A 55,974-nucleotide genomic window follows, 5' to 3' on the forward strand; every position below is an offset into this window, starting at 1 on the left:
TTCGCCTTCAGCAGTGCCCCGTGGATGGTGCGGTTCTCCTCGTGGGCGCCGAGGCTGTTCCACGGGTCGGCGAGCGCCTTCTCCTCGGTGAGGTAGTCGCCCTCGAGGATGACCCGCACCCGGAGGCCCCGCTGCTTCGCGTCGAGGATGGCCTGGGCGATGGGCCGGGAGTCGATCTCCTGCACCGCGATCGCGAGGCTGTGCTTCGCCCCCGCGATGAACTCGCGGATCGCGAGGTCGAGATCGTCGGGTCCGCCGATCGAGCTGGGCCCCATGAACAGCTCGACGCCGCCGATGCGCAACGACATGATGCACCCCTTTCACTGAGGTTCACTCAGCTTCGGGTGTACTCCTCGCACCGGCGCACCGAATCAGGGGTGCCCCGGATGCCGCGTCGCGGACCTCAGCCAGCGAGCGTCGTCGCCAGCCACGCCGCCTGGCGCTGCCACTGCTCGCCCTGGCCGCCCTCGTGCTCGTTGAACGGGTACTCGACGATCTCGGCGTCGGCGCCCCAGTGGTTGCGCGCGGCATACACCGTCGACGGCGGGCATACCGGGTCCATGAGGGCGACCGAGAACAGCGCCGGCACCCGGGCGCGCTTCGCGAAGTTCGCGCCGTCGAAGTACGAGAGCGTCTCGAACACGCGCTCGGATGCCCCGCGGTGCACGGCGAGGTACCGCACGATCTCCTGGTACGGGTCGCGATCGGTGAGGCCGACCGCCCGCTCGAAATGGCAGAGGAACGGGACGTCGGGCATCGCCCCGACGAGCCCCTCGGCGAGCGCGGCCGCGGCGATCGAGATCCCGCCGCCCTGGCTCGCACCCGCGACGGCGACGCGCGCGGCGTCGACGCGGTCGAGGCTGCGCACGGCGTCGATCGCGAGCACCGCGTCGGTGAACACGCGCCGGTAGTAGTACGCGGCGGGGTCGTCGATGCCCCGCGTCATGAACCCGGGCGCCGACGAGCCGGTGCCGTGGGGGTCGGGCGTCGCGCCGCCGGTGCCCCACACCGATCCCTGCCCGCGGGTGTCCATGAGCAGGTAGGCGTAGCCGGATGCCGCCCACCCGAGCCGCTCGTGCGGCAGGCCCCGCCCGCCGCCGTAGCCGAGGTACTCGACCACCGCGGGCAGCGGCCCCTCGGTGCCCGCCGGCACGAGGAACCACCCGTGCACCGGGTCGCCCGCGAAGCCGCTGAACTCGATGTCGTACACCTCGACCGCCGTGAGGGGCGATGCCACGCGTTCGAGCCGCGGCGGGCGGGCCAGTGCGCGCGACTCGGCGATCGTCGCCGCCCAGAACGCATCGAAGTCGGCCGGCTCGGCCACCGCGGGGCGGTAGTCGCGCAGCTCGTCGATCGGCGCATCAAGTCGTGGCACGTGGCATCCTTCGCTCGGCGGAGAGTTCAGCGTATCGAAGCCGCGTCGTGCGGCGATCGGGCGCTGATCGTCGGCGGCGCTCCTTTCCACGGGAGGGCCGGCGCCCCGCCGACCTCGACCTCGACGCCCAGGAGCGCCCCGTCCGCGGGGGTCGGCCGAGCGAGGCCCACGCTCGCCGTCGTGATCACCAGCAGCCGGTCGACGAGCGCGACGGCCGTGGGCCGCTTCGCAGGAAGCGCGATCGTCTCGAGCAGCACGCCGCTCGGCGAGTAGCGGCGCACCTCGGCGGCATCCCAGACCGCCACCCAGAGCATGCCCTCGAGGTCGATCGCGAGGCCGTCGGGGTTGCCACCCTCGACCCGGCACACCGTGCGCCGATTGCCGAGCCGGCCGTCGGGTGCGACGTCGAAGGCCTCGATGCTCCGGTGCGGGAGCGTGTCGATGTAGTAGAGCGTCTCCCCGGTGCGATCGAAGGCGAGCCCGTTCGAGACCGTCACGCCGTCGAGGCGTTCGGTGGCCGCGCCCTCAGTATCGATGCTCCACAGCGCGCAGTGCGGCCGTCGGGGCATCGACTGGCTGCCGACCCAGAAGCGGCCTGCAGGGTCGCAGCCCCCGTCGTTCATGTAGTCGTCGCCCGACGCGATGTCGGCGGCGATCGGCGAGACGGCGCCGTCCTCGCCCACGTGGACGACGCCGCGGTCGACGGCCACCGCCCATCCGGCTCCGGGCGCCGCGAGCGGCACTGGCGCCCCGATCCGGGCGCCGACGCGCACGACGGCCCCGGGCACCACCCTGCCCCCGTCGAGGCGACCGCGGTGGAAGGACCCCGTCGCCATGTCGATCCAGGCGAGGCCGCCGTCGCGACCGTCCCAGCGGGGCGACTCGGCCTGGACGTATAGCTCGTCGGAGATGATCTCGACGGTCCGTGAGGGCGTGGAACTCGACATCCGTGTCATCCTTCAGTGGTGGCGGTACCCGATATGTGGCAGGCTATCTCACAATATGAATGTCAGTTGCGAAGACTGGCAGAAGCAACGACGCTGAAGTGAGGAACTGGCCGATGGCCCCGACGCTCCATGGCTTGATGCCGATTCTTGCCACCCCGTTCGACGAATCCGGCGCACTCGACCGCGCGAGCCTGCGACGACTGGTCGAATTCCAGCTCGCGTCCGGCGTCGACGGCGTGGCCGTCTTCGGCATGGCGAGCGAGGGCTTCGCGCTCACGACCGACGAGCGGCGCATCATCCTCGCCGATGTCGTCGAGGTCATCGACGGCCGCGTGCCCGTCATCGCCGGCGTCAACGGCACCTCGACGGCGACCTCGATCGAGCAGTCGCTCATGGCTCAGGACGGCGGGGCCGAGGCGCTGATGGTGCTGCCGCCGTTCATGGTGAAGCCGCCGGCTGCGAGCCTCATCGACTTCTACGGCGAGGTGGCCGCGGCCACGACCCTCTCCGTGATGGTGCAGGATGCCCCGGGCGTGACCGGGGTCGCGATGCCGCCGTCGCTCATCGCCGAACTCGCCCGCCTCGACGGCGTCGACTCGGTGAAGGTCGAGGCTCCGCCGACGGCGCCGAAGGTCGGTGCCGTCGTCGACGCGATCAGCGACGCGGACTTCGCGGTGCTCGGCGGGCAGAATGCGCAGTTCTGCCTCGAGGAGTACGCGCGCGGCGCGGTCGGCACGATGCCGGCCTGCGAGTTCGCCGACCTACTCGCCCCGGTGCTCGAGCAGTTCATCACGGGGCGCGTCGACGAGGCGCGCGCCGGGTTCCGCCGTATGCTCCCTCTCGTGCTGGTGGGTCTGCAGGGCGGCATCGCGTGGGCGGTGCACAAGGAGGTGCTCGTGGCGCGCGGCATCATCGACCACGCCACCGTGCGCTACCCGGCCGCCCGCCTCGACGCCGGCAGCAGGGCCGCCGTCGACCTGGTGATCGACGAGCTCGAGCTCCCGCCGCTGCCGACCGCGGTGCGCGTGTGACCCGTCGCGGCGTGCTGCTGATCGGCGGCACCTCCGAGATCGGGCTCGCGATCGCCCGCGCCTTCGCCGAACAGGGCGACGCCGTCGTCGGAGTGGGGCTCGAGGCATCCGACGACCCCGCCTTCGAGCGGTACCTCACCGCCGACTGCAGTCGTGCGGATGCCGCGGACCGGGCGGTCGCCGATGCCGCAGAGCTGCTCGGCCGGCTCGACGTCGTCGTGCTCGCCGCCGCCCGGATGCCGATCGACCGCGCCGACGCGACGAGCGACGAGGACTGGCGCGGCGCCCTCGGGGCGACGCTCGACTCGGCGTTCTTCGTGTCTCGCGCCGCACTGCCGCGGCTCGCGCCCGGCTCGTCGATCGTCGCGGTCACCTCGGTGAACGCATCGCTCGCCGCTCCGGGAGTGCCGGCCTACGCGGCGGCGAAGGCCGGCGTCGAGGGCCTCGTCCGGCAGCTCGCGCTCGAGTACGGCCCGCGCGGGATCCGCGTGAACGCCGTGGCGCCCGGGAGCATCTCGGCGGCCGACACCGGCGAGAGCGAGGGCTACCCGCTCGGCCGGATCGGCCGACCCGAGGAGGTCGCCGCCGTCGTGGCCTTCCTCGGCTCCCCGGCCGCCTCGTTCGTCACCGGGACCACGATCCCAGTCGACGGGGGCCTGTCGATCTCGTCCCCCGCCGCCTGGCTGAAGCCGGCGCTGCGCGACCGCTGGCTCGGCAACTCGGCCGAGCGGCTGAATCTCCGCTGACGCCCGGCCGTCCACTCGCCGGCGGAGCGCTCGACGCACTCGGCCGGCAAGCGGGCGCCCGCCGGCTCCTCAGCTCCCGACGCGGACGAACTGCGCCGCGCTGACGCGGTGGATGGCAGGATTGCGCACTTCGAGGCGCACGACCCCCACCGCGCCCGCGGCGTACCGGAAGGTGCCGAGCGGGCGCCAGGCTGCGGCCCCCTCGAGCTGATTCACGACGACCTCGGTGCTGCCTGCCTGATGCTCGACGACGTAGGCGGCCGAGGTCGTGGTCGCCGGGTTCGTGGGGTACCAGACGGAGACCCGGTACTCGCCCGCCTCGGGCAGGTCGACCTGCCAGGTCACCGTGCTGCCGACCGAGTCGGTGTCGCTGTAGCGCGTCCGGGTGCCGTTCCAACCCGTCAGTCCGCTCGGGAACCACAACCCGGTCTCGAGATACCCGGGCCACGGCGACTGGGTGTGGGCGATGACCCCCTCGTCGGCGACCCGCACCAGCACGCCCTTGCGGAGCGTGCCGTCGAGCCGCGCCTCGAACCGGCTCGTCGAGCCCGGCACCACGGCCGCTCCGGCCGTGGCCGTCCACGTGTGGGTCAGGTCGGAGCGCGGCGGCACCTCGACCACGACCTCCTTCTGCCCGACGCTCCACCCGGTCACGCCGAAGAGCGCCAACGTGGCCCGCAGCGGCGTGACGCCGGTGTTGATCACCAGGGCGGTCAGTCGCGCCGTCGCGCCCGGACCGCTGACGATCGCCGTGTCGCTGGTCAGCGACACCAGCCGGCGGCGGTCGATCACCTCGATCGCGGCCGGCCTCAGCTCCACCGGCTCGTCGTCGGCAGCCGACACGGATGCCTCGATGCTGACCTCCCCGAGCGCGGCGGCCGCAGGGGTGATCGCCGCCGACTCGACCCTGGCCACGCCCTGCGCGGGGACCGAGACGGGCGGCGCGCCGCCGTCGAGCTGCCAGCCGTCGGGGAGGGTCAGGGCGACCTCTCCGGCGAACGGCTCGTCGGTGGCGTTCCGCACCTCGATGACGAGCGGCACCCGGTCGCCCGCCGTGCTCGTGGCCTGGGCGACCACGTCGCCGGTCACGCCGGACTCGGCGCCGCCGATGCGGCCCGGCACACGCAGCGTGACCTCGTCGGTGGTCGTCGAACCGACCGTGATCGTGTAGCTGAACGCCTCGGCCGACGAGTCGACCGGAATCGTCCACTCGTAGGGGTAGCCCTTCGGCGCCGCCTGCTGCACTGGCCCGTCACCGATCCGGTAGCCGAGGGTGGCCGGCTGCTCCGTGTCGATCTGCACGTAGGCGTCGTAGCCGGGTCGGCCGGGTCGCACGAGCAGCACGCCACGGGCGAGGCCGTAGTCGGTCGCGGGGTCGGTGTCGACCTCGTGGAAGCTGTCGGGGCCGTGGTCGACGACGTCGTCGAACGGCAGCGCCGGCCGCTCGACCGTCACGCCCCTCACGACCAGTGCGACGAGCCCGTGCCCGGGCACGCGGACCTTGATGCGCCCGCCCGCGGCGGTCGTGGAGGAGCGGGCGCCGTCGGCGGCCACCACCTCGACCTCCGGCGAATCGGCCGCCGAGAGCCCGGTGAGGTCACCGGCCAGGTCGACGACGACGAATTGCGCGTCGGCCGAGGAGTTGGTGAGGCTGACGTACAGCGAGTCGTCGCCCACTCCGGCGATCCAGTTGATCAGCGGGTTGTCGAGGGAGATCAGGCCGGCCGGGAAGTACGGCCAGACGCCGTCCTCGCCGAAGAATCTGCCGGGGGCGTGTCCGTAGGCGAAGTACTTGAAGTAGGCGAAGTCGGCCTCGAACGCATGCGGGAAGTCGATCTTGCCCGAGCTCCGGTAGAAGCTCTCGCTGATCAGGTAGTCCATCGCGAGGCCGAGCTGGGCGGGCGCGTGGTGGAAGTAGTACCCGGTGATGCCGACGGGGCCGCTCGTGGCGAAGTCGGGCTTCATCTGCGCCACCTGGAACTGCCGGCTGTAGTAGCCGGGATAGGTGGTGAACCGGCCGATCACCATGTTGTGCGCGACGTCGGCCAGCAGCGGATCGCCGGCGTGGTGCGCCAGGCGCAGCAGCGCACCGGCCCAGCACGGGTTGAAGACGTATCCGCCGCCGGGATCGGTCAACGAGCTCACGCCGAGCTTGAACGACGACAGCGCCTCGAACGTCAGCCCGGTCGGCGACACGACCCACGCGGGCACGGTCTCGGTCGCGACCTCGGTGGTCGGGTAGGACGGCAGGGACGATCGCGTCTCCCAGTCGTACTGCTGCACGACCACGTGACCCTCGGGCACGGTCACGGTCTGGTCCGGCACCGGCCTGACCGCGGTCTGGGTGATGAATCTCTGCGCCTCCCGATGCGCCCCGTCGAGGAACTCGGTCTCCCCCGTCAGCTCGAACAGCACCAGCAGGTCGACCCAGTACTTGGAGAAGCTGTAGGCGAAACCGCCCGGCGGCTGCCCGTTGCCGCGATACGGCGTGAGGATCTCCTCCTGCACGTACCGCTTGCCGATGAGCGTCGCCTCGGCCAGGTAGGCCGGGTCTCCGGTCACCTGATAGGTGGCCAGGGCGGTGGCGAAGGGCGCCCGGCTCTGCCCGACGACGCCCGCTTTGGTGGCCTGCACCGCCAGGCGCTGGATGCCCGCGTTGCGACCGTGGGTCAGTTGCGAGAGCGCCGCCAGGTTCACGGCATCGGTCGGGATCCGGCCGATCCGGTACTGCGTCTTGTCGTTGTAGACCGAGCCGCCGATGACCGGCGAGTGCCCGATCCCCTTGCGCGACAGCTGGAACTCGAGCGCCGGTCGCGCCCGGCGCTCGTAGAGGGTCCCGTCCGCGGTGCCGGTCAGGTAGTGCGCCGAGAGCAGCACGCCGCTGGCCGCAGCCCGGACGGCGTCCTCGTTCTCGACGTCCGCGAACCCCTTGGCTCGGTTCCACCACCCGGAGTAGGACGGGATGTAATCGACCGAGTCGTCGCCGTCGGGCTCGACGGCGATCAGTTCCGTGATCGCGTGCACGGCGTCGGTCAATGACCGGTCGTAGACGTTCTGCCGGTAGGCCTTCAGGCCGTATTCGCCCCGGCATAGGGCGGTATACGTCTCGTACAGGGTGCCGGCGCGTGCCGCGAGGCCGAAGGCGAAGCCGCGCCGCTCACCCGCTGTCATCGCCGTTCGCAGGCCCGGCTGCGGCGCGTAGATGCTCGGCACGACGTCGAGGCTGTCGTTGCGCAGGCTCATCCCGTACGGCTGCCGATCGGACATCAGCTGGCGCTCGTGCACGAACTCGGCCACCTCGGCGGGGAGGTAGACCCCCGAGGTGACGGCGACGTCGGCGACGTCGTACTGGGTGAGTGCCATCGGCGCGAACAGCTCCCATGCACCGAGCGGAGCCGAGCCGTCGAGCACCGAGAGCGCGTGCTGGTACGACCCGCAGAGCACCTCGTCGAGGTCGTCGAGCTCCCGTGCGTCCTGGCTCTGGTAGCCGACGAGGTAGTCGCCGGCCGTCTTCGCCGTCAGAACGTAGTGCGCCTCGGGCTGGTCGCCGTCGAGCCGCCAGTTGACGACGAGCTCCACATCGTCGGTGCTGGTCCGGAGCTCGATTGCCTTCGGGCCGAGGATTCGGAACGAGGTGAAGCCGAGCCAGCTCGGCTGCAGCGGCCCGTACAGCTCGGGTGCGCTGCCCGAGGGCAGTGTCCCGGCCAGCACGACCCACTGCTCGTCGAAGCGATGCTCGGGGTCGGTCAGCGACAGCCACCGGCCGTCGTGCTTGATCTCGAGATCGCGGACGACGGTCTCTCCGCCGTCCCACTTCGCCTGGAAGAACGTCATCCGATGTCGGGGCCCGGTCAGGCACGCGATGCGGGTCAGCGACAGGTTCGGCTTGTCCAGCCGGCGCAGGGCGTCGGCGTACGCCCCGTTCGTGCTGCTGAACCCGGGATCCGCGGCGGCCGCCTCGGGATGGTCGCCGAAGACCGCGGGCAGCACGCCCGCGACGAGCAGCAGTCGGAGCGCGGAGCGCCGGCTCCACAACCCCGAGTCGTCGTGGACCCGTGATCCCTCCTCGGCTGTTGCGTCGTCATCGGCCGCTGGGCTCATCCTTGAATCCATGATGCAAATGATGCATGCGTTATGCGAAAGTGTCAATGGCCATGCAGCCAACGGCGGCGGTAGCGTCGACCGTGCACTCGCCCTGAGAGGAACACGCGGTGACCCAGAGCCGGCCCAAAGAACTGACCGAATACTCGCTGACCGCACTGCTGACGGCCCCCGAACCGCCGGAGGAGCCGGAGGACTTCGACGGGTTCTGGCAGACCACGTTCGACGAGTTCGGCACCGGCCGCGTCGAGTGGGAGCCCGCACGGCAGCTCGTCGGCTCCGAGACGCATGACGTGACCCAGATCCGGTTCGCCTCGTCCGCAGCCGAGCAGGCCGTCGCGTTCCTCGTGGTGCCCCGCACCGCCGGCGACGTGCGCCGCGGCCTCGTGATTGGGCACGGCTACGGCGGCCGCACCGCCCCCGACCTCGATCAGGTGCCCGCGGACACGGCCGCGATCTTCCCGGCCGCGCCGGGCACCCCGCCGAACACCTCCAGTAGATTCCCGGCGCTCCCCGACGAGCACGTGCTCGCCGGGATCGCCCACCGCGACACCTACTCGCACCGCTTCGCCGCGGCCGACGTCTGGCGCGCTGCGACCGTGCTGCTCGACGCCGCGCCCGCGTCCGCCGGGGCCCTCGACTTCAGCGGAGGGAGCTTCGGCGGCGGCATCGGGGCGATGGCCCTGCCGTGGGACGCACGCTTCCGACGCGCCTCGTTCGACGTCCCGAGCTTCGGGCACCACGCGATCCGCCTCACTCGCCCGTGCACGGGCAGCGGCGAGGCCGTGCGCCGGCACCTCCACGGGCACCCCGAGGTGCGCGACGTGCTCGGCTACTTCGATGCGGCGGTAGCGGCGCGGCGCATCCGCATCCCCGTCCATGTGGCCGCTGCGGTGCTCGACCCCGCCGTCGACCCGCGCGGACAGTTCGCGGTCTACCACGCGCTCACGGGCCCGAGGCGACTCACCGTCCGGGCGAACGGGCACCTCGACGGACCCATCGCCGCCGCCTCGGAGCGATCGGCGCGACTCGATGCCGCCGACTTCTTCGCCCTCCCCGACGACCGCCTGAGCTGAGCGGACGGCGGGCGCCGAGGCATCCGTCTCGAACCGATCGCCTCCGGGCGCGCCGAACGCCGGCGGCCCGCGGGTCCCTCCGCAGGCCGCCGGCATTCACGGCCTCACGAGTTCGCGTCGAGCAGGTCCTGCACTTCCTTCTTCAGGGAGTTGAGGCCGGACTGCACGTCGACCTGGCCGGCGAGGATGTTCGCGACCCCGGCGCCGATCGCGGTGTCGATCTGCGCGGTCACGGGCACGCGATCCCACGCGGCACCGCGTGCGTGCTCGGAGACCTCGGTGCGGAACGCCGTCTGGAACTCGTCGGCGGCCAGCTCGGGGATCTGGTCGGCGACCGACTTGGCGGCCGGTGCGACGGCCGACTGCTTGTAGAAGGCCGTCGCGGCCTCGACGTTCGTGGCCGCGTAGGTGATGAAGTCGCGGCTCGTGAGCTCGCCTTCGCCGGCGCTCGCGAACAGGCCGCTGCCCCACGCGCGGTTGTACGACTCCTTCCCGCCGGCGGTGGGCCGCGAGATCGCGCCGATGTTGTCGATGATGTTCTGCGCGGCACCGTTCGTCTTCACGAACGTGGAGGCGAGCGGGGCGTCGTCGTAGAGGGCGGCGCGCCCGCTCGCGAAGAGGATGCGCGCGTCGCTGCGGGCGACGTTGGCCTGGGTCAGGCCCTCGTCCTGCAGCGACTTGTACCAGGTGATCGCCTTCACGCTCTCCTTGTCGCCGATCGTGCACTCGAAGTCGTCGGTGACGACCGGGCTGCCGAAGCCCCACATCCAGTGGGTGGCATCCTTCAGGTCGGGGTTCTTCGTGACCGCCGCGTAGGGGATCAGCGAGGAGTCCTGCGATTTGATCTTCTCGAGCGCGGTCGCGAACTGCTCGATCGTCATGCCCGACTCGATGCCGACGCTCTTGGCGATCTCGCCGTTCGTGATGATGCCGATGCCGGCGGCCGTGAGCGGCATCACGAGGAGCTTGCCGTCCATCGTGTACGCATCGAGCACGCCCTGGGGGATGCCGAGCCCCTTGGCGAGGTCGGTGAGGTCGGCGAGCACGTTCATCGGCGTGAGCACCTGCCATCCGCCCGACTGGCCGACGCCCAGGAGCTTGCCCGAGCGACCGGTGAGGGCGAGCTGGGTCGCCGCCTGGTCGTAGGGGTAGGTGACGGGCGAGACCGTGACGCCCTCAGCAGCGGAGAAGTCCTTGAGCACCGCCTCCCACGCGGGCTTCAGCGCCTCTTCGCCGAGCGAGTTGCCGTAGAAGTTGATGGTCTTGGCCTTCGTCGCGGCGTTCGCGCCGGCAGTGGCTCCGGGCGCGGCAGGGGTGGCGCAGCCGGCGAGGGCGAGCGCGCCGAACGCGGCGAGCGCCGTTCCGCCGCCGAGGAAGGCGCGGCGGCTGAGCTGCGTGGTCGAGAGGTTCATTGGGGATGCTCCTTCGTCGTGGTGTGGGTCGAATCGGTTCGGTGGATCTTCGCTAGCCCTTGACCGCCCCCGACGCGAGGCCGGAGACGAAGTAGCGCTGGAGCAGGATGAAGATGATGGCGAGCGGCAGCGAGGTGATGAGGGATGCCGCCATGAGCGCGGGCCAATCGGCCGTGCCGTCGCGGATGAACGCCTGGGTGAGGCCGGCCGGCAGCGTCTGCTTGTCGGGGCCCGCGAGCGTGAGCGCGAAGAGCAGGTCGCTCCAGCCGCGCATGAAGGCGAACATCGCCGCCGTGATGAGGCCCGGCACGATGAGCGGCGCGACGATCTTGAACATCGTCGCGACGCGCGAGAGGCCGTCGACCTTCGCCGCCTCGAGGATGTCGTCGGGCAGGCCGTCGATGATGCCCTTCAGGAGGAACACCGTCAGCGGCAGCGTGAACGTCGTGAACGAGATGATGAGCGCCGTGTAGGTGTAGAGCAGGTTCACCGAGCTCAGCATCAGGTAGAGCGAGATGAGCAACAGCGCCCCGGGGATGAGCTGTCCGATGAGGAACATGAACATGATCGCGTTGCGCCCCGAGTAGCGGAACTTCGAGAGCGAGTAGGCCATGAAGGCCCCGACGAGCACGGCGAGCACGGCGGTGCCGGTCGAGACGATGAAGCTGTTCTTGAGGTTCTGCAGCAGGGCGTCGTTCTGGAAGAACCCGATGAAGTTCTCGAGGGTCGGGTCGACCGGGAAGAGCGGCCGGTCGAGTGCGAAGACGGCCTCCTTCTTCATGAACGCCGTGGACGTCAGCCAGTAGACCGGCAGCAGCCCGAAGAGGGCGAGGAGCACCAGCCCGATGCGCCCCGGGATCGACAGCCTCGGGCGAACGATCGCCTCTCCGATGTCGCGGCCGTGACTCATCGCTTCTCCAGACGTCGGTTGAGCAGCAGGTACGCGCTCGAGATGATCGCGAGCAGGATCAGCCAGAGCACGCCCATTGCGGAGGCCTTGCCGAGCTCGTAGCTGCCGAACGCGAGTTGATAGAGGCTGACGGCGAGCGTCGTGGTCGAGTCCCCGGGCCCGCCGCCCGTCATCACGAAGATCGTGTCGAAGTTGCCGAAGTTGTAGATGAACTCGAGCGTCGCGACAAGGGCGACCGGGCCGACGATGTGCGGCAGCGAGATGTAACGGAAGCGCTGCGAGCGCGTGGCGCCGTCGATCGTCGCGGCCTCGAGCTGCTCGCTCGGCAGGGTCTGCAGCACCGAGAGCGCGACGACCATGATCCAGGGGAACGAGTGCCACGTCTTCGCGATGACGACGGCCGCCATGGCTCCCGTGGGATTGCCGAGCAGGCTCACCTCGGGGAGGCCGACCATGGTCAGCAGGTGGTTCAGCACGCCGTAGCTGTCGTTGAAGATCCATGCCCAGAGGAACGAGACGACGACGCCGGGCAGGAGCCACGGCAGCATGAGCGTGCCGCGCAGGATGTTGCGGCCGCGGATGCGTGCGTTGAGGAGCACGGCGAGCGCCACGCCGAGGAGCACGGGGAAGATCGTCGCGAGCGTCGCGAAGGTGAGCGTCGTGCCGAGGCGGGCGACGAACTCGCCGAAGATCGCCGTGTAGTTGTCGAAGCCGACGAAGGTGCGCTCGGGGCGCAGCAGCGACTGGTCGTAGAGGCTCGTGCCGATGCTCGAGACGAGCGGGTAGATCGCGATCACGAGGAAGAGCAGGACCGCGGGGAGTGCGATCATGAATCCGAAGGTGCGGTCCTTCGCACCGAGTGTCGTGCGCCGCCCGGATCGCGGCTCGGTCGTCTCGCGTGTCGCGGGCCGTTCGAGGATGGCTTGCTGCATTGCGTTCACTTCCCGAGAGGTGGCGACCCTGTCTCAGGGCCCCTGTGCGTCGTCGTCACAGTCGTCAACGCTGACGTGCGGCCAGTAAACCACAATGCGGATGTGAAATCCACAGAATGCATGACTCACCCATATTTGGATTGCCTCCGCCGATTCCGCTCACTACACTGACGGCAACGGCGCAGCCCGAGCGGGCACTCGCGACGCGGCACAGCATGGAGAAGGAGTCCCGATGGCAGCGGAATCGGTGGGCGGCACACAGACCGTCGAACGGGCTATGTCCCTGCTCGCGTGCTTCACCGAGGAGGCCGGCGAGCTCCGCGTGTCCGAGCTCTGCGCGCTCACCGGGCTCGGCCAGTCGACGGTCTCGCGCATGATGTCGGCGCTCGATCGCATGAAGTTCGTCGTCCAGGACGATCGGACGGGCCTCTACCGCCTCGGCCCCGCCGCCGTCGCGCTCGGCACCATCGCGATCAACGGCTCGCCGATCTTCCGCGCCTCGCGCCAGATCGCCCAGAATCTCGCCCATCGACTCGGCATCGGCGTCAACGTCGCCGAGCTCAGCGGCTTCACCTTCACCTACCTCTGCAACTTCGAGGGTGCGCTCGCTCCCAAGTCGTTCGCGATGGCGGGTCGCACTGCCCCCCTGCACGCCACCGGCCTCGGCAAGGCGCTGCTGTCGGGCATGAGCGCCGACCGCGTCGACGAGTACTTCGCGAAGACGCCCCAGCGATACACTCCCCACACGATCGTCGATCGCGACGTCATGGAGGCGGCCCTCGAGGAGACCCGCAGCCGCGGCTACGCGACCGAGATCGAGGAGCTCGCGTTCGGACGGGCCTGCATCGCCGCGCCCATCCGCGACCGCGCCGGCGAGATCGTCGCCGGCCTCTCGGCGAGCGGGCCGCTGTCGGTCCTCGACCTGCAGGCACCCCACCAGGAGCTCGCGCTGCAGGTGATCGAGGCCGCCGACGAGATCTCGGTCGCCCTCGGCTACAGCCCCTCCCATTCCGCGACGGCGTTCGCGGCCATCTGAGCCCACGCCGCGGCATCCGTCGACGGCATTCTCGATCACTCAAGTCACCGGAGACCCTGTGAGAATCGCGCGCGTCCAGACCTTCCCCCTCTTCATCTCGAAGGAGGATGCAGAGGACTCCTACGCAGGCGAGGCCGCCGTGGAGCACCGCGGCTACATGATCCGGCCGCCGTGGCGGAGCCTCTACTCCCCCGGCTACGAGACGCTCATCGTGAAGATCGAGACCGACGACGGGCTCGTGGGCTGGGGCGAGGGTCTCGCACCCGTCGCCCCCGAGGTCGCGGCGGCGATCGTCGACCACCTGCTCACGCCGCTCATCCTCGGCGAGGACCCGCGGAGCGTGCGCACGCTCTGGCACCGGATGTCGGAGTCGATGCGTGAACGCGGACACCTCACCGGACATCAGGCCGACGCGATGGCCGCCGTCGACATCGCCCTGTGGGACCTCTGGGGCAAGGCGACCGGCCTCTCGGTCTCCGAGCTCGCGGGCGGGCGATTCGCCGAGGTGCTCCCGACGTACGTGTCGGGCGTCCGCGGGGCCGACGACGCGGAGATCGCCGAGAGGACCGCGGTGCTCGTCGAGGCCGGAGTGCGCCGCTTCAAGATGCACCTCGGCACCGACCTCCGAACCGACCTCGCGACGTACGACGCCGTGCGCGACGTGCACCCAGATCTCCAGGTCGCGCTCGACGCGCACTGGAGCTACCGCCTCGGCGAGGCGAAGGCGCTCGGGCGCGAACTCGACGAGCGCCATGCCTGGTTCTTCGAGGCGCCCCTCGCTCCCGAGGACGTCGAAGGCCATCGCGACCTCGCGGCATCCATCGAGACGCCCGTCGCAGTCGGCGAGGCGATGCGCAGCCGATTCGAGTTCACGGACTGGCTGACCCGGCGGGCCGTCGGCCTCACCCAGCCCGACATCGGACGCACCGGCATCACCGAGGGCCTCGCGATCGCGGCCATCGCCGATGCCTTCCACGCGCAGGTGGCGCCGCATCACTCCGCCGCCTTCGGCATCGCGATGGCCGCCGGGGTGCACGTCGCCGCGAGTTCGCCGTCGCTGCTCGCCTTCGAGTACCAGCCGCTCACCCTGCCGGTCGCGAACCGGATCCTCACGACCCCCCTCGAAGTGAAGCCCAACGGCGACTTCGTGGTGCCGACGGGGCCTGGCCTGGGCGTGAACGTCGACGAGGCGTTCGTCCGCGAGTTCGTCCGGCGCGAGCACCGCGAACCGATCTCCGCCTGACCCGCCAGAATGGGGCGGGTGAGCGAACACGTCTTCATCTCGGGCCCGGCCTCCTGGAACCGCATCGTCGTGCTCGACCGCCTGCCCGAGCCGGTGCCGCACATGCAGTTCGCGCTCGAGGAGTACGAGACCGTCGGCGCGACCTCGGCCGGCAAGGCGCTCGGCCTCGTGGGCCTCGGGCGGCGGGTGCGCCTGCACGCGCTCTTCGGCGCGGACGCCGACGGCGCGCGGGTCAAGCGCCTCCTCATGCAGGCGGGGGTCGCGCTCATCGCGGCCGACGGCGGCGTCACCGAGCGCCACGTCAACCTCATGACGCGCGCCGGCGAGCGGGTCTCGCTGTTCCTCTCGACGCCGACCGACCCCGGTGAGGGCAGCGACGCCGAACTCGACCTCGAGCTCCGGCAGGCGATGGCGGATGCCTCGGCGCTGGTCCTCGACCTCTCGGAGCTCTCACGTCGCCTCATCCCCGCGGCGAAGGCGAGCGGGCGGCCCATCTGGACCGACCTCCACGACTACGACGGCGAGAGCGAGTTCCACCGCCCCTTCATCGAGGCGGCCGACGCGATCTTCATGAACGCCGACCGCATCGGCGACGACCCCCTGCCGTTCATGCGCTCCTGCATCCAGGGCGGCGCTTCGCTCGTGGTCTGCACGCTCGGCGCCGACGGCGCCGTCGCGCTCGACGAACGGATGACCCGCCACGACGTCGCGGCCGTGCCGACGACGGTGCGCGACACGAACGGCGCGGGCGACGCGTTCATGGCGGGCGTGCTCGACGCGACCCTCGCCGGGTCGGGGCTCGACGAGGCGCTCGAGGCGGGGGCCCGCCACGCGGCATCCGTGCTCGTCACCCGGCACCTGCACCCGAGCCTCGACGCCCTGCTGGGGGCCTGAGCCGAGCGGCGCGAGCTACTCGACCGGCGCCGCCGGCGCGATGTTCGCGTTGTCGCGGAACAGGTTGACGGGGTCGACCTCGGCCTTGAGCACCCGGAGCCGCGCGAGGGTCGCCGGCGGGAACGCCGCGGCGACGGTCGCGTCGCCCTGCGTCGTCTCGAAGCTCAGGTAGGCGCCCGCGGTGTGCGGGGCGATGAGCTCGTCCCACCGCTCGCTCGTGCGCATGGCCGAGCTGCCGAACGCGACGACCGAGAACTCCGAGGCGCGGTGCGCGAAGGCGGTCGCGTCGGCGGGCACGTCGTGCACGGCCCCGCCGACGGCGCGCAACTGGAAGAAGTAGCTCGCCCCCTCGTCGAGGTACCGTGCGGCGTCACGCGCGAACTCGGGGGTGACCGGGCCGATGAGGCCCGAGCGCGAGGTCGGCTCGCCCTCGGCGCCGTGGCTCTCGTCGCCCGCGTTCGCCATGACGGCGTCATAGGTGGTGAGCCGCACGTCCTGCCCGACGAGCGGGGCGGCGTCGGCGAGCGGCTGCAGGCGTGCGAGCACGGTGGCGGGGTCGTCGGAGTCGATCATCGTCATGACGTTCGCGACGGGCGGCTGCCCGGGGCGTGCCCCGCCCATGATGAGGAAGCTCGTCACGTCGCGCGGCGACTCGACGACCCACCGGCCCCATGCCTCGAGGAACCCGGCGCGGTCGCTCGCGTCGAACGCGAGCTGCGCGAAGCCGACGACGCCGACCTCGTCGACCTCGAACTCGAAGGCGGTGACGATGCCGAAGTTCGCGCCGGCCCCGCGCACCGCCCAGAAGAGCTCGGGATGCTCCGTGGCGTCGGCCCGCACGACCCGGCCGTCGGCCAGCACCAGCTCGACGGCGCGCAGGTGGTCGATGGTGAGCCCGTGCTCGCGGGCGAGGTAGCCGATGCCGCCGGCCGTCGCGAGGCCGCCGACGCCGACGCCGCCGTAGTCGCCCGAGCTGAGCGCCCAGCCGTGCGGGGCGAGGAACGCGGCGACGTCCTTCCAGCGGGCGCCGGCCTCGATGCGCACGCGCCGGCTCGCCTCGTCGAGCACGGTCATGCCGTTCATCCGCGAGAGGTCGACGACGATGCCGCCGTCGTTCGTCGAGCGGCCGCTGATGCCGTGCCCGCCGCTGCGGACTCCGAACGGCACCTCGGGGTGGCTCCCCGCGAAGCGCACCGCGTCGGCGACCTCGGCCGCGCTCGTCGGCTGCATCACGAGCCCGGGGGCGCCGCCCCGGAGGTAGGTCGACTTGACCCGGGCGTAGCCCGCATCGCCCGGCTCGATCGCCCGGGCGGCCAGCGGCGCCGGCAGCGCGTCGTAGTCGATGCCGTCGCGACGCTTCGCCCGCACCGTGGTGCTGCGAATCGGGGCGGCGCCGGCGAGCGAAGTCGGAGCGGAGGCATCCGGTGCGCTGCCGCTCGTGCCCAGTTCGCGGGCGACCGCCTCGCGGAGCCCCGGCGCGACCTCGGCGGCGAAGTGGCGGATGGTGCCGGGGTCGTCGCTCGCGAGGATGAAGGTGCCGATGCCGTCGTCGAGGACGAGGGGCAGCAGCTGCTCGACCCACTGCTCGGCGGGGCCGTCGAGCATGCCGCCGCGGCCGCCCGCGGAGAAGCGACCTCCGACGTTGAGGAGGCGGCGGATCTCGCGCGGGTCGCGCCCGGCGCCGGTCGCCGCTTCGTCGATGGTGGCGTTCGCCAGGGCGAGGTCGCCGGCCTTCAGATAGGCGAGCGAGGGCAGCCAGCCGTCGCCCTTGCGCCCGATGAGCCGGAGCATGCGGGGCTTCAGCGCGCCGATCCAGATGGGGATGTTGTGCGCAGGGGCCGGCCCCCGCTTGGCGCCGTCGATGCGGTAGTAGTCGCCGTCGAGCTGGAACCGGGCGCGCTCGCCCTGATCCCAGACGCCGCGGATGACGTCGATCGCCTCGGAGAGCGCGTCGACGGCCTGTCCGGGCGTGAGCCGGCGTCCGCCCATCGCCTCGATCGCGTCCCAGAAGCCGCCGGCGCCGAGCGCGAGCTCGAAGCGCCCCTCTGAGAGGAGGTCGATGCTGGCTGCTGAGCGGGCGAGCACGGCGGGCGGGCGCAGCGGCACGTTCGCGACGTTCGCCGCGATGCGGATGCGCTCGGTGCGGGCGGCGACCCAGGTCAAGAGCGTCTGCGTGTCGTGGAAGCGCGGCTGGTACGGGTGGTCCTGGAAGGTGACGAGGTCGTAGCCCGCGGCCTCGCTGAGCTCGGCGAGGCGCACCGGCGCCTGCGGCGGGTCGTTCGTCGGGGTGATGAAGGTGCCGAACTCGAGTTCATGGCCGTAGTGCATCGTGCGCGTCCCTTTCCACGTCTCCCCCAGCATGCTGCACGGATGCCTCGGCCGCGCGTCAGGGGTAAGCTGCTTACTTGTGGTAAGCGATGAGAAGCAGCCTGGCATTCCCGGACGCGCGGCCGTCGGCGACGAGCTCGCCGCGCATCGCGCGCGACTCGACGAGCTCGGGCACATCGACGACGAGGCGTGCCGCCGGTTCCAGTCGACGATCGAGTTCGCCGGCCGCAAGTGGAACGGGGCGATCCTGCTCGCCGGCGTCCGCGGCGCACGGCGGTTCTCCGAGTACCGGGCGATGGTGACGGGCATCTCCGACCGCCTGCTCGCGGCGCGCCTGCGCGAGCTCGAGGCCGAGGGCATGATCGAGCGGCACGTGAAGGCGACGACCCCGGTGACGATCGCCTACACGCCGAGCGCGACGGGGCTCCGGCTCATCGAACTGCTGCAGCCGCTCGTCGAGTGGGGCCTCGAGAACGAGGCCCACGGGCCCGGGAATGCAGCGGCCGGGCGCTCGATCGAGCGCCCGGCCGGCTGAAACACGCTCGGCGGGTTACTTGCTTTCGGGCTTCCCGGGCTCGGCGACCTCGGCCTGCTCGGCAGCGGGCTCGGCGGGTGCCGCGGGCGCCTCGGCGGCGGCCTCGGCTGAGGGCGCCTCGGCGGCTTCGACGGGCGCGACCGCGGCCTCGACGGGCTCGTCGTCGAACGAGTCGTCCTCGTCGAACTCGACCGGCGCCGCGGCATCCGACTGCGAGGCGCGACGCGCGATCGACCAGGCGACCGCCTGCGTGGCGGCGGCGATGACGATGGCGAGCGCGCCGACCGCGATCAGGAGGCCGCCGACGGTCGTGCCCGTCTGGGCGCCGAGGTAGGCCGCGTAATCCTGCGACTGCGCCGTGTACAGCTCGACCTGCGACGCGTTCGACGTGTTGAGCAGCCAGAGGCCGACGCCGAGCAGGGCGAGGGCGGCGACCCAGGTGCCGATCAGCGGCAGGTTGGGCAGGGCGCGGGTCGGGGTGTTCGAGGTCACAGTCGTCCTTCGGGTCGGGTGCGGCGCGGCTCGCCGCCCTGACGACCGTAGGGGACGAAGGTATGCGTTGGCTATGCCTCTCCCGTGAAGGGTGTCACAGAGCCGCGGTCGGCCACGGGCGGGCGTAGCGTGAGGGCATCCGCAGAGAAGGGCGCACGATGGATGCCGAGACCTCCGACCACCTCGTGATCGAGCCGAGTGTCCTCTACGTCGGCACGCCGGTCTATCTCGTGGTCACCGAGAACGCCGACGGCACACCGAACCTCGCACCCGCCTCCTCGCACTGGGCGCTCGGCCGCATGCTCGTGCTCGGGCTCGAGGCCGACGGGCAGACCGCGGCGAACCTCGCCGAGCGTCCCCAGCTGACCGTGAACTTCCCGGCCGCGGCGCAGTGGCGCCGCGTCGAGCGGCTCTCGGCGGTGACCGGCCGCAACCCGGTGCCCGAGGCGAAGGCCCGGCAGTACCGCTTCGAGCCGCGCAAGTTCGAGCTCGCCGGGTTCACGACGACACCCGCCGAACTGGTGTCGCCGCCGCGCGTGCGCGAGGCGCCGCTCCAATTCGAGGGCGAGGTGCGGCGCATGACCCCCGGCGTCGACCCCGGCTACTTCATGGTCGAGGTCGAGGTGGTGCGGGTGCACGCGCTGCCCGAGCTCGTCGTGCCCGGCACGGATCACATCGACCCCCACGCCTGGCACCCGCTCATCTACAGCTTCCGCCACTTCTACGACCGCGGCGAGCACGTCGGATGGACCCGCAAGTCGCCCATCGCGCCCGGCCCGCCGAACACCGACGAACCTGAACGGGATGTCCCCTCGGCTCCCGTTCCCTCGGCCTCGCCGGCCTCGGCGGCCTCCCCCCTCGACGAGCTCGACCGGTGGGCGGGCTTCGGCGGCACCTGGGCGCTCCGTCAGCTCGACGCCGACGGGGCGATCGTGAGCCTCTGCCGCTGCGACGGCGGCGAAGAGGTGTCGCGCATCGTCTCGGCCGACCCCGCCTTCCTCGCGTGGGCCGCCCGGCAGGAGCTGCAGCCGTGAGCCCGCAGGGGGCTGCTCGCCCGGCCGATCCCGCACCCGTGCTCTCGACGCCGTGGTCGACGTCGCTCGGGCTCACCACCCCGATCGTCAGCGCGCCGATGGGCGGCGTCGCGGGCGGCCGCTTCGCGAGCGCGGTGTCGCGGGCCGGCGCCCTCGGCATGATCGGCATGGGCAGTACGGGATCGGCGGCGAAGCTCACGGCGCAGCTCGCCGAGCTCGAGCGGGCGGGGCACGATCGCGCCGGCACGCCCTTCGGGATCGGACTCGTGCACTGGGGCGTCGAGCGCGATCCTGCGCTGCTGGAGGTCGCGCTCGAGGCGCGCCCGGCACTCGTCTCGGTGAGCTTCGCCGAGCGATTCGAGTGGGTGGAGCGCGTGCACGGGACGGGCGCCCTCGCGGCGACGCAGGTCTACACGGCCGCCGAGGCACTGGTCGCGGCCGACGCAGGGATCGACGTCGTCGTCGCCCGCGGATCCGACGGCGGGGGCCACGGCGACCCGCGCATCGGCACGCTCGCGCTCCTCGACGCCGTGCTCGACGCGATCGCGTCGCGCGGGTTCGCCACGGACGGCGCTTCGGCCCCGGGCGACGATGCGAGGTCGCCCGGCGGTTCGACCTCGGACGGCACGGTGGTGCTCGCGGCCGGCGGCATCGGTTCGGGCCGCACGCTCGCCGCCGTGCTCGCGGCGGGCGCCGCCGGCGCGTGGATCGGCACCGCGCTCTCCGCCTCGACCGAGACGCTCTCGCCGCCCGCGGCGCTCGAGGTGCTCCTCGCCGCGACCGGCGACGACACCGTGAACACGACTGCGATCGACGCCGCACTCGGGCTCCCCTGGCCCGAGCGGTTCCCCGAACGCGTCATCCGCAACGGCCTCGTCGACGAGTGGCTCGACCGCGTCGACGAGCTGCGTACGGCGGCGGTCTCGGCCGACGGCACCGACCTCGTCGCGCTGCGCGCCGCGATCGTGGCGGCGAACCGCGACGGCGATCACGCGCTCGTGCCCGTCGATGCGGGTCAGGGCGTCGGTCTCCTGCGCGAGTCGCGCCCCGTCGCCGAGGTCGTCGACGAGTTCACGCGCACCGCCGCCGCGCTGCTGCGCCGCCCGCACGGCGCCTAGCGCAGGCGGGCAGACGTTCCGCCGGTGGTCCGAGACCTCACGCCGCGCCCATCGCCCGCGCTCGACCCGGTGCCGCGCCCGCTCACCCGACGGCGGCATACCGATCCGCCACGGATCGCCCCGGGTCCCCGGGGCGGGTTCCCCTTCAGCGACGGCGGTATCGGAGTACCGAAGTACCGGAGCGCCGAGCAGGGCAAACCCTCCCGGACTACCGCAGGAGTCCGCGGATCGGTCGGCCGACGACCGCCCGATGCCCGATCGAGGGCAACCGACACGGGTCCGAGCGCACCGCGGTGGTCGGCGACCGTCATGGGCGCTCAGATGCTCCGATGGTCGACGAACGGCATCCGCGGGCCGCGACGCGGTCGACCCCGAACCCCCGCCGCGCCGAGCAGCCGCACCACGCGGTAGCGATGCCCCGCCCACGGCACGAGTGCTTCGAGCATCTCCTCGTCGCTCATGTCTCGCCCGGCGAGCGCATGGCCGATGTAGTTCGCGAGGTGGTAGTCGCCGACCGACACGGCGTCGGCGTCGCCGAGGGCGCGCTGCGCGACCTCCGCGGCGGTCCACGGCCCGACGCCCTGCATGAGGGTGAGGCGCGCCGCGGCATCCGCCTGGCTCATGCCGACCGCCTCTTCGAGGCGCCGTGCGTGCCGTGCCGCGTTCTGCACCGTCGCCGCCCGACGGGGGTCGACGCCGGCCTTGTGCCACTCCCAGCTCGGGATCGCCCGCCACTGCTCGGGGCTCGGCACCACGTGCATCGGCCGGGGTGTCGGCCCGGGCGCGCGAGTGCCGAAGCGGGTGACGAGCCGACGCCACGAGTCGTGCGCCTGCAGCGTGATGACCTTCTGCTCGAGGATCGACGCGGCGAGCGCCTCGAAGACCTGTGCCGTGCGCGGCACGCGCAGCCCTGGGTTGCGGCGGTGGGCGTCGTCGAGGACCGGGAGCAGCGGCACGAACCCGCTCGGGTCGTCGCGCTCACCGAGCAGTTCGGGCGCCTGCGCAACCGCGGCGCCCGCGCCGGCCCCCCACCCCTCGCACCGCAGCAGTCCGCCCGGCAGCTGCCGCAGCCGGACGGTCGCATCGCCGTCGACGGTGCGCACCGCGCGCCACACGGCGCCCGCCTGATCGAGCTGGAACGACGGGTCGCCGATGCCCCGGCGCAGGCTTCCGAGGGTCTGTCTGAGATCGGTCGGATGCCGCGGCCGCCACTCGAGGGCATGGTCGGCGATCACCGCACCAGTGTGCCGCACGCGGCTGACAGCGGCGGGGGTGCGCCCGTCGTGCGACGATGAACCCGTGCACCTCCGACTCGCCGACGACGCCGACGTCCCCGCCATCGCCGCCACGCTCGCCCTCGCGTTCTCCGACGACCCCGTCTGGGGCCCCGTGCTGCGCCGTCCTGACGGCGACACGAGCCATCTCGAACCGTTCTGGCGCCGCTTCGTCGAGGGCGCCCTGCCCTACCGGACGGTGTGGGTCGTCGACGACGGCGACGCGGTCGCGGTGTGGCTGCCGTCGGGCGAGCCCGAGATGACCGAGCAGCAGTTCGCCGAGCTCGAGGCCATCGTCGCCGACCGGCTCGACACCGCACAGCGGCAGGCGTTCGACGGACTGATGGAGGCGTTCGAATCGAACCATCCGCACGACGAACCGCACATGTACCTGAGCCTGCTCGCGTCGAACCCGGCTCGACGCGGCGAGGGGCTCGCGCAGCGCATGCTCGCCGAGAACCTGCGGGCCTTCGCCGCCGACGGCCTCCCGGCCTACCTCGAGTCGACGAACCCGGCGAACGACCGCCGCTACGAGCGGGCCGGGTTCCGCGCGGTCGGCGGATTCACCTCGTCCCTCGACGGCGCCCCGATCACCACCATGTGGCGCGCCCTCGACGCCTGAGCACACCGCCGTGGTCATCGCCGGGGCATCCGCCGTACCCTGAGACGACCATGCGCTTCGGAACCCTCGAATTCAGCCCCGCCGTCGACCACCCCGAGCTGCTCGCGGCACCGACGGCGACGGCCCTCGCCGACGCCGACCCGAGCGACGCCCTCGTCGCGGCGATCGACCCGGGCCTCGCCGACACCGCCGCGTTCTGCGCCCACTACGAGATCTCGCCGGCCGACGGCGCGAACTGCGTCATCGTGCAGGCGCGGCGCGGCGAGCGCACCTGGTACGCCGCGTGCCTCGTGCGCGGCGCCGACCGGCTCGACGTCAACGGCGCCGTGCGCCGGCACCTCGACGCCCGCAAGCTGTCGTTCGCCCCGATGGACCAGGCGGTCGAACTGACGGGGATGCAGGTCGGCGGCATCACGCCGGTCGGGCTGCCGGCAGACTGGCCGATCCTCGTCGACGAATCGGTCGCCTCGCATGAGCGACTGATCATCGGCAGCGGCACGCGCGACGCGAAGCTGCTCGTCAGCGGGGCCTTCCTCGCCTCCTCGGCGAACGCCGAGGTGCTGCCGATCGCGCTACGCGGCTGAGGCCTCGACGGCCTTCGCGGCCTTCGCGGCGGCGCTCGCCTCGACGACACGGCCGCGGAGCGCGAGGAACAGCAGCACCATGCCCGCGGTCACCACGATGTGCCCGAGGCCCGCGATGCCGGCGATGGCGGCCGTCGACTCCTCGCCGAGCACGGTGAGCGTGCCGTGCACGATGAGCATCGCCGAGGTCAGCACGACGCCTGCGTTGTAGACCCAGAAGAACCAGCCGAACAGCGGGCTCCTCGACAGCTCGAACACCTTCTCGAGCACGAGCACGATGAGCAGCACGATGAAGCCGAGCGTCAGCAGGTGCGTGTGCGCCAGCCCGAGCTGCGTGAACTCCCCCTCGGGGAAGTCGTGCGACTTCGTGAGTTCGCGGTAGTACAGCCCCGACGCCACCCCGACGACCATGTAGGCGAACGCGGCGTAGAACAACTTGAGCATGACGATTCCTTCCGACCGTCCTCCCAGCATGGCCGGATGTCTGGGCGCGCCGCATCGAACGAACGGTTGAACCGGCGGCGACACGACGATGCCGAGCGCCCGACGGGGGCGCTCGGCATCGTTCGGTGCGGACGGGGCCGCGACCGGTCAGGACTGGGTCGGCTCAGCAGCCTCGTCGAGCTGCGACTGCAGTCCCTCGAGCCGGTCGGCGATCGGCGAGATCGCCTCGGAGACGCCCACGCCGACGCTCGCGCCGATTCCGGCGGCGATGTCCGACCCGTCGCGCTCGGAGGCGCGCGCAGCCGCACCACCGGCGGCGGCGCCGCCGATGATCGACCCGAGGAGCTCACGGAGGCCGACGCCCATGGTCGAGCTCAGCATCGCGTCGACCTCGGTGATGCCCGAGACGGCGTTCTTCGCGAGCTGCGAGGCGCCGTCGGTCGAGACGACGGTGAGCTGGTCGATGTTCGACATCGGCGCGGCGAGCTCGCGGGCGATGAGCGGCAGGGCGTCGATGACGCGCATCTGCAGCAGCGCCTCCGACTGCTGGGCGACGGCCTCGGCCGCGGCCTTCGTGGCGGCCGCCTCGGCGGCACCCTTCGCCTGGATCGCGTCGGCCTCGGCGAGACCCTCGGCCTTGAGCGCCTCGGCGGAGGCGGTGCGGGCGATGCGGTCGGCGTCGGCGGCGATGCGCACGGCCTCGGCGGAGGCCTCGGCCTCGACCTTCACCTTGTACGCCTGCGCGTCGGCGACGGCCTTGACCTCGGAGTCGAGCTCGGCGGCGCGCAGCGCGGCCTTCTTCTGCGCGGTGATCTCCTGCTGGGCCACGACCTCCTGCTGCGAGAGCGCCTCGGCGAGCGGGCGGGCCGCGGCGGCCTCGGCCATCGCCTTGTCGGTCTCGCGCTGCAGCGCGGCCTTGCGCTGGGCGAGCTCGGCTTCGCGCTCGGCGACGGTCTGCTCGGCGGCGATCACGGCCTCGCGGGCCTCGCGCTGCGCGACGGCCTCGGCGATCTCGGCCTGCTTGCGCACCTTCGCCTGCTCGGCGCGGCCGAGGTCGTCGATGTAGCCGTTGGTGTCGGAGATGCCCTTGATCTCGAACGAGTCGACGTCGAGGCCCTGGTTGACGAGCGACTCGCGGGCGACGCCGAGCACCGCGGCCGAGAGCTCGTCGCGGCGGTTGATGATCGTGAGCACGTCGGTCGCGCCGATCGAGGCGCGCAGCGAACCCGAGAGCACCTCCTGCGCGAACATGTCGATGTTCTTGTCCTGCCCGAGGAACCGCTGCGCGGCGGCGCGGATGGATGCGGCGCTGTCGCCGACCTTCACGATCGCGACGGCGTCGACGTGCACGGTGATGCCGTTGTTGGTCTGCGCCTCGGCGCGGATCTCGATCGCGCGCGAGCGCAGCGAGATCTTGTGGGCCTTCTGGAAGAAGGGCATGATCCACACGCCCTGGCCGTGCACGACGCGCTGGCCCGATTCCTCGGTGTCGACGCCGTCGACGACGCGGCGGCGCGAGCGCTTGCCGGTGACGACGATCGCCTCGTCGGGCGAGACGTTGCGGTACAGCACCTTCGCCCAGATCCACAGGATGATGGCGGCGATGACGACCAGTGTGATGATGCCGATGATCGGGGCAGCGGCGAAGAACTCGAGCACGGGGTTCCTTCGTTCGGGTGGGTTCGGGCAGGGCTCCGCTCAAGGATGTCGGGCCGCACGCCCCGGCGCAATCATTCCGAGGTACTGGATGGCCCGTGCCGCTCCTGCCGCCGTCAGAGCGCCTTGCTCGACACGGCCTGGAGCTCGACGCCGAGCTTCGCGTGCCAGTCGCGGATCACCTGCTGCTGCGCACCGGTGCACGCGGTGCCGTAGCCGATGTTGACGTCCCAGTACTCGTAGTCGCTCGTCCAGATGCGGTGGTCGAGCTTCCATCCGTCGAGGAAGGTGAGGGCGTAGCAGTCGGCCATGACCTCGTCGTCGCCGTCGAACGCCTCGAGGGCGTCCCGGGTGGCCGAGGGGTTCGTGATCTGGAGAACATGCGCGAACTCGTGGTACGCGATGCCGGTGCGGAGTTCGTCGTTCATGTAGGGCACCGCGTTCGCCGCCGCGTCGAAGTGCACGAGGTACGGGTCGTCGTGGAAGACGCATGCGAGCAGGTCGCCGTGGTCGCCGTCGTCGTCACCGTCCGCGCAGAGCGTCTTCGCGTCGTCGATGACGGAACTCACGAAGCCGCCCGAGAGGCGGTCGATGACGGCCTCGTAGCCCGAGCCGCTCGCGTTCGACCCCGCCTCCTTCTGCGCCTCGTTCCAGCGGGCATCGAGGTCGGCCGCCGCCTGCTCGACGGCGCGGGTGTCGCTCGCGACCGCGTCGGCGTCCCAGCGGTGCGCCCACGCCTGCACGGCGAGACGCCGATAGTCGTCCCACGGGACGACCGAGGCGGTGAGCGTGCTGTCGAACCTGGCGGTCGATTCGAGCAGCGCGTTCATCGCCTCGCCGAAGGTCTCCTTCTCGTCGATGAGCTCGCGCTGCTGCTCGAGTTCCTGCTCCTGCTCCGAGATCCGGTCCTGCGCGGCTTCGAGTTGGAGGAAGAACCAGACGCACCCGGCCACGGCACCCGCGAGCGCCACGCCCAGCAGCGAGATCGCGACGATCGAGCCCCACCGCCGACGTCGCGGAGGCGCCACGGGCGCCTCGGGCGCCTCGGGCGTCTCGGGTGCCGCGACATGTTCTCCGACGGCATCCCGTCCCGCCGGCTCGGGCGCGGTCGGGTGCCCGTCGCCGGACTCGGCGCTCGGGAGGCGGACGCCGTATCTCGGCGGTGCGGGGTCGGTCACTCATCACCTCTGGCAGGGTCGATGCGCCTTCGGGAGCGCACCGGGGACGGTCGGGCGATCCATCCAAGCACCTCGAGGATCGGCACGCCGCGGTCGATCCCGAATCGTGATCGAATTTCGGGGAACCGTGTTCGACCTCGGACCGACCAGGGCGGGAGCCTCAGCCTCAGACGGCCGCCTTCGCATAGTGCCGACGCGCCTTCTCACGGTTGCCGCAGGTCTCCATCGAGTGCCAGCGCCGGGCGTTCGCTCGGCTCGTGTCGATGAAGAAGTGCTGGCAGTCGGGGGCGGCGCACGGCCGGATGCGCGAACCCGTCGGCGACTGCAGCGCCGCCCACTCCCGGATGGCCGCACCGCCGACCCGACGGCCCTCGCCGTCACGATCGCGCCAGACGAGCCCGCCGTCGTCGGCGAGCTCGGGCCGACGGGCCATCTCGGCGAGCCAGGGCCCGAGCACATCGGGTGAGCGGGTCCCGCGAAGCACGCCGACGAGCGCGTCGCGCACCTCCCGCGCATCGGCGAGGTCGGATGCCTCGGCGGGAGCCCCGTGCGCGAGCAACCAGGCCGCTCCGCGCACGTCGTCGAGCTCGTCGTCGACTCGGTCGCCGTAGACGAGGCGCGAGTTCACCAGGTCGAGCAGCAGCCCCGCGGCCGCGGTCGGTTCACTCATCGGGTCTCCTCGGGATTCATCCGGTCTTTCCCTGATTCTAACTTGCGTGGAATAGCAATGGGGTTATAGCGTTGCATCCACCAAACCTAACCGGATTCAATGGATCTTCCAGTTAGAAACGAACGGGAAGCCAGGAGGGCGCCATGTCGTACATCACCGTCGGAACCGAGAACTCCCAGAACATCGACCTCTACTACGAGGACCACGGCTCGGGCCAGCCCGTCGTGCTGATCCACGGCTACCCGCTCAGCGGCGCGTCATGGGAGAAGCAGTCGGCCGCCCTCCTCCAGGCCGGCTACCGCGTGATCACCTACGACCGCCGCGGCTTCGGCAAGTCGAGCCAGCCCACCACCGGCTACGACTACGACACCTTCGCCCACGACCTGAAGGTGGTGCTCGAGACGCTCGACCTGCGCGACGTCGTGCTCGTGGGCTTCTCGATGGGCACCGGCGAGCTCGGCCGCTACCTCGGCGCGTACGGCGGCGAGCGCATCGCGAAGGCCGCCTTCCTCGCCTCGCTCGAGCCGTTCCTGCTCCAGACCGACGACAACCCGACCGGCGTTCCGGCCGAGGTCTTCGCCGGGATCGAAGCCGCCGCCAAGGCCGACCGCTACGCCTGGTTCGACGACTTCTTCCAGAACTTCTACAACCTCGACGAGACGCTCGGCAGCCGCATCAGCGAGGCCGCCGTGCGCGGGAGCTGGAACACCGCGGCGAGCGCCTCCTGGTTCGCCTCGTCGGCCGTCGTGCAGTCGTGGCTCACCGACTTCCGCGACGACATCGCGAAGGTCGAGGTGCCGAGCCTCATCCTGCACGGCACCGCCGACCGCATCCTCCCGATCGACGCGACCGCCCGCGAGTTCGTCAAGCGACTCCCGTCCGCCGACTACGTCGAGATCGAGGGCGCCCCGCACGGCCTGCTGTGGACGCACGCCGACGAGGTCACCGAGGCGCTGCTCGCCTTCCTCGCGAAGTAGCGATTCCGCGGCCCCGCCCCCGGAACGACGAAGAGCCCCCGCGACTGCGGGGGCTCTTCCATTCGTGTTGTGCGCGAGGGGGGACTTGAACCCCCACACCCTTGCGAGTACTGGCACCTGAAGCCAGCGCGTCTGCCAATTCCGCCACTCGCGCATGTGTGGTCGCACCGAAGTGCGTCCAGCCACGAGAGCCTAACATCTCGCGCGCCACAACTCCATTCGAGGCCGCGGTCACCCCGCCTGCGACTCGTCGCGCAGCCGAGCGCGAGCCGACCGAACCCTTGGCAAACGCTCCGAGTCGGGCCGACACCTCGCGCCGGCCCGCCGCCCGGGAATAGCATCGAAACCCGGGTACCGGCGCCCACGACCGATGCGACGAAAGGAGCGCCCACGTGACCCACTCCCCCGACGAGCGACTCGACCTCAGCGGCATCCGCGGCTGGCTCTTCGACCTCGACGGCGTGCTCACGCCCACGGCGACCGTGCACATGCACGCCTGGGCGCGGCTGTTCACCCCGTACCTCGAGCAACATGGCGCGGCCCCGTACACCGAGGCCGACTACTTCGCCCACATCGACGGCAAGCCCCGGTACGACGGGGTCCGCAGCCTGCTCGCGAGTCGCGGCATCCGGATCGACGAGGGAGACGTGAGCGACGCGCCCGAGCTCGAGACCGTGCACGGCCTCGGCAACCGCAAGAACGCCGCCTTCAACGAGACCCTGGCCGACGAGGGCGTGGCCGCGTACCCGGCGAGCGTCGCGTTCCTCGACGCGGTGCAGGCGGCCGGATGCCACGTGGCCGTCGTCTCGAGCTCGAAGAACGCGCCGGCCGTGCTCGCCGCGGCGGGCATCGCCGATCGCTTCGAGGTCGTCGTCGACGGCGGCTACGCCGCGGCCGAGCGCCTGCCCGGCAAGCCGGCGCCCGACACCTTCGAGCGGGCCGCCGAGCTGCTCGGACTGCCGACGACCGCGTGCGCCGTCGTCGAGGACGCCGAATCGGGTGTGCAGGCCGGCGCGGCCGGCGACTTCGGGCTCGTGGTCGGCGTCGACCGCGGGGTCGGGCGCGGCACGCTCGAGCGCCTCGGCGCCGACGTCGTCGTCGACGAGCTCGACGAGCTGATCCCCGGCATCGCGACCTCCGCCGGAGATGCGACGGCCGGAGCCCCCGCAGACCGAGCCCCCGCAACCGGAGAGGACGACGCATGAGGTTCGCCGACACCGACCCGCTGAACCGCAGCCGCTTCCCGGTCGACGAGTGGGCGCTCGTCGAGACCGAGTTCGGCGACGCCGACATGGGTCGCACCGAGACGCTCTTCGGCGTCGGCAACGGCTACCTGGGCCTCCGCGGCAACGTCGAGGAGGGCCGCGACGGCCACATGCACGGCACGTTCGTGAACGGGTTCCACGAGACGTGGCCGATCCGCCACGCCGAGGAGGCGTTCGGCTTCGCCCGGGTCGGGCAGACCATCGTGAACGTGCCGGATGCGAAGATCATCCGGCTCTATGTCGACGACGAGCCGCTCGTGCTCACCGAGGCCGAGCTGCGCTCGTACGAACGCCGGCTCGACTTCCGCCTCGGCGCCCTCAGCCGGTCGATCGAGTGGCGGACGCCCGCCGGCAAGCGCGTGCTCATCACGAGCCGCCGCATGACGAGCTTCACCGACCGCCACCTCGCGGTCATCGACTACGAGGTCGAGCTGCTCGACGCCGATGCGGCGGTGACGATCTCGAGCCAGATCCTCAACCGGCAGGACGGCCGCGACGAGTACCGCAGCGGCGTGACGCAGACGGCGGCGGGCGCCTTCGACCCGCGCCAGGCCGAGCAGTTCACCGAGCGGGTGCTGCAGCCGCGCGTGAACCGCGCCGAGGACGGTCGCTACGTGCTCGGCTACCAGTGCACCAACTCGGGCATGACCCTCGCGGTCGGCGCCGAGCACCAGATCACGACCGACAACCCGTTCACCGAGACGGGCACGATCGGCGACGACCTCGCCAAGCACGTGTACCGGGTGCACGCGAAGCAGGGCATGCCGATCCGCATCACGAAGACGGTGAGCTACCACACGGCACGCAAGGTGCCGGCGCGCGAGCTCGTCGACCGCTGCGACCGCACCCTCGACCGCGCGGCCGAGCTCGGCACGGGCGAGCTGTTCGCGCAGCAGCGTGCCTGGCTCGACGACTACTGGGCTCGGTCCGACGTCGAGATCGAGGGCGAGCCGGTGCTGCAGCAGGCGACCCGGTGGAACCTCTTCCAGCTCGCGCAGGCGACGGCGCGCACCGACGGCGGCGGCGTCGCCGCGAAGGGCGTGAGCGGGTCGGGCTACGGCGGGCACTACTTCTGGGACAGCGAGGTCTACGTCCTCCCGTTCCTCAGCTACACGACGCCGATCGTCGCGCGCAACGTGCTGCGGTTCCGGCAGCGCATGCTCGACGCCGCCCGCGCGCGGGCGCTCGAGCTCAACCAGCTCGGGGCGCTCTTCCCGTGGCGAACGATCAACGGCCAGGAGTCGAGCGCGTACTACGCGGCCGGCACCGCGCAGTACCACATCGACGCCGACATCTCCTATGCCCTCTGCCAGTACGTGGCGGCCACGGGCGACGAGGAGTTCCTCGCGCGGGGCGCGATCGACATCCTCGTCGAGACGGCCCGCATGTGGGAGGACCTCGGGTTCTGGCGTTCGAACGCCGACGACGTCTTCCACATCCACGGCGTCACCGGCCCCGACGAGTACACGACCGTCGTGAACGACAACCTGTACACGAACGTGATGGCGCGGGCGAACCTCGCCGCCGCGGCCGCCGCGATCGACACCCTGCAGGTGCACGACGCCCCCGGCTACCACCGGCTCGTCGAACGGCTCGGCGTCACGCCGGCCGAGGTCGCGAGCTGGCGGCGCGCGGCGGCGCACATGCACATCCCCTTCGACGAGCAGCTGGGCATCCACCCGCAGGACTCGGCGTTCCTGCAGAAGGAGCTGTGGGACCTCGAGAACACGCCCGACGACCGCCGGCCGCTGCTGCTGCACTACCACCCGCTCGTGATCTACCGCTTCCAGGTGCTGAAGCAGGCCGACGTGGTGCTCGCGCTGTACCTGCAGGGCGACCGCTTCTCGGCGGAGGCGAAGCGGGCGAACTTCGAGTACTACGACCCGCTGACGACGGGCGATTCCACGCTGTCGGCGGTGGTCCAGTCGATCATCGCGGCGGAGGTCGGGTACCACGAGCTCGCGATGCGGTACTTCCGCTCTGCGCTGTTCGTCGACCTCGCCGACCTGCACCACAACGCGGCCGACGGCGTGCACGTGGCATCCACCGGTGGCGTCTGGAGCGCGCTCGTCTCGGGCTTCGGCGGCTTCCGCGACCACGGCGGGCGGTTCACCTTCGATCCGCGCCTGCCCGACGGGTGGTCGCGGCTCACCTTCCGGCTGACGCTCCGCGGCACCCGGCTGCGCGCCGAGCTCGAGCCGGGGGGCATCACCTTCACGGTCGAGGAGGGCACCGGCGCGACGGTCTCGGTGCGCGGCACCGAGGTGACGATCGCGGCGGATGCCCCGGTGACCGTGCCGCTCGACGGGCAGGGCCCGCGCAGGCACGGCTCGCCGACGATGCGGGATGTCACGGGCACCAGGCGGGCGGACGGTACCCTGCTGACGGCATCGATCCCGACCCTGTCGCTCGACGCCGACGACATCGAAACGGTCATCCCGATCGACTGATCCGGGGTGTTGCCAGCCGCTCGCGCTAACATGACGCGAAGTCAGACACCGGAATCGGGAGACCTGTGGGCCTACTGGACAACTTCGAGAAAGGTCTCGAGCGCGCCGTCAACGGCGCGTTCGCGAAGACCTTCCGCTCGGGGCTGCAGCCGGTCGAGATCACCTCGGCCCTGAAGCGAGAGATCGACACCAAGGCGGCGGTCGTGTCGCGCGACCGCGTGCTCGTGCCGAACAACTTCACCGTGCGCATGGCGCCGGCCGACCACGACCGCATGGCGTCGCTCGGGCCGGCGCTCATCGACGAGCTCGTCGACCTCGTGCAGCGGCACGCGGCGAGCCAGCACTTCCAGTTCGCCGGGGGCATCACGATCGGGCTGCGCGCCGACGAGGGGCTCAGCGTCGGCATGGTGCAGGTCGACTCGCAGAACGTGAAGGGACAGGTCGCCTGGACCCCGGTGCTCGACGTCGACGGCAAGCGCTACCCCATCATCAAGGGCCGCACGGTCATCGGTCGCGGCAGCGAGGCCGACGTCACCCTCGACGACTCCGGCGCTTCGCGCCGGCACGCCGAGGTCCAGTGGGACGGCTCGCGCGCCCGGGTGCGCGACCTCGGCTCGACGAACGGCACGCAGCTGAACGGCTCCCCCGTGAAGGACTCGATCCTCGAGCCCGACTCGGTCATCACCATCGGTCGCTCGCGTATCGTGTTCCGGGTGCTCGCGCAGGCCGCGGGCGGCGCCGGCGAGCCCCGCCGGGCCGCACCGGCGACGCAGCGCCACGACATGGGCGGATTCTGGGGAGCGGCCGAATGAGCGAACTGACCCTGGTCGTCCTGCAGCTGGGCTTCCTGATCCTGCTGTGGGTGTTCATCTTCGCCATCGTCTACGCGCTCCGCAGCGACCTGTTCGGGCAGCGCGTGCGCAAGCTCCAGCCCGAGACGGCGACCGCGGCCCCCGCAGCGGCGTCCGCGTTCCCGAGCTCCCCCGTCCCCTCGGCGGCACCGACCGCCCCGGTCTCGACGCCGTCCGCCTCGGGCGGCGCCGACGAGATCGCGTCGAGCTCCAACGCGACGCGGCTCGTGATCACGAGCGGCGCGAAGTCGGGCGTCGAGTTCCCGCTCGGTCGCGACGAGATCACGATCGGCCGCTCGAGCGACTCGGCGATCATCATCCGCGACGACTACACCTCGACGCACCACGCGCGTCTGATGCTCTGGAACGACCGCTGGATGATCCAGGACCTCGACTCGACGAACGGCACCTTCCTCAACGGCTCCCGAGTGACCGTGCCCACCCCGATCCCGCTCGGAGCCACCGTGAAGGTCGGAGCGACGACGTTCGAGCTGCGGCGGTAGCCCATGCCGACGGTGAAGGCGAGCGCAGCGGTCTCGCACGTCGGGCGGGTCCGCTCGAACAATCAGGACTCCGGCTACGCCGGGCGCCGGTTGTTCCTCGTCGCCGACGGCATGGGCGGCCACGCCGGCGGTGACGTCGCGAGCGCGATCGCGACCCGCCGCATCGCCGAAGCCGACACCGACTACGACAGCGCCCCCGAGGCGGCCGCGGCGCTCGAAGGCGCCCTCATCGCCGCCAACCGACGGCTCGCCGAGACGGTGTCCGAGCACTCCGAGCTGACCGGCATGGGCACGACGGTCAGCTCGATGCTGCACCTCGGCGACCGCGTCGTCATCTCGCACATCGGCGACTCGCGCATCTACCTGCTGCGCTCGGGCGAGCTCAGCCAGATCTCGACCGACCACACCTTCGTGCAGCGCCTCGTCGACGCCGGCCGCATCACGGCCGAGGAGGCCATGGTGCACCCCCGCCGCTCGGTGCTCATGCGCGTGCTCGGCGACGTCGAGGCCTCCCCCGAGATCGACCAGATGGTGCTCGACACCCGTGACGGCGACCGGTGGATGCTGTGCTCCGACGGGCTCTCGGGCGTCGTGTCCTTCGACGAGATCCACGAGTTCATGTCGGCCGACGTCGGCGCGAAGCAGGTCGCCGACCGCCTCGTGAAGGCTTCGCTCGACGGCGGCGCCCCCGACAACGTCACCGTCGTCCTCGTCGACATCGGCGAGCCCGCCGCTCCGGCGACGCCGCCGCTCATCGTCGGCTCGGCCGCGGCTCCGCTCGCCTTCGGCGCGGCCTCCGAGCCGGTGCGACCGCGAGGCATCCGTCTGACGCCGTTCAGGCCGCACCCCGTGCAGGAGACGCACTTCGAACCCGACTCGGCCGACTTCTTCGACGAGCTCATCGAAGAGGACGCCCGCCGTCGCCGCCGCCGCCGCTGGGTGTGGGGCTTCTGGATCGCGATGTTCGTCGCGGCGATCGTCGCCGCGATCGTGCTCAGCTACCAGTGGACGCAGACCCGCTTCTACGTGGGCGAGTCGAACGGACGGGTCGCCATCTACCAGGGCATCCAGCAGAACCTCGGCCCGATCTCGCTGCACGAGCTGCACACCGAGACCGACATCGACATCGCCGAGCTGCGGGCCTACGACCAGCAGCGGGTCGAGCAGACGATCAGCGCGGGGTCGTTCACGGAGGCCTTCCAGATCGTGCAGCGCTTGGAGGAGTCCCTTGACTGACCACGCCGCGACGGGTCGCGTGACCACCGCCGGCGACGGCGGCGCCCCGGCGCGCCCGACGACGCCGCCGAGCGGCGTCCGGCGCATCCGGATCCCCCAGAAGCTCCGCAACCTCGAGTTCTGGCTGCTCGCCGTGGCCTGCGTCATCAACGCCTCGGCGATCGTGCTCGTGCAGCTCGGCGCGCTCGGCCGCATCGACACCCAGCTCGTCCTGCTCGGCGCGGGTCTCTCGATCCTCGTGTTCGGCCTGCACATCGCGATGCGCTTCGTCGCCCGCGACGCCGACCCGTTCCTGCTCCCGATCGCGACCGTGCTGAACGGCCTCGGCATCGCGATGATCTACCGCATCGACATCGCCGAGGGCGACGCCGGCTGGGAGAGCGCGGCGGTGCGCCAGATCGCGTGGAGCGCGATCGCCATCATCTGCGCGATCGCGACGATCTTCATCATCCGCAACCACCGGGTGCTCTTCCGCTACACGTACCTCGCGGGCCTCGTCGCCATCATCCTGCTGATCCTGCCGCTCGTCCCCGGACTCGGGCAGTCGCGCGGCGGCGCCCAGGTCTGGATCGGCTTCGGCGACATCGCCACCTTCCAGCCCGGTGAGATCGCGAAGATCGCCCTCGCGGTCTTCTTCGCGGGCTACCTCGTGCGCAACCGCGACTCGCTCTCGATGGTGGGCAAGAAGTTCCTCGGCATGAAGTTCCCCCGCGCACGAGACCTCGGTCCGCTGCTCGTGGTCTGGGCGCTGTCGATGGCCGTCATCGTGTTCCAGCGCGACCTCGGCACCGCCCTGCTCTACTTCGGCCTGTTCCTCGTCATGCTCTACGTCGCCACGAGCCGGCTCTCCTGGGTCGTGCTCGGCCTCTCGCTGTTCCTCGCGGGCGCGATCATCGCGAGCCAGACGCTCGACTACGTGGGCAACCGCTTCGCGAACTGGCTCACGCCCTTCAGCGACGAGCGATTCAACGCCGACCCCGGCGGCAGCTATCAGCTGGTGCAGGGGCTCTTCGGCCTCGCCAACGGCGGGCTCATCGGCACGGGCTGGGGCCAGGGCCGCCCCGATCTCACGCCGGTGCCGCAGAGCGACTACATCATCGCGAGCCTCGGCGAGGAGCTCGGCCTCGCCGGCATCTTCGCCATCCTCGCCCTCTACCTGCTGTTCGTCGCGCGCGGCTTCCGCATCGGCTTCGCCGGCCAGGACGACTTCGGCAAGCTGCTCGGCGTCGGCCTCGCCTTCGTCGTCGCACTGCAGGTGTTCATCGTCGTCGGCGGCGTGACCCGGGTCATCCCGCTGACCGGCCTCACGACGCCGTTCCTCGCGGCGGGCGGTTCCTCGCTCGTGGCCAACTGGATCATCGTGGCCCTGCTGCTGCGGCTCTCCGACACCGTCCGCAACCATCCGAGGCTGGTGATCGACGGATGAACCGCGAACTCAAGCGCGTCTCGATCGTCGCCCTCATCATGTTCGTCACGCTCCTCGTATCGTCGACGATCATCCAGTTCGTGCAGGCCGACAACCTCGCCGCCGACCCGCGCAACTCGCGCACGCTCTACGAGAGCTATTCGGTCGAACGCGGGCCGATCCTCGTCGACGGCGAGCCCATCGCCTTCTCGACGGCGACCGACGACTTCTACCGCTTCCAGCGCACGTACTCGAACGGGCCGCTCTACGCGCCCGTGACCGGCTACATCCCGGTCAACGGCGAGGCGACCGGCCTCGAGCGCTCGCTCAACGACTACCTGAGCGGGCAGTCCTCGAGCCAGTTCTTCGACCAGCTCAACCGCCTGATCTCCGGACAGGACCCGGTCGGCGCCTCGGTCGAGGTCGCGATCGACCCCGTGGCGCAGCAGGCCGCGTGGGACGCGCTCGGCGACTACACGGGCGCCGTCATCGTCACCGAGCCCGAGACCGGGCGCATCCTCGCGATGGTCACGAAGCCCACCTTCGACCCGAACACCCTGACGGTGCACGACGGCGAGCAGGTGCAGGCGACCTACGAGGGCCTCCTCGCCGATCCCGGCGACCCCCTGTTCAACCGGGCGACCGGCGGCGACATGAACCCGCCCGGCTCGGTCTTCAAGCTCGTCGTCACCGCCGCCGCACTCGAGTCCGGCCGCTACACCCCCGATTCGACGTTCCCGAACCCCGGCGAGTTCACGCTGCCCGGGACGAGCTCGGTCGTGCGCAACTCCGGCGGCGGCACCTGCGGCGGCGGCGACACCGTGACGCTCGCCGACGCGCTCCGCCTGTCGTGCAACATCCCGTTCGCCGAGCTCGGCATCGAACTCGGTGACAATGCGATCCGCGACCAGGCCCAGAAGTTCGGCTTCGACAGCGAGTTCCTCATCCCCACCGAGACCGAGCCGAGCACCTACCCGCAGGGGCTCGACGACGCGCAGACCGCCCTCACCGCGTTCGGCCAGGGCGACGTGCGCGCGACCCCGCTGCAGATGGCGATGGTGTCGGCCGCGATCGCGAACGACGGCATCGTGATGAACCCCGACCTCGTCGATCAGATCACGGCGCCCGACCTCCGCCCGCTGGAGGAATTCGAGCCGAGCGAGTTCGGCCGGGCGATCAGCGAGTCGACGGCCGACACCATGGTGCAGATGATGGTCAACGGCGTCGAGAACGGGGCCGCGAGTAATGCAAGAATAGACGGCGTCAGCGTGGCCGGGAAGACCGGAACAGCGGAGAACGGCGAGGATGACCCGTATACCTTGTGGTTCACCGGATTCGCCCCCGCGGACGACCCTCAGTATGCAATCACGGTGCTCGTGGAGGATGGCGGGGGACTTGGTCAGGAGGGGTACGGCAATCTCATAGCCGCACCCATCGCAAAGCAGGTACTAGAGGCGGTGCTGAACAAATGAGACCGAGCGCAGGGCTCACCTTCGGAGGGCGCTACGAGCTGCAATCCCGCATCGCGATCGGCGGGATGGGCGAGGTGTGGCAAGCCACCGACCTCGTCATCGGCCGCCAGGTCGCGATCAAGATCCTGAAGGACGAGTACCTCGGCGACCCGGGCTTCCTCGAGCGCTTCCGTGCCGAGGCCCGTCACGCCGCACTCGTGAACCACGAGGGCATCGCGAACGTCTTCGACTACGGCGAGGAGGAGGGCAGCGCCTACCTCGTCATGGAGCTCGTGCCGGGCGAGGCGCTCTCGACCATCCTCGAGCGCGAGCACGTCCTGTCGACCGACAAGGTCCTCGACATCGTCGCGCAGACGGCCGCGGCACTGCAGGCCGCGCACGCGGCCGGTCTGGTGCACCGCGACATCAAGCCCGGAAACCTGCTGATCACGCCCGACGGGCGCGTCAAGATCACCGACTTCGGCATCGCGCGCATCGCCGACCAGGTGCCCCTGACCGCGACCGGCCAGGTCATGGGCACGGTCCAGTACCTCTCCCCCGAGCAGGCCTCGGGCCACCCGGCGTCGCCGACGACCGACATCTACTCGCTCGGCATCGTCGCCTACGAGGCCCTCGCCGGCCGCCGCCCCTTCACGGGCGAGTCGCAGGTGGCCATCGCCATGGCGCAGATCAACGAGACGCCGCCCGACCTCCCGGTCACGGTCTCCGAGCCGGTGCGCAACCTCGTCTACTCGTGCATCGCGAAGAACCCCGCCGACCGCCCGCAGACGGCGGCGCACCTCGCCCGTGCGGCGACCGCGCTCCGTCGCGGCGACGTGCAGGCGGCGTCGGCCGCGGTGCCCGCAGTGCTCGGCGCGGCGGGCCTCACCGCGGCGACGATGCTGATGCCCCAGGCCGGCGCGACCGCGGCGACGACCATCCTCCCGACGGCCGCCGACGGCGAGGAGCTCGGCGAGGACGGCGAACCCGAGAAGAAGAAGCGCAGCCCGTGGACGTGGCCGCTGATCGTGCTCATCGCGCTGCTCGCGATCGTGCTGATCGGCACCATCATCGCGATCGCGCTGAACTCCGGTGAGAAGGACCCCGTGAAGTCCTCGACCCCGTCGAAGCCGCCGGCGAGCACCTCGCAGACGCCGACGTCGGCCCCGCCGACGAGCGAGGCCCCGACGACTGAGCAGATCAACAGCGCCGACTTCGTGGGTCTCTCGGTCGACGACGCCCGCGCCAAGCTCGACGGCCTCGGCATGGTCGCGAACGCGGTAGAGGGCAACGCCGCGACCGACCCGTCGCAGGCGGGCATCGTGTACGACGTCAACCCGACGGGTCCCGTGCAGATCGGCAGCGAGATCACGATCACCTACTACGCCTCGCCCGAGACGCCGGCGGCTCCAGGCTCTGCACCGTCGGTGACGCCGGCCGAGGTCGCGCCCGGTGCCTCGTTCGAGGTGAAGTGGCCGGCGGCGCAGTGCCCGGCCGGGCAGACGCTGTCGGGCTACCAGGTCAATGTCGACGGTCCCGCCGCCGCCGCACCGCCGCTCGGTGCCGGAGCGCGGAACGTCACGATCACGACGAACGCGGACGCCGCACCCGGTGACACCGTCAACGTGACCTACCAGTACTTCTGCGGCCAGCTGAACTCGCCGTCGTCGCCCGCTGCGACCGTGACGGTCGTGGACGGGTCCGCCACCGATTGAGAGCTCGGGCGCGAGTTCCGAGGCGCCCACCCACCCGACGCAGTGAAGAAGTTCGAACTCAGACCGAATGAAAGGATCCGCCCCCGTGAGCGATGAAGGACGCGTCCTCGCCGGACGTTATCGCGTGGGCGCCCTCATTGGTCGCGGTGGCATGTCCGACGTGCACGTCGGCACCGACACGCGGCTCGGCCGCCAGGTCGCGATCAAGCTGCTGAAGCCGCAGCTCGCCACCGATCCGGCGTTCCGCATGCGCTTCCGCCAGGAGGCGCAGTCCGCCGCGCGCATGGCGCACCCGACCATCGTCCGCGTCTTCGACGCGGGCGAGGAGACCGTGGTCGACGCGGCCGGCCAAGAGGTGCAGCTGCCGTTCATCGTCATGGAGTTCGTCGAGGGGCGCCTGCTCAAGGACATCATCCACGACGGTCCGCTCGAGCCGGCGGCGGCCGTACGGGTCGTCGACGGGGTGCTGACCGCCCTCGAGTACTCGCACCGCGCCGGCGTCGTGCACCGCGACATCAAGCCCGGCAACATCATGATCACCACCACCGGCCAGGTGAAGGTGATGGACTTCGGCATCGCCCGCGCGGTCTCCGACTCGGCGACGACCGTCGCCCAGACGACCGCGATCCTCGGCACGGCCTCGTACTTCTCGCCCGAACAGGCGAAGGGCGAGACGGTCGATGCGCGCACCGACCTCTACTCGACGGGCGTCGTGCTCTTCGAGATGCTCACCGGACGTCCGCCGTTCCGCGGAGACACCCCGGTCGCCGTCGCCTACCAGCACGTCAGCGAACGCCCGGTCAAGCCGAGCATCATCAACCCCAAGGTCTCGCCCGCGCTCGACGCAGTGGTGCTCCACGCACTCGCGAAGGACCGCGAGCAGCGCTACCAGACGGCCGTCGAGTTCCGCACCGACGTCGACACCGCGGCCGCCGGCCGGGTGCCCGTGCACCGCGAACCCGACCAGGCCACCATGCTGTTCGGTGCCCCGACCGCGTCGCTCTCGAGCTCGGAGCTCGCGCTGCGCCAGCTCACCGAGGACGAGACCATGTCCCGGACCCAGCGGCGCCCACCGGCCATCTGGATCTGGGCGGGCATCGTCGCCGTCGTCGTGATCGTGATCGCGGTGATGTACTGGGCCTTCAACCTCCAGCCCAAGGACGACCTCCCGTCGAACGCGCGCGAGGTGCCGGTCCTCACTGGAATGACCTACGAGCAGGCTGTCGAGGAGCTGCAGTCCCTGGGGCTCCCGGCCACCCGACTCGAGGAGACGAGCGAGACGGTGCCGGCCGATCAGGTCGTCCGCACCGATCCGGCGTCGGGTGAGATCGTCGACGCGGGCACCGCGATCTCGGTCTACATCTCGACCGGTCGTGAGGCCGTCGCCGTCCCCGACACCGTGAACATGACGCTGACCGACGCCAAGGCCGCGCTCGAGGCCGCCGGTCTCGTCGCCGGCAAGGAGATGCGCGAGAACTCGCCGAGCGTCGCCGCCGACACGGTCATGCAGACCGCGCCCGAGGGCGGTGCCTCGGTCGAGAAGGGCTCGACCGTCGACTTCGTGCTGTCGAACGGTCAGGTCACGCTGCCCGACCTGACGGGGCAGACCCTGTCCGCCGCGACCGACTTCCTGACGTCCGACGAGCTGCAGCTCAACCCGGTCCCGAAGCCCGACCCCTCGTGCCCGACGGTGCCCGGCTCGATCGTGACGCAGCAGTCGCTCCCTCCCGGCGGCGTTCCCCAGCGCTCCGACGTCGAGCTGACCTACTGCGCGGGCTGACCCAGGGGCGCAGGCGCGCTCCGGCTCGGCGACGGGTCGACGCTTCGACGACGACGACGCGATGCCTCGATCGACCGAGCGACCGGGCTGCCTGGCGTCAGGCGTTCGCGCGCACCAGCGGGCTCAGGTGCTCGGCACGCTCGCGCGCCTCGGGCAGCCCCGCGACGGCGAGCCAGTTGCCGAGCATGCGGTAGCCGCCCTCGGTGAGCACCGACTCGGGGTGGAACTGCACGCCGAAGATCGGCGCCGACTCGTGCCGGAGTCCCATGATCACGCCGCCGCTCGTGCGGCTCGTCACGACGAGCGACGGCGGCACCGTGTCATCCACCACCGCCAGCGAGTGGTACCGGGTCGCCGTGAACGGCTGGGGCACCCCTTCGTAGAACGCGCTGCCGTCGTGCTCGATGCGCGACGTCTTGCCGTGCATCAGCTCCTCGGCGTTCGTGACGACCGCGCCGAACGCCTCGGCGATGGCCTGGTGCCCGAGGCAGACGCCGAGGATCGGCTGCCCGCTCGCGAGCGCCGCCTCGACGACGGGGATGGAGACGCCGGCGTCGGAGGGCTTGCCCGGTCCGGGCGAGATGAGCACGGCGTCGTACTGCGCGATGCGTTCGGCGACCTCGTCGACCGGGATGTCGTCATTGCGCACGACGTCGGTCTCGGCGCCGAGTTCGCGCAGGTAGCCGTTCAGCGTGTAGACGAAGCTGTCGTAATTGTCGATGACGAGGATGCGGGTCATTCTTCCACCGTGACGTTGATCGGATTGAGCTGCGCGTCGACCCACGGGAACACCCAGGTGAAGAGCACGAAGACGGCTGCGACGATGAGGACGAGCAGCAGGATGATGCGGAGCCACACCGGACCGGGGAGGATGCGCCAGAGTGCGCCGTACATCTCAGTTCTCCCATTCGGCGACGACCGAGGCGATCTCGGCGGGCGGGTTCGCGGCCCCGGGCTGCCACGACTCGAGCACGCCGTACGCGACGATGCGCTCGGCGGTCGAGTAGAGCGGGTTGCAGCTCGTGAGCGTGATGATGCGGTCGGTCGGCAGGAGGTCGGGGTGGTGCGGGACCGGTGAGAGCACCTCGGTCGTCGCCGGGGTCACGTACTCGAAGTCGCGGAAGCGGTAGGTGTACCAGCCGTCTTTGGTCTGGACGTAGATCGCGTCGCCGAGCTGGAGCTGCTCGATCTCGTGCATGCCGCCGCCGTAGGCGCTGCGGTGGGACGCGATCGCGAAGTTGCCGACCTCGCCCGGCATCTGCGTGCCCGGGTAGTGGCCCACGCCGAGCTCGAAGCTGTTGAGCACATCGAGGCCGTAGCCCTCGGCGATGTTGCGCACGGAGTCGTGCGTGCCGGGTGCGTCGAAGCGCGGCACGTACATGACGGCGAACGGCTCGGCGTTCGCGTACTCGGTGGTGTCGACGACGGGCTCGCCGGGGTCGGCCGGCGGCGGGGTGTCGCCGCGGGCCGCGCGATCCTGCTCGGCCCATTCGCCGCTGAGCTCCGACGCCGCCTGCGACTGCTGCCCGGCCATGATCGCGTCGTTCCACCACAACTGCCAGCCGAGGAACAGCAGGATGAGCACGCCAGCGGTCAGCAGGAGTTCGCCGAGGACGCCGACCACGCTCACGCGCGGCTTCGGGCGCGTCGTCGCGCCTGCGGCACGGCGGGCGCGCCGACCGTCGGGCAGCGACTCGGACATAGGGGCGATTCTATTCCGCCGAAACGACTTCTCGCTGTGAGCGCACGGCAGCCTCGGCTAGAATCGCGGGCATGGCACGTACGAAATCATCGAAGCCGGCGCGCGCTGAAGTCGCAGCGAGCGGCGAAGAGGCGCCGAACCCGGTCTGGTTCAAGCCCGTCATGTTCGGCTTCATGCTGCTCGGACTCGCGTGGATCCTGGTCTTCTACATCAGTCAGGGCCGCTACCCCATCGCCGACCTCGGCTCCTGGAACATCCTGATCGGCTTCGGCATCGCCTTCGTCGGCTTCCTCATGACCACTCGCTGGCGCTGACGCCGGCACTCGAGACGCGAAAGGGCGGATGCTTCGGCATCCGCCCTTTTCGCATCTCCACGATCTCTTCCACAGGATTGTCCACAGTTGTCCACAGTTGTGCACAACTCGAAATCCGCGTATTCACTGGGATCTCGGGAATGACACCGATGTAACTCTCAACAGCTGTGGACAGCGTTGTGGATAACCCGGGGCGGCCCGGGCAGGACGCTGCCGGCCCGGGCCCGGGCTCAGAAGACGGGGAAGAAGAAGTACCGCAGGCTGAGGACGAGCAGCACGGCCACCACGCCCACGAGGAGCCAGACCTGCAGCGCCTGCTGCGAACGCTTGCGCGTCTCGACGAAGATGAGCCCGATCAGCGCACCCGTGACGAGTCCGCCGAGGTGGGCCTGCCAGGCGACGTTGAAGCCCGGCACGAACCCGATCACGAGGTTGATGCCCAAGAGCACGAACAGCTGCGTGGTCTGGCCGCCGAGGCGGCGCTGGATCACGAGGAACGCGCCCATCAGGCCGAAGATGGCACCGGATGCCCCGACCACGCCCACTCGCGGGTCGGAGAGCCAGAGCACGCCGACCGAGCCGCCGAGGCCCGAGATCAGGTACAGCGAGAGGAACCGCCAGCGTCCGAGCAGGCCCTCCAGGAGCTGACCGAAGATCCACAGCGTGTACATGTTGAGCAGCACGTGGAAGATCAGCCCGGTCGAGTGCACGAACACCGAGGTGATCATGCGCCACGGCTCGAGGTTGCCCGGGATCGAGTAGACGCCGGCGTAGAGCAGGCGGTCGGTGATCGCGAGCCCCGGGATCAGCTGGAGCACGAACACCGCGAGGGTGATGCCGATCAGGGAATACGTCACGACCGGCGCCCCGCGCCCCGCAGCCGAGCGAACGCGCGTGAGCACGGCCGGCTTGGTGCGGGGGGCGCTCGCGCGCTGTTCGCGCATGCACTCGGGGCAGATGACGCCGACCGCGGCCTGCGTCATGCACTCGGGGCAGATGGTGCGCCCGCAGCGCTGGCACAGCACGAAGCTCTGCCGATCGGGGTGCCGATAGCAGAAGTTCGATCGATCAGCCGCCCCGGCCCCGGCTGAAGGAACTGTGCTCACCGCTCGGTCAGACCTGCTCGACGGTGATGCTCTCGATGACGATGTCCTCGAGCGGCTTGTCGCGACCGTCGGTCGCCACGGCGGCGAGCTTGTCGACGACGGCCTGGCTCGCGGCATCCGTCACCTTGCCGAAGATCGAGTGCTTGCCCTGCAGCCAGGTGGTGGGGCCGACGGTGATGAAGAACTGCGAGCCGTTGGTGCCGCGGCCCATCTGGATGCCGGCGTTGGCCATGGCGAGCACGTAGGGCTCAGTGAAGTCGAGCTCGGGGTTGATCTCGTCGTCGAACTGGTAGCCGGGGCCGCCGATGCCCTGGCCGAGCGGGTCGCCGCCCTGGATCATGAAGCCTGGGATGATGCGGTGGAAGATGACGCCGTCGTACAGCGGGTCGGTGGTCTTCTGGCCGGTGGCCGGGTGCGTCCACTCGATCTCGCCCGTGGCGAGGCCGACGAAGTTCTTGACGGTCTTCGGTGCGTGGTCGCCGTAGAGGTCGACCTTGATGGGGCCGTGGTTGGTGTTGAGCGTCGCGACTGCGGTGTGAATCGGCATCTTCATATTCTGTCATGCGCGGATTCGCGGGGCGGCATGCCGGAATGAGACTCTCACCTCGCTTCCAGCCGGTTCGGTGGCAAGATGGAGGAGTTCGCTGCACAACGATGGAGGTCGAGATGAGCCTGTCACGCAAGCGCCGGAAGGAACTCAAGCGACTGCAGAGCAGCGCGGAGGACCTGTGGGGGAACCAGCAGATCGTGCTCGAGCACGCGAATGCCGTTGCACGGGAGGCCAGCCGCCAGCTGGGCCACCTCACGCGTGAAGAGGTCGTGCCGCGGGTGCGCACGGGCTACGAGAGCTATGTGCGGCCGAACGTCGCACGTGTCGGCCAGGCTGCGAAGGTCGCGGGCGACAACGTCGAGCAGGGGCTCGGCAACGTGCTCGGCTCGATCCTCTCGATCGGCGACATCGCCAACGACGCGCGTGTGCGCCGCGCGGTCGAGCGCGTCTCGCCCCGCGCCGTCGCAGTGGTCGAGAAGAAGCAGGGCCGTGGCGTGGGCACCTACCTCGCGATCGGCGCCGGCATCATCGCCGCGGCCGGAGTCGCCTACGCCGTCTGGCAGACGTTCCGCGCCGACGACGAGCTCTGGGTCGCCGACGACGAGCCGAACGGCACGACGACCGTCTGATCCACGGACTTCATGGAACGGCCCCGCAGATGCGGGGCCGTTCCGCGTTTCGGGCGAGACGGGCTCCCCCGGGTGGCGACGTCCTCGTCCGCCCCGTCAGGCGGACTTCCGGTCGGCGACCGGATCGAGGGCCCAGTCGGGCCGCGGAACCGAGTCGATGAGCAGCTGCGTGTAGGGATGCTCCGGGGCCGCGAGCAATTCGGCGGTGCGGCCCCGCTCGACGATGCGTCCGCGCCGCATCACCACGGTCTCCTCGCACACCCGGCGCACCACGGCGAGGTCGTGGCTGATGAACAGCACGGTCAGGCCGCGTTCGCGACGGATGTCGGCGAGCACGTCGAGGACCTGCGCCTGCACCGAGACATCCAGTGCGCTCGTGGCCTCGTCCATCACGAGCACGTCGGGATCGATCGCGAGCGCCCGAGCGATCGCGACGCGCTGACGCTGGCCGCCCGAGAGCGTGCGCGGGCGGGCCTGCGCGTGCTTCTCGCCGAGGCCGACCTGGTCCAGGAGGGCGAGCACGCGCGCGCGGGCGTCGGCCGTCGTGAGCTTCGTGTGCAGTCGCAGCGCGTCCTCGATCGATCGGCCCGCCGTCATGCGCGGGTCGAGCGACAGATACGGGTCCTGGAAGACCATCTGGACGCTCTTGGCGTGCGCGAGACGCGCGGCCCGCCCGCGCGGCACCTCGGTGCGCTCGCGGCCCGCGATGCGGATCTCTCCGGCGTCGGCCTGCTCGAGTCCGACGATCATGCGGGCGAGCGTCGACTTGCCCGAGCCCGACTCGCCCACGACGCCCAGTGCGCCGCCGCGTGCGATCGAGATCGACGCGTCGACGACCGCGGCGACCTCGGTCTTGCCGCGCAGCTGGTAGGTCTTCGAGATGCCGTTCGCCACGAGCATCGGCTCGGCGTCGCCGGGCTCGGCAGGAGGCACCTCGACCGCGTCGGCCGCCGTTCCGCCGACCGCGGCCTCGATCGTCGGCGTCGCCGCCACGAGACGCTTCGTGTACTCGCCCTGGGGAGCGCTGAAGACGCGCCGTGCGTCACCCGTCTCCTCCACGCGGCCCCCGCTCATCACGACGACGCGGTCGCAGATCGAAGCGGCCAGGTTGAGGTCGTGGGTGATGAAGAGCATGCCCATGCCCCTGCTCGACCGCTGCTCGATGAGCACCCGGATGATCTCGGCCTGGGTGGTGACATCGAGCGCGGTGGTCGGCTCGTCGCAGATCAGCAGCTTGGGCGAACTCGTCAGGGCTCCTGCGATCATCACGCGCTGCAGCATGCCGCCCGAGAACTCGTGCGGGTACTGCTTCAGGTGCTCCTCGGGGCGGGGCAGCTGCACCGAGGCGAGCAGCTCGACGGCGCGGGCGGTCGCGTCGGCCTTCGACCGGCCCTCGCAGAGGCGCAGCGTCTCGGTCATGTGGTCGCCGAGCGTGCGCATCGGGTTGATGCCCGCCCTCGGGTCCTGGAAGATCATGGATGCCGCGTGGCGCCGCAGGTCGAGGATGCCGGCCGCGCTCGCACCGATCACGTCGCGTCCGTCGAGCTCGACGACGCCGCCGAGTCGCGAGCCGTCGGGCGTGAGCCCGAGCACCGTGCGGGCGGTGAGTGACTTGCCGGAGCCCGATTCGCCGACGAGGCCGACGGTCTCGCCGGCGTCCACCGAGAGCGAGATGCCGTCGAGCAGGCGCGTGCCGTTCGGCAGGTCGAGCGTGAGCTCGGAGATGTCGAGCAGGCTCATGCGGGGATCTCCCCTCCGATGCGTTCGGAGAGCTCTTCTCCGATGATGTTGACGGCGACGACCACGAGCACGACCGCGACGGCGGGCACGATGGCCGGCAGGAAGAAGCCGCCGACGATGCCCGGCTGGGCTTCGTTGATCATGGCGCCCCAGTCGGGCGTCGGGGGCTGCACGCCGAGGCCGAGGAACGAGAGGCCGGCGAGCTCGGCGAGCACGTAGCCGAAGTTGAGCGTCGACTGCGCGCCGACGATCGGCGTCACGTTCGGCAGCACCCGCCGCAGCGCGATCCACGGCCCGCTGAAGCCCTGCACCCGGTACGCCGAGACGTACGGCCGCGTGCGCTCGGCTTTCACGAGCGCACGGGTCAGCCTGGCGACGAACGGCGCGTAGGCGATGCTCATGGCGATCACCGGTGCGACGAGCCCCTTGCCGAAGAGCGCGACGGCCATGATCGCGAGCAGCAGCGATGGGAAGGCGAACAGGACGTCGAAGACGCGCCCGAGCACCGAGTCGATCCACCCGCCGCGCCAGCCGGCGAGGAGGCCCAGCAGCATGCCGATGATCGTCGAGCCGATCACGACCAGCAGCGGACCGAGGAGCGCGGTGCGCGCGCCGTAGATCAGCCGCGACAGCAGGTCTCGACCGAGGGCGTCGGTGCCGAGCCAGTGCGCCGCGCTCGGACCGGCGTTCACGGCGGCGAAGTCGAGCTGGTCGGGCGGGTACGGCGCGATGAAGGGGGCGAAGATCGCAGCGAGCGTCATCACCGAGACGACGCCGAGGGCGATGCCGAACGTGATGCCCGCGGGCCGCAGGCGCGGCGCTCGCATCACCTCGACGGCGAGGGTGGGGGTCGGGGTGGTCATCTGGCAGCAGCTCCAGCGGCGGATCGGGGATCGATCCAGGGTTCGGCGATGTCGATGATCGCGTTGACGACGACGAAGGCGGTGACCACGAACATGACGATCGCCTGCACCACCGGGAAGTCGAGCCGGTCGACCGACTGCACGAGCAGCGAGCCCATGCCGGCGAGGCCGAAGGCCGCCTCGACGATCGTCGAGGCGACGAGCAGCCCGGCGACGAGGATGCCGCTCACGGTGAGGATCGGACCGAGCGCATTGCGGAACACGTGGCGGCGGATCACGGTGCCCCGCTTGAGACCGCGGCTGATCGCGACCTCGACGTGCTCGCGGTCGAGCTGCTCGACCATCGAGGAGCGGGTGACCTTGCCGACGAGGACGACGAACACGATCGCGAGCGCGATCGACGGCAGGACGAGGTGGTAGACCATGTCGCCGAAGCCCTCCCCCGATCCGAAGGTCGGGAACCAGCCGAGCTGCACGGCGAAGATCGCGATGAGCACGATCGATCCGACGAACGACGGGATGGCGCTGAGCATCGTCAGGCCGATGAGGGTGAGGCGGTCGAGCGCCTTCCCGCGGTTGAGCGCGGCGACGATGCCGGCGCTGAGGCCGACGATCGCGATGAGGAGGCCTGCCATCGCGACGAGCATGAGCGTGACCGGCAACCGGTCGCCGAGCACCGTCGAGACATCCTGCCGGTACTGCAGGGAGCGACCGAAGTCACCCTGCAGCGCCCCGGTGAGCCAGTTCAGGTACTGCTGCCACGGAGGCAGGTCGAGGCCGTACTGCTCGGTCACCTGGGCGATCGCCTCGGGGCTCGGCTTGCGGCCGCGCAGCAGGAAGGTGACGGGATCGCCCGGCACGAGGAAGCGCGAGAAGAAGACGAGCAGGGATGCCAGGAAGAGCGTGAGGACGAGGCTGCCGAGCTTGCCGGCGACCCGCCGGAGCCCGGCGGCCGTGAGCCGGCCGCCGGACCTCGGGTTCGCGGCCGCCGCGTCCTGAGCGGCGACCGCGACGGTCGAACTATCGAGCGCCAATGGTGGCCGCCCACGGGTAGTAGAGGTAGTTGACCGACGGGGCGACGCCGGTGATGCGCTCACCGAGGTAGAGCGTCGTCGGGCCGTTGAACAGGGGCAGCCAGGGCAGCTCCTCGTTCGCGATGTGCTGGAGCTCGGCCGACTTCTTCGCGCGCTCGTCGGGGTCGAAGATGCCGACCGCCTCGTTCGCGATCGCGTCGAACTCGGGGTTCGACCATTCGCCGTAGTTGCTGAACTCGCCGGTACGGAGCACCCCGTACATCTCGAGCGGGTCGGGGCTCGACAGGTACCAGACCGTGTAGAAGAGGTCGACGCCCTCGCGTGCGCTCGGGTCGCTGAAGAGCGCCGTGTAGGCGCTCGGCGTGACCGTCTCGATCTCGGCCTCGAGTCCGATCGACTGGGCCGCGGCGACGGTCGCCTGCGAGATCACGGCGAAGTCGTTGCCGAGCGGCGCGGTCTTGATGACGATCTTCTGACCGGTCGCACCGGCCTCCTCGACGAGCTGCTTCGCCGCCTCGACGTCGTAGGCGTAGTCGTCGAGGCCGCTGAAGGCCTCCTCGCGGGTGGCGTCGCTCGCCGCGCCCCAGACGGACTCGGTGGTGAGCGCGCTCGTCACCTCGCCGAAGCCCTTCGCCGCCGCCTCGAGGATGCCGTCGCGGTCGAGCGCCATGAGGAGCGCCTGTCGGACGCGAACGTCGCCGAGCGGACCGTCGAGGTTCGACACGATGAGGCTCGAGACGGCCGTGTTGAGGCCGAAGTACACATCGCCGCTCGTCTGCTGCAGCTGGGCGATGCCGTCGACCGGCAGCATCCAGCCGCCGTCGACGTCACCCGACTTCAGCGCGTTGACGCGGGCGGTCGCGTCGCCCATGAAGACGAACTTCACCTCGCCCGACTTCGCGGCGAGGTCCTCGTCCCAGTAGTCGTCGAAGCGGGTGAGCGTGACCGACTCGCCCGACTTCCACTCGGTGAGCTCGAACGGACCGGTGCAGTTCACGAGGCCGGTCGAGTTGCCGTAGTCGGCCCCCTTCTCGGCGAGGGTCGCCGCCGACTCGATGACGCCGGCCGATCCGCCCATGCCCTGGTTGAACTGGGAGTCGGGGATCGTCGTGGTGACGGTGACCTCCAGGTCGCCCGTCTGCTCGATCGAGGCGACGTTCTGGTACACCGAGTACCACGACGAGCCGACCGCGGGGTCGAGGTGGCGGCTCATCGACGCGACCGCGTCGGCGGCCGTCAGCGGCGTGCCGTCGTGGAAGGTGACGCCGTCGCGGATCGTGTAGACCCAGGTCGTCGGGCTCGTCTGCTCGTACGACTCGGCGAGGCCCGGGCTGAGCGAGTAGTCGGGTTCGAGCCGGAGCAGCGACTCGCAGACGTTCGCGAGCACCTGGTTGTCGGCGTAGTCGAAGGCGTAGGCGTAGTCGAGCGAGTACGGCTCGGCGTAGCTCACCCACGAGTACGAGTCGATGTCGCCGGAGGCCTCGGGGGTCTGGGCGGTGAGCTCCCACTCGCCGGCGGCGGGCTTCTCGGCGGCCGGGTCGGACGCGCATCCGGAGAGCGCGACGAGCGCGACGACGCCTCCGGCGACGAGCGCGACGCTGCGCCGGCCGGCGGGGGTGCGGAGGATGGACATGGCGGAGTACTCCTCAGGGGTCAGGCGGTGGCGGGCAGGGCGGTGCTGGGCAGGGCGGCGCGGTCGTGGACCGCTTCACCCTCGATCCACGTCGAGGCGACCGTCGTGCGGTGGAGGTCGTCGGCGGGAACGGTGAAGGGGTTGGGCTCGAGCACGACGAGGTTCGCGAGGTAGCCCTCGCGGACGTACCCGGTGTCGTGGTCGCGGTGATTCACGTAGGCGGTGCCCGAGGTGTAGGCGGCCAGCGCCGTGGTGAGGTCGAGGCGCTGGTGTGCGCCGCCGAGGGGACCCGCCTCGACGCCGGGTGCGACACGGGTGACCGCGATGTGGATCGCGGCGATCGGGTCGGCCGTCGAGACGGGCCAGTCGCTGCCGGCCGCGAGGCGTGCACCGCCGCGGACGAGGTCGCCGAACGGGTACTGGCGCGCCTCCTGGCCGTCCTGCAGGAACGGCAGGGTCAGCTCGTCGATCTGGTCCTCGTGGGTGGCCCACAGCATCTGCAGGTTCGCGACCGCGTCGAGCTCCGCGAAGCGGGCCGTCTCGGCTTCGGCGACGATCTGGAGGTGTGCGAGGTGGTGCCGCCCGTCGCTCGGGCCGTTCGCGGCGCGGGCGGCCGCCACGGCGTCGAGCCCCTCACGCACGGCGCGATCGCCGAGCGCGTGCATGTGCACCTGCTGCCCCTCCGCGTCGAGCGCGGTGACGGCCTCGGCGAGCAGCGCCGGATCGACGAAGGAGAGCCCGTGGTTGTGCGTGTCGTGGCCGTGCGCGTCGCGGTACGGCGTCAGCATCGCCGCGGTCTGGTTCTCCGCGACGCCGTCGACCATGATCTTCGTGGTGCCGAGGGTGAACCGGTCGCCGTGGCCGAGTGCGCGCAGCTCCTCGCGGCGTCGGACCATCTCGGCGACCTGCTCGAGGCCGCCCGAACGCTCCCACCACTGCGCCCCGACGACGTGCACCTTGAGGGCGCCCTCGTCGAGCGCGCGGAGGTACGCCTCGTACGCGTCGGGCACGCCCGCGGCGGTGCCGATGAGCGCGTCCTGCCAGCCGGTGATGCCGAGCGCGATGAGCTCCTCCTGCGCGCGGAGGAGTCCGCGGTAGACGAGTTCGGGGTCGATCGGCGGCCGCACCGAGGCGAAGAGCTCGGCGGCACCTTCGTGGAAGGTGCCGGCAGGGTGCCCGTCGCTCTCGCGTTCGATGCGGCCGTCGTCGGGGTCGTCGGTCGTGGCGTCGAGTCCGGCGATCCGCATCGCCGCCGTGTTCGCCCACATGCTGTGGTGGTCGCGGCTCGAGAGCAGCACCGGCCGGTCGGGCACGACGGCGTCGAGCAGCGCGCGCACGGGCGCGCCTCCCGGGAAGTGGTCCATCGACCAGCCGCCGCCGAGGATCCATGTCTCATCGGGGTTCGCTGCGGCGTACGCCGCGACCGTGGCGACGGCCTCGTCGGCGTCGCGCGCTTCGGTGAGGTTGCACTGGAGCAGCTCGACCCCGCCGCCCACCGGGTGGATGTGGGCGTCCTGGAAGCCCGGGCTGAGCAGGGCGCCGCCGAGCTCGACCACGCGGGTCCCCTCGCCGACGAGCGCGGAGGCCTCGGCCTCGGGCACGACCGCCGTGATCCGTCCACCGGTGACGGCCACCGCGTGACCCTCGAGCGGATCGCCGCTGCCCGTGAACACGGATCCCCCGGTGAACAGCACGTCGGCAACTGACACGTCAGCCTCATTTCCTCATCGAATGCGTCGGACGAGGGCGACGCTAGCCCGACCCGCCGGGCGCTGTCAACAGTGTTGACATCATCGGTGACAGAGTCGTTATGCTGGCCCGGATGCCACGCCCGCGAGGTCATCGCGACACAGGGGTCGCGGGCGTGGCAGCATGAAGAGGCACGACCGAACCGACGAGCGTCTCGATCGCTCCACGAGACCGGGCGTGCGCCGATAGGAGGGGTGATGGCCACGACGAGCACGAGCCGCCGGCGCAGCACGGCGACGCCCCGAAAGGCCCGCCTCGACCGCGACTCGATCATCGCGGCCGGGCTCGAGATCGCGGCGACGTCGGCCTCGACCTCGCTCTCGGTTCGCGAACTCGGCGCGAAGCTCGGCGCCGACCCGACGGCGATCTACCGCCACTTCCGCAACAAGGAGCAGCTCATGCAGGCGCTCCTCGACGAGCTCATCCAGCGCAGCATGCTCGAGATCACCGCGGACGCCGCCGACTGGCGCGGCAGGCTCCGTCAGATCGCCGTCGCCACGCTCGACTACTTCGCGAGCCACCCTGCGATCGGCGTCGAGGCGACGGTGCTCACGACCCACGGCACCGGCGAGCTCGATGCCGTCGAGTTCATGCTCGAGTGCTTCACACGGGCCGGCCTCTCCGGCGACGATCTCGTACGCCACTATGCGCTGTTCGCGGCGCACACCCTCTCGAGCGCGGCGGGCATCGCCCGAGCGCGCGGTGAGCGTCGCGAGCGCGGCGAAGGCGACGAGGCGTCCTCGGCCTGGTTCGAGGGGCCGATTCTGGCCGATCCGCGGCGCTATCCGCTCATCGCGTCGAACAGCACGAGCCTGATCGAACTCGAGGACCGAGAACTCTTCGTGCTGGGCGTCGAGGCGATCATCCAGTCCGCCGAGCGGACCGCCGCCGGCGCCTGACCGAGGCCCACTCGTCTCAGTGCCTGCACTGATTTCGAGGCAATCTGAGAAATTGCCTTGCAATCGGCGTGAGTTCACCGCTAGTGTCAGTGACCGGTGCGAACGCGCCAGAGCCCAAGAGAGGAGTTGATCCCAATGATGAAGCACATCTTCACCCCGGCATTTACCGCCGGCCGCACGGTGATCCTCCTCGCCGCTCCGGCCTGCTAGTTCTCCGCCCCGGCGACGCGTCTCTCGTACGCGACCGCCATTCCGCCTTCGAGGTGTGAGCTGCTGCGATCCGCGGCATCCGTCATCGACTGATCGAGTCGGTCGAACGGTCGCCCGGTCCATCAGCCGCCCGGTTCGAAGGCCCGCGGCTCAGTCGCGCTCCCCCGGCACACTCCGCCCGCACCGATTGCGAGGCGCACGCGCCGGCGATTCACCACCTCTCAGACGACGCCCTCGGCCACCCGGCCGTCCGGCGCCCCGCACCGTCCGGTGCACCCAACCAACCCAACGAAGGACACGACGTGAACACCAGTTCTCTCGCCCTCGGTCAGTCCGACTCCGGACAGGCCAACGCCATGCGTGCCCAGGCACGCCGACTCAACGAGCGCATCGCCCTGCGCGCCGGCCTCGCGCTCATCGCGTGGAGCCGCCGACAGAGCCAGCGCGTCTCGCACGAGGCCGTGATGCTGCGCCAGCAGAACACCGCACTCGCGCACCGGGTCCGCGCAGGCGATCTCCAGCGGATCGCCCTCCTCGGCCCCAACCTCTGAGTCGTGATCGCATGAACGCCCTCACGACCAGCCCAGCACCGGACGGCGCCGTCGCCCTCGCGGCGGCGCCGTTCGCGCGGCAGCGCATCGCCCTCGACCCCGTCGCCGACGGTTCGGCCGCCATCGCGGCCGGAGCACCGACGTCGGGGTCGAGCGCGTCGCGCCCTACGCGCTCGGCGGCACCCCGTTCGGCGGTTCCGCCGCATTCAGTCTCAGCGCGATGTCGAGCAGGCTCACGCGGTGCAGCGTCGACACCTCCGCGAGCGGCACCCACCGCGCCTCGTCGCTCGAGCCGTCGACCTCGTCGCGCAGTTCGCCGCCGATGACGCTCGCGCGGTAGATCACCCGCATCGCGTAGAGCGGGTCGGCGCCCGTCCGGCGCTTCGACGCCGGGATCACCATGGTGTCGATGCCGAGCAGGCGATCGATGGATGCCTCGTAGCCCGTCTCCTCCGCGATCTCCCGCCGCGCGGCCTGCACCGGGTGCTCACTGCCCTCGATGCCGCCCCCGGGCAGCGTCCAGCCGGAGCGGCCGTGCTCGTTCCAGTGCGCGAGCAGAATGTGCTCGTCGCGGATGATCACGCCATACGCGGCGATGCGGATGTCCATCCCGTCACCCTACCCGCGTGGGCAGGGTCGAGCCCGAGTGCACGGAACGCGGCTCAGCCTTCGCGCATCGAGTCGTTCTGCACGGCGTCGAACTGCGACGCGCTGATCGTGGGGTCGCCCCCGAGCCCCTTCGCCCTGGCGACCTCGTCGTTCGGGTTGTACTGCGACACCTCGCCCCGGTCGTCGATGTACTCGTGGTAGGCGCTGCGCCGGGCGTTCTCGCGAGCGGCGAAGCTGTTCCCGCGCGCGATGAGATAGACGAGCACCGTGATGAAGGGCACGAAGATGAGGAAGAGCAGCCAGACCGCCTTCGCCCAGCCGGCGAGCTCAGGATCGCGGAACAGATCGGCGATCACCGAGAAGAGCGCCACCAGGTAGGCGACGAAGACGAAGAAACCGAACAGGCCGCTGAAGACGTCCCAGAAGTTGGTGTCGAATGCCATGGCAATACCCCCTGAAAGGCAATACCGCGGCGAGATCGCCGGGTTGAGCCCACAGTATCGGAATGCGGGAGCGCGGCGGGGGATGAATTGTGGAGTGTGGAGCCTAGGAGATTCGAACTCCTGACATCCTGCTTGCAAAGCAGGCGCTCTACCAACTGAGCTAAGGCCCCGAGCCGGATGCGAGGCATCCGGTGTGTTGTGGAATTTTCAGAGTGGGGATACGAGGACTTGAACCTCGGACCTCTTCGTTATCAGCGAAGCGCTCTAACCGCCTGAGCTATATCCCCGTGTTTCGGCCGAAGGACAGACTACCTGAGACTTCAGGAATATCCGAATCGAGCCGAACTCGGCCGCCGGGAGGGCGCGCAGCGCCCCTCCCCCGGCGCCTAGTTGTTCGTGAACCCGACCAGGATGCCGCCGGTGATCTTCACACTGAGGTTGTAGAGCACCGCCACGATCGCGCCGAGCGCGGTCGTCACGACGAGGTTCAACAGTGCGGCGACGACCGCGAAGCCCATCACGTTGCCGAGCGACAGGATCGACGACAGGTCGCCGCCGGTGCCGGCCACGTCCTTCACGAGCTCGTTGAGCTTCGAGAACACGTCGGTCGAGTTGAGGACCGTCCAGATGAGGAACGTCGCCACGATCGACACGACGGCGAGGCACACGGC

General features: G+C 70.8%; 52 protein-coding genes and 3 tRNA genes (2 of these 55 cut by a window edge). 25 read left to right on the forward strand and 30 right to left on the reverse strand.

Features of this window, described 5'->3' with window-relative positions; translation table 11 throughout:
- From ACFVAJ_RS07150 to ACFVAJ_RS07160, 3 genes are all read right to left on the reverse strand, one after another.
- Positions 1-308, reverse strand: partial view of a phosphatidylserine/phosphatidylglycerophosphate/cardiolipin synthase family protein gene (locus ACFVAJ_RS07150; RefSeq protein ID WP_376942589.1) — the start only. Its footprint begins 799 nt before the window's first position; the window shows 308 of its 1,107 coding nt (coding positions 1-308); its start codon is at positions 306-308; its stop codon lies beyond the left edge, outside the window.
- 95 nt (positions 309-403) lie between these two features.
- The gene (locus ACFVAJ_RS07155) at positions 404-1,375 is read right to left on the reverse strand and encodes an acetylxylan esterase (RefSeq protein WP_376942591.1); all 972 of its coding nucleotides are present in this window, start codon (positions 1,373-1,375) and stop codon (positions 404-406) included.
- Between the two features lie 26 nt (positions 1,376-1,401).
- On the reverse strand, positions 1,402-2,322 hold the full coding sequence (locus tag ACFVAJ_RS07160) for an SMP-30/gluconolactonase/LRE family protein (protein ID WP_376942593.1): 921 nt from the start codon (positions 2,320-2,322) through the stop codon (positions 1,402-1,404).
- Between the two features lie 137 nt (positions 2,323-2,459).
- Here ACFVAJ_RS07160 and ACFVAJ_RS07165 point away from each other — a divergent pair, with 137 nt between their 5' ends.
- Entirely contained in the window at positions 2,460-3,353 is an 894-nt protein-coding gene (locus ACFVAJ_RS07165; protein WP_376942595.1) for a dihydrodipicolinate synthase family protein, read from the forward strand.
- Positions 3,350-4,099 (forward strand): SDR family NAD(P)-dependent oxidoreductase, encoded by a 750-nt coding sequence (locus ACFVAJ_RS07170; RefSeq protein ID WP_376942597.1) that lies wholly within the window; start codon positions 3,350-3,352, stop codon positions 4,097-4,099. Before ACFVAJ_RS07165 ends, ACFVAJ_RS07170 begins: the two co-directional genes overlap by 4 nt.
- A gap of 69 nt (positions 4,100-4,168) precedes the next feature.
- Here ACFVAJ_RS07170 and ACFVAJ_RS07175 read toward each other — a convergent pair whose 3' ends face one another.
- Entirely contained in the window at positions 4,169-8,200 is a 4,032-nt protein-coding gene (locus ACFVAJ_RS07175; protein WP_376942599.1) for a hypothetical protein, read from the reverse strand.
- A gap of 110 nt (positions 8,201-8,310) precedes the next feature.
- On the opposite strand from ACFVAJ_RS07175, the gene ACFVAJ_RS07180 reads away from it, so the two are divergent.
- Positions 8,311-9,276 (forward strand): acetylxylan esterase, encoded by a 966-nt coding sequence (locus ACFVAJ_RS07180; RefSeq protein WP_376942600.1) that lies wholly within the window; start codon positions 8,311-8,313, stop codon positions 9,274-9,276.
- Between the two features lie 104 nt (positions 9,277-9,380).
- Here the strand turns inward: ACFVAJ_RS07180 and ACFVAJ_RS07185 are convergent, their stop codons facing one another.
- From ACFVAJ_RS07185 to ACFVAJ_RS07195, 3 genes are read right to left on the reverse strand one after another with little or no spacing between them, the layout of a single operon-like run.
- On the reverse strand, positions 9,381-10,688 hold the full coding sequence (locus ACFVAJ_RS07185) for an extracellular solute-binding protein (RefSeq protein WP_376942602.1): 1,308 nt from the start codon (positions 10,686-10,688) through the stop codon (positions 9,381-9,383).
- A 52-nt stretch (positions 10,689-10,740) separates the two neighbouring features.
- Positions 10,741-11,598 carry a carbohydrate ABC transporter permease gene (locus tag ACFVAJ_RS07190; RefSeq protein WP_376942604.1) on the reverse strand — a complete coding sequence of 286 codons (858 nt, stop codon included), beginning with the start codon at positions 11,596-11,598 and terminating at the stop codon, positions 10,741-10,743.
- Positions 11,595-12,530 carry a carbohydrate ABC transporter permease gene (locus tag ACFVAJ_RS07195; RefSeq protein WP_376942606.1) on the reverse strand — a complete coding sequence of 312 codons (936 nt, stop codon included), beginning with the start codon at positions 12,528-12,530 and terminating at the stop codon, positions 11,595-11,597. The genes ACFVAJ_RS07190 and ACFVAJ_RS07195 overlap by 4 nt, the downstream gene beginning before the upstream one ends.
- A gap of 232 nt (positions 12,531-12,762) precedes the next feature.
- Here ACFVAJ_RS07195 and ACFVAJ_RS07200 point away from each other — a divergent pair, with 232 nt between their 5' ends.
- From ACFVAJ_RS07200 to ACFVAJ_RS07210, 3 genes are read left to right on the forward strand one after another with little or no spacing between them, the layout of a single operon-like run.
- Positions 12,763-13,566, forward strand: a complete 804-nt coding sequence (locus ACFVAJ_RS07200; RefSeq protein WP_376942608.1) for an IclR family transcriptional regulator — start codon at positions 12,763-12,765, stop codon at positions 13,564-13,566.
- Positions 13,567-13,624: 58 nt separating this feature from the next.
- Positions 13,625-14,809, forward strand: a complete 1,185-nt coding sequence (locus tag ACFVAJ_RS07205; protein WP_376942610.1) for a mandelate racemase/muconate lactonizing enzyme family protein — start codon at positions 13,625-13,627, stop codon at positions 14,807-14,809.
- An 18-nt stretch (positions 14,810-14,827) separates the two neighbouring features.
- The gene (locus ACFVAJ_RS07210; protein WP_376942612.1) at positions 14,828-15,703 is read left to right on the forward strand and encodes a carbohydrate kinase family protein; all 876 of its coding nucleotides are present in this window, start codon (positions 14,828-14,830) and stop codon (positions 15,701-15,703) included.
- A gap of 15 nt (positions 15,704-15,718) precedes the next feature.
- Here the strand turns inward: ACFVAJ_RS07210 and ACFVAJ_RS07215 are convergent, their stop codons facing one another.
- The gene (locus tag ACFVAJ_RS07215; protein ID WP_376942614.1) at positions 15,719-18,031 is read right to left on the reverse strand and encodes an LLM class flavin-dependent oxidoreductase; all 2,313 of its coding nucleotides are present in this window, start codon (positions 18,029-18,031) and stop codon (positions 15,719-15,721) included.
- A gap of 79 nt (positions 18,032-18,110) precedes the next feature.
- Here ACFVAJ_RS07215 and ACFVAJ_RS07220 point away from each other — a divergent pair, with 79 nt between their 5' ends.
- A complete protein-coding gene (locus tag ACFVAJ_RS07220) occupies positions 18,111-18,566 on the forward strand; it encodes a winged helix-turn-helix transcriptional regulator (protein WP_376942616.1) in 456 nt (151 codons plus the stop codon).
- Positions 18,567-18,581: 15 nt separating this feature from the next.
- Here ACFVAJ_RS07220 and ACFVAJ_RS07225 read toward each other — a convergent pair whose 3' ends face one another.
- A complete protein-coding gene (locus ACFVAJ_RS07225; RefSeq protein ID WP_376942618.1) occupies positions 18,582-19,058 on the reverse strand; it encodes a hypothetical protein in 477 nt (158 codons plus the stop codon).
- Between the two features lie 158 nt (positions 19,059-19,216).
- On the opposite strand from ACFVAJ_RS07225, the gene ACFVAJ_RS07230 reads away from it, so the two are divergent.
- The gene (locus tag ACFVAJ_RS07230; RefSeq protein ID WP_376942620.1) at positions 19,217-20,092 is read left to right on the forward strand and encodes a flavin reductase family protein; all 876 of its coding nucleotides are present in this window, start codon (positions 19,217-19,219) and stop codon (positions 20,090-20,092) included.
- Complete coding sequence (locus ACFVAJ_RS07235; protein WP_376942622.1) at positions 20,089-21,210, forward strand: NAD(P)H-dependent flavin oxidoreductase; 1,122 nt, start codon at positions 20,089-20,091, stop codon at positions 21,208-21,210. Before ACFVAJ_RS07230 ends, ACFVAJ_RS07235 begins: the two co-directional genes overlap by 4 nt.
- Before the next feature lie 317 nt (positions 21,211-21,527).
- Here the strand turns inward: ACFVAJ_RS07235 and ACFVAJ_RS07240 are convergent, their stop codons facing one another.
- Positions 21,528-22,445 (reverse strand): DNA-3-methyladenine glycosylase family protein, encoded by a 918-nt coding sequence (locus tag ACFVAJ_RS07240; protein WP_376942624.1) that lies wholly within the window; start codon positions 22,443-22,445, stop codon positions 21,528-21,530.
- Between the two features lie 64 nt (positions 22,446-22,509).
- Here ACFVAJ_RS07240 and ACFVAJ_RS07245 point away from each other — a divergent pair, with 64 nt between their 5' ends.
- Together ACFVAJ_RS07245 and ACFVAJ_RS07250 are read left to right on the forward strand one after the other, a co-directional pair.
- Positions 22,510-23,106: a GNAT family N-acetyltransferase gene (locus ACFVAJ_RS07245; protein ID WP_376942626.1), complete on the forward strand. Its 597-nt coding sequence runs from the start codon at positions 22,510-22,512 to the stop codon at positions 23,104-23,106.
- Between the two features lie 50 nt (positions 23,107-23,156).
- Positions 23,157-23,690 (forward strand): YbaK/EbsC family protein, encoded by a 534-nt coding sequence (locus ACFVAJ_RS07250; RefSeq protein WP_376942628.1) that lies wholly within the window; start codon positions 23,157-23,159, stop codon positions 23,688-23,690.
- Here the strand turns inward: ACFVAJ_RS07250 and ACFVAJ_RS07255 are convergent.
- The 4 genes from ACFVAJ_RS07255 to ACFVAJ_RS07270 form a co-directional block, all read right to left on the reverse strand.
- On the reverse strand, positions 23,679-24,134 hold the full coding sequence (locus ACFVAJ_RS07255) for a DUF2871 domain-containing protein (RefSeq protein WP_376942630.1): 456 nt from the start codon (positions 24,132-24,134) through the stop codon (positions 23,679-23,681). The two genes, ACFVAJ_RS07250 and ACFVAJ_RS07255, sit on opposite strands and share 12 nt — an antisense overlap.
- Positions 24,135-24,281: 147 nt before the next feature.
- Positions 24,282-25,793 (reverse strand): SPFH domain-containing protein, encoded by a 1,512-nt coding sequence (locus ACFVAJ_RS07260; RefSeq protein ID WP_376942632.1) that lies wholly within the window; start codon positions 25,791-25,793, stop codon positions 24,282-24,284.
- Between the two features lie 113 nt (positions 25,794-25,906).
- Entirely contained in the window at positions 25,907-26,968 is a 1,062-nt protein-coding gene (locus ACFVAJ_RS07265) for a hypothetical protein (RefSeq protein ID WP_376942634.1), read from the reverse strand.
- A 166-nt stretch (positions 26,969-27,134) separates the two neighbouring features.
- Positions 27,135-27,638, reverse strand: coding sequence for a CGNR zinc finger domain-containing protein (locus tag ACFVAJ_RS07270; RefSeq protein ID WP_376942636.1), 504 nt, complete (start codon positions 27,636-27,638; stop codon positions 27,135-27,137).
- A gap of 143 nt (positions 27,639-27,781) precedes the next feature.
- Between ACFVAJ_RS07270 and ACFVAJ_RS07275 the strand changes: the two genes are divergently transcribed.
- A complete protein-coding gene (locus tag ACFVAJ_RS07275) occupies positions 27,782-28,615 on the forward strand; it encodes an alpha/beta fold hydrolase (RefSeq protein ID WP_376942638.1) in 834 nt (277 codons plus the stop codon).
- 70 nt (positions 28,616-28,685) lie between these two features.
- Here the strand turns inward: ACFVAJ_RS07275 and ACFVAJ_RS07280 are convergent.
- A tRNA-Leu gene (locus ACFVAJ_RS07280) sits at positions 28,686-28,769 on the reverse strand.
- Positions 28,770-29,007: 238 nt separating this feature from the next.
- Here ACFVAJ_RS07280 and ACFVAJ_RS07285 point away from each other — a divergent pair.
- The 9 genes from ACFVAJ_RS07285 to pknB all read left to right on the forward strand — a co-directional run bounded on the left by ACFVAJ_RS07285 (position 29,008) and on the right by pknB (position 41,271).
- Positions 29,008-29,820 (forward strand): HAD family hydrolase, encoded by an 813-nt coding sequence (locus ACFVAJ_RS07285; RefSeq protein ID WP_376942640.1) that lies wholly within the window; start codon positions 29,008-29,010, stop codon positions 29,818-29,820.
- Entirely contained in the window at positions 29,817-32,330 is a 2,514-nt protein-coding gene (locus tag ACFVAJ_RS07290; RefSeq protein WP_376942642.1) for a glycoside hydrolase family 65 protein, read from the forward strand. Before ACFVAJ_RS07285 ends, ACFVAJ_RS07290 begins: the two co-directional genes overlap by 4 nt.
- A gap of 65 nt (positions 32,331-32,395) precedes the next feature.
- The gene (locus ACFVAJ_RS07295; protein WP_376942644.1) at positions 32,396-33,142 is read left to right on the forward strand and encodes an FhaA domain-containing protein; all 747 of its coding nucleotides are present in this window, start codon (positions 32,396-32,398) and stop codon (positions 33,140-33,142) included.
- On the forward strand, positions 33,139-33,684 hold the full coding sequence (locus tag ACFVAJ_RS07300) for an FHA domain-containing protein (RefSeq protein ID WP_376942646.1): 546 nt from the start codon (positions 33,139-33,141) through the stop codon (positions 33,682-33,684). Before ACFVAJ_RS07295 ends, ACFVAJ_RS07300 begins: the two co-directional genes overlap by 4 nt.
- A gap of 3 nt (positions 33,685-33,687) precedes the next feature.
- Positions 33,688-34,920, forward strand: a complete 1,233-nt coding sequence (locus ACFVAJ_RS07305; protein WP_376942648.1) for a PP2C family protein-serine/threonine phosphatase — start codon at positions 33,688-33,690, stop codon at positions 34,918-34,920.
- Positions 34,921-34,939: 19 nt separating this feature from the next.
- Positions 34,940-36,346 carry an FtsW/RodA/SpoVE family cell cycle protein gene (locus ACFVAJ_RS07310; RefSeq protein ID WP_376944592.1) on the forward strand — a complete coding sequence of 469 codons (1,407 nt, stop codon included), beginning with the start codon at positions 34,940-34,942 and terminating at the stop codon, positions 36,344-36,346.
- The gene (locus tag ACFVAJ_RS07315) at positions 36,343-37,797 is read left to right on the forward strand and encodes a peptidoglycan D,D-transpeptidase FtsI family protein (RefSeq protein WP_376942650.1); all 1,455 of its coding nucleotides are present in this window, start codon (positions 36,343-36,345) and stop codon (positions 37,795-37,797) included. Before ACFVAJ_RS07310 ends, ACFVAJ_RS07315 begins: the two co-directional genes overlap by 4 nt.
- Positions 37,794-39,491, forward strand: coding sequence for a protein kinase (locus ACFVAJ_RS07320; protein ID WP_376942652.1), 1,698 nt, complete (start codon positions 37,794-37,796; stop codon positions 39,489-39,491). The genes ACFVAJ_RS07315 and ACFVAJ_RS07320 overlap by 4 nt, the downstream gene beginning before the upstream one ends.
- A 67-nt stretch (positions 39,492-39,558) precedes the next feature.
- A complete protein-coding gene (gene pknB / locus ACFVAJ_RS07325; RefSeq protein WP_376942654.1) occupies positions 39,559-41,271 on the forward strand; it encodes a Stk1 family PASTA domain-containing Ser/Thr kinase in 1,713 nt (570 codons plus the stop codon).
- A gap of 97 nt (positions 41,272-41,368) precedes the next feature.
- Here pknB and ACFVAJ_RS07330 read toward each other — a convergent pair whose 3' ends face one another.
- Genes ACFVAJ_RS07330 through ACFVAJ_RS07340 form a run of 3 tightly spaced genes read right to left on the reverse strand, consistent with a single transcriptional unit; the run spans position 41,369 to position 42,973 of the window.
- The gene (locus ACFVAJ_RS07330) at positions 41,369-42,010 is read right to left on the reverse strand and encodes an anthranilate synthase component II (protein WP_376942656.1); all 642 of its coding nucleotides are present in this window, start codon (positions 42,008-42,010) and stop codon (positions 41,369-41,371) included.
- Positions 42,007-42,165: a hypothetical protein gene (locus tag ACFVAJ_RS07335; RefSeq protein ID WP_376942658.1), complete on the reverse strand. Its 159-nt coding sequence runs from the start codon at positions 42,163-42,165 to the stop codon at positions 42,007-42,009. Before ACFVAJ_RS07335 ends, ACFVAJ_RS07330 begins: the two co-directional genes overlap by 4 nt.
- 1 nt (position 42,166) lies before the next feature.
- Complete coding sequence (locus ACFVAJ_RS07340; RefSeq protein WP_376942660.1) at positions 42,167-42,973, reverse strand: class E sortase; 807 nt, start codon at positions 42,971-42,973, stop codon at positions 42,167-42,169.
- Between the two features lie 71 nt (positions 42,974-43,044).
- On the opposite strand from ACFVAJ_RS07340, the gene ACFVAJ_RS07345 reads away from it, so the two are divergent.
- Positions 43,045-43,287 (forward strand): cell division protein CrgA, encoded by a 243-nt coding sequence (locus tag ACFVAJ_RS07345; protein ID WP_157423800.1) that lies wholly within the window; start codon positions 43,045-43,047, stop codon positions 43,285-43,287.
- 230 nt (positions 43,288-43,517) lie between these two features.
- Here ACFVAJ_RS07345 and ACFVAJ_RS07350 read toward each other — a convergent pair whose 3' ends face one another.
- Both ACFVAJ_RS07350 and ACFVAJ_RS07355 read right to left on the reverse strand, forming a co-directional pair.
- Positions 43,518-44,270, reverse strand: coding sequence for a rhomboid family intramembrane serine protease (locus tag ACFVAJ_RS07350; RefSeq protein WP_376942662.1), 753 nt, complete (start codon positions 44,268-44,270; stop codon positions 43,518-43,520).
- Between the two features lie 130 nt (positions 44,271-44,400).
- Positions 44,401-44,940, reverse strand: coding sequence for a peptidylprolyl isomerase (locus ACFVAJ_RS07355; RefSeq protein WP_376942664.1), 540 nt, complete (start codon positions 44,938-44,940; stop codon positions 44,401-44,403).
- A gap of 119 nt (positions 44,941-45,059) precedes the next feature.
- On the opposite strand from ACFVAJ_RS07355, the gene ACFVAJ_RS07360 reads away from it, so the two are divergent.
- Positions 45,060-45,572, forward strand: a complete 513-nt coding sequence (locus tag ACFVAJ_RS07360; protein ID WP_376942666.1) for a hypothetical protein — start codon at positions 45,060-45,062, stop codon at positions 45,570-45,572.
- A gap of 96 nt (positions 45,573-45,668) precedes the next feature.
- Here the strand turns inward: ACFVAJ_RS07360 and ACFVAJ_RS07365 are convergent, their stop codons facing one another.
- From ACFVAJ_RS07365 to ACFVAJ_RS07385, 5 genes are read right to left on the reverse strand one after another with little or no spacing between them, the layout of a single operon-like run.
- A complete protein-coding gene (locus tag ACFVAJ_RS07365) occupies positions 45,669-47,312 on the reverse strand; it encodes a dipeptide ABC transporter ATP-binding protein (RefSeq protein WP_376942668.1) in 1,644 nt (547 codons plus the stop codon).
- On the reverse strand, positions 47,309-48,175 hold the full coding sequence (locus ACFVAJ_RS07370; protein ID WP_376942670.1) for an ABC transporter permease: 867 nt from the start codon (positions 48,173-48,175) through the stop codon (positions 47,309-47,311). The genes ACFVAJ_RS07365 and ACFVAJ_RS07370 overlap by 4 nt, the downstream gene beginning before the upstream one ends.
- The gene (locus ACFVAJ_RS07375) at positions 48,172-49,209 is read right to left on the reverse strand and encodes an ABC transporter permease (RefSeq protein WP_376942672.1); all 1,038 of its coding nucleotides are present in this window, start codon (positions 49,207-49,209) and stop codon (positions 48,172-48,174) included. Before ACFVAJ_RS07375 ends, ACFVAJ_RS07370 begins: the two co-directional genes overlap by 4 nt.
- Positions 49,196-50,842, reverse strand: coding sequence for an ABC transporter substrate-binding protein (locus ACFVAJ_RS07380; RefSeq protein WP_376942674.1), 1,647 nt, complete (start codon positions 50,840-50,842; stop codon positions 49,196-49,198). Before ACFVAJ_RS07380 ends, ACFVAJ_RS07375 begins: the two co-directional genes overlap by 14 nt.
- Positions 50,843-50,862: 20 nt before the next feature.
- Complete coding sequence (locus ACFVAJ_RS07385) at positions 50,863-52,551, reverse strand: amidohydrolase (RefSeq protein WP_376942676.1); 1,689 nt, start codon at positions 52,549-52,551, stop codon at positions 50,863-50,865.
- Between the two features lie 237 nt (positions 52,552-52,788).
- Here ACFVAJ_RS07385 and ACFVAJ_RS07390 point away from each other — a divergent pair, with 237 nt between their 5' ends.
- Positions 52,789-53,490 carry a TetR/AcrR family transcriptional regulator gene (locus ACFVAJ_RS07390; protein ID WP_376942678.1) on the forward strand — a complete coding sequence of 234 codons (702 nt, stop codon included), beginning with the start codon at positions 52,789-52,791 and terminating at the stop codon, positions 53,488-53,490.
- A gap of 512 nt (positions 53,491-54,002) precedes the next feature.
- Entirely contained in the window at positions 54,003-54,251 is a 249-nt protein-coding gene (locus ACFVAJ_RS07395; protein WP_376942680.1) for a hypothetical protein, read from the forward strand.
- Between the two features lie 165 nt (positions 54,252-54,416).
- Here ACFVAJ_RS07395 and ACFVAJ_RS07400 read toward each other — a convergent pair whose 3' ends face one another.
- The 5 genes from ACFVAJ_RS07400 to ACFVAJ_RS07420 all read right to left on the reverse strand — a co-directional run.
- The gene (locus tag ACFVAJ_RS07400; protein WP_376942682.1) at positions 54,417-54,860 is read right to left on the reverse strand and encodes an NUDIX hydrolase; all 444 of its coding nucleotides are present in this window, start codon (positions 54,858-54,860) and stop codon (positions 54,417-54,419) included.
- 53 nt (positions 54,861-54,913) lie between these two features.
- Complete coding sequence (locus ACFVAJ_RS07405; protein ID WP_376942684.1) at positions 54,914-55,303, reverse strand: PLD nuclease N-terminal domain-containing protein; 390 nt, start codon at positions 55,301-55,303, stop codon at positions 54,914-54,916.
- 97 nt (positions 55,304-55,400) lie between these two features.
- Positions 55,401-55,473, reverse strand: a tRNA-Ala gene (locus tag ACFVAJ_RS07410).
- A gap of 43 nt (positions 55,474-55,516) precedes the next feature.
- Positions 55,517-55,590: transfer RNA gene (locus ACFVAJ_RS07415), tRNA-Ile, on the reverse strand.
- 99 nt (positions 55,591-55,689) lie between these two features.
- A protein-coding gene (locus tag ACFVAJ_RS07420; RefSeq protein WP_376942686.1) for a DUF3566 domain-containing protein crosses the window boundary here: on the reverse strand, positions 55,690-55,974 show its 3' portion. 120 nt of this gene lie beyond the right edge of the window; the window shows 285 of its 405 coding nt (coding positions 121-405); its start codon lies off the right edge, out of view; the stop codon is at positions 55,690-55,692.

The sequence above is a fragment of the Agromyces sp. NPDC057679 genome (genome assembly GCF_042799635.1).
Classification (GTDB): Bacteria; Actinomycetota; Actinomycetes; order Actinomycetales; family Microbacteriaceae; genus Agromyces.

Coding starts and splice junctions, on each gene's coding strand:
- ACFVAJ_RS07160 (WP_376942593.1), bottom strand. CDS start 2,322: ATGTCGAGTTCCACGCCCTCACGGACCGTCGAGATCATCTCCGACGAG.
- ACFVAJ_RS07165 (WP_376942595.1), top strand. CDS start 2,460: ATGCCGATTCTTGCCACCCCGTTCGACGAATCCGGCGCACTCGACCGC.
- ACFVAJ_RS07175 (WP_376942599.1), bottom strand. CDS start 8,200: ATGAGCCCAGCGGCCGATGACGACGCAACAGCCGAGGAGGGATCACGG.
- ACFVAJ_RS07185 (WP_376942602.1), bottom strand. CDS start 10,688: ATGAACCTCTCGACCACGCAGCTCAGCCGCCGCGCCTTCCTCGGCGGC.
- ACFVAJ_RS07190 (WP_376942604.1), bottom strand. CDS start 11,598: ATGAGTCACGGCCGCGACATCGGAGAGGCGATCGTTCGCCCGAGGCTG.
- ACFVAJ_RS07195 (WP_376942606.1), bottom strand. CDS start 12,530: ATGCAGCAAGCCATCCTCGAACGGCCCGCGACACGCGAGACGACCGAG.
- ACFVAJ_RS07200 (WP_376942608.1), top strand. CDS start 12,763: ATGGCAGCGGAATCGGTGGGCGGCACACAGACCGTCGAACGGGCTATG.
- ACFVAJ_RS07215 (WP_376942614.1), bottom strand. CDS start 18,031: ATGCACTACGGCCATGAACTCGAGTTCGGCACCTTCATCACCCCGACG.
- ACFVAJ_RS07230 (WP_376942620.1), top strand. CDS start 19,217: ATGGATGCCGAGACCTCCGACCACCTCGTGATCGAGCCGAGTGTCCTC.
- ACFVAJ_RS07250 (WP_376942628.1), top strand. CDS start 23,157: ATGCGCTTCGGAACCCTCGAATTCAGCCCCGCCGTCGACCACCCCGAG.
- ACFVAJ_RS07255 (WP_376942630.1), bottom strand. CDS start 24,134: ATGCTCAAGTTGTTCTACGCCGCGTTCGCCTACATGGTCGTCGGGGTG.
- ACFVAJ_RS07270 (WP_376942636.1), bottom strand. CDS start 27,638: ATGAGTGAACCGACCGCGGCCGCGGGGCTGCTGCTCGACCTGGTGAAC.
- ACFVAJ_RS07275 (WP_376942638.1), top strand. CDS start 27,782: ATGTCGTACATCACCGTCGGAACCGAGAACTCCCAGAACATCGACCTC.
- ACFVAJ_RS07290 (WP_376942642.1), top strand. CDS start 29,817: ATGAGGTTCGCCGACACCGACCCGCTGAACCGCAGCCGCTTCCCGGTC.
- ACFVAJ_RS07300 (WP_376942646.1), top strand. CDS start 33,139: ATGAGCGAACTGACCCTGGTCGTCCTGCAGCTGGGCTTCCTGATCCTG.
- ACFVAJ_RS07305 (WP_376942648.1), top strand. CDS start 33,688: ATGCCGACGGTGAAGGCGAGCGCAGCGGTCTCGCACGTCGGGCGGGTC.
- ACFVAJ_RS07315 (WP_376942650.1), top strand. CDS start 36,343: ATGAACCGCGAACTCAAGCGCGTCTCGATCGTCGCCCTCATCATGTTC.
- ACFVAJ_RS07320 (WP_376942652.1), top strand. CDS start 37,794: ATGAGACCGAGCGCAGGGCTCACCTTCGGAGGGCGCTACGAGCTGCAA.
- pknB (WP_376942654.1), top strand. CDS start 39,559: ATGAAAGGATCCGCCCCCGTGAGCGATGAAGGACGCGTCCTCGCCGGA.
- ACFVAJ_RS07330 (WP_376942656.1), bottom strand. CDS start 42,010: ATGACCCGCATCCTCGTCATCGACAATTACGACAGCTTCGTCTACACG.
- ACFVAJ_RS07335 (WP_376942658.1), bottom strand. CDS start 42,165: ATGTACGGCGCACTCTGGCGCATCCTCCCCGGTCCGGTGTGGCTCCGC.
- ACFVAJ_RS07340 (WP_376942660.1), bottom strand. CDS start 42,973: ATGTCCGAGTCGCTGCCCGACGGTCGGCGCGCCCGCCGTGCCGCAGGC.
- ACFVAJ_RS07345 (WP_157423800.1), top strand. CDS start 43,045: ATGGCACGTACGAAATCATCGAAGCCGGCGCGCGCTGAAGTCGCAGCG.
- ACFVAJ_RS07350 (WP_376942662.1), bottom strand. CDS start 44,270: ATGACGCAGGCCGCGGTCGGCGTCATCTGCCCCGAGTGCATGCGCGAA.
- ACFVAJ_RS07355 (WP_376942664.1), bottom strand. CDS start 44,940: ATGCCGATTCACACCGCAGTCGCGACGCTCAACACCAACCACGGCCCC.
- ACFVAJ_RS07360 (WP_376942666.1), top strand. CDS start 45,060: ATGAGCCTGTCACGCAAGCGCCGGAAGGAACTCAAGCGACTGCAGAGC.
- ACFVAJ_RS07365 (WP_376942668.1), bottom strand. CDS start 47,312: ATGAGCCTGCTCGACATCTCCGAGCTCACGCTCGACCTGCCGAACGGC.
- ACFVAJ_RS07370 (WP_376942670.1), bottom strand. CDS start 48,175: ATGACCACCCCGACCCCCACCCTCGCCGTCGAGGTGATGCGAGCGCCG.
- ACFVAJ_RS07380 (WP_376942674.1), bottom strand. CDS start 50,842: ATGTCCATCCTCCGCACCCCCGCCGGCCGGCGCAGCGTCGCGCTCGTC.
- ACFVAJ_RS07390 (WP_376942678.1), top strand. CDS start 52,789: ATGGCCACGACGAGCACGAGCCGCCGGCGCAGCACGGCGACGCCCCGA.
- ACFVAJ_RS07400 (WP_376942682.1), bottom strand. CDS start 54,860: ATGGACATCCGCATCGCCGCGTATGGCGTGATCATCCGCGACGAGCAC.
- ACFVAJ_RS07405 (WP_376942684.1), bottom strand. CDS start 55,303: ATGGCATTCGACACCAACTTCTGGGACGTCTTCAGCGGCCTGTTCGGT.